Genomic DNA, 56918 nt, shown 5'->3' on the forward strand with positions numbered 1-56918 from the left:
TAACCCCATGTCCGGGTGGATCACTTTTCAATCGGCGAAATTAGCCAGAGTGGATCAGTTTTCGGTCGGCGTTGACACAATCGCGCCAGAATGGGAGCCAGGTGAGCAGGAATATAGCCCCGCTTGTCAGCTCTTATCGCGCGACCTGTCCAATCCACCAGCATTAGATAATCGGTAAAGGCATAAGGCAGGCCCTCCGGTTGGGCTTGGCTTGCGAATGGCAGCAATAAAGGTGGCAATGGCGCGTCTGGTTGCTCTCCCTCAAAGCGTTGCTTGATGCTGGTGTAATCGCTCTCCTCAGGTCGGTCCGCCAATGCCGCCCGTATCGGGTTGAGATCAACGTAGGCCATGCAGGCCAGCAGGGCTGGCTCGGTGAGCAGAGCCTGACTCTTGAAGCGCCCTTCCCAGAAATGGCCCTTGCAGCCATCTTCCCGATTCGCCTGCCGCGCCAGGTTTTCATTGAGCAGCCGCACAAACCAGCTGATGGAATGAAGCCGCTCCCGCCACTGCCCTATCAGTTGTTGCACCACAGCCAGTTCAGGCTCAATCAGGGATTCCCCCTGATACCAGCGCCGCACCAACAGCGGCCACTGGAACAGTGCCGCCCAACGTTCGGCCACCTCCCGCTCACTCCAACTTGCTGCGGTGTCGGGCTCCACTTTGAGCACCAGGTGATAGTGGTTGCTCATCACCGCATAAGCGCAAATACCGATGGCAAACAGTCGCGACAGTTGGCCCAGCTTGTCGACCACCCACTGGCGACGATGCTCGTAACTCTGACCAGAATGGGCATCTTCCCCGCACAGAAAAGCTCGCCGCACGCAGCGGCTGACCACATGGTAGTAAGGCGTATCTTGCAGGCTGATTTGACGTGAACGGGCAATGGTCATGGCTCACCCCCTGGGCTGTGACCTCTCAAGCCAAGTACACGACTAAACCGCTGTCAAAAATGTGGGTGTCCCGACTTATCGCCGACTTATCCCGACTTACACACCCTTCCAGCCTTCTCCAACGGCAAGCCCCCCCCTTCTTACCTGCCGCACCCACCAACCCCAATAAAATCAAGGGCCATGGGAATCCAGCATCCGCTCAGTGCGATTTGTTGAGCTGGCGCAAAAAAGGCGATTTTTCTGATAGTTACGTCATTTTTTGACTGGTGAGATCAGATTCGATTGGCTTAACATAGCCATCCGATGCCTATTCATCTGTGATGGGCTGCTGCTTGGTTAATGGAGCATATTGGAAGCTGTAATCCACGGGCGGTAGCGTGGGATTTGCACTGTGATTGATGAAGTTCGTAGGTTGGCGCGGAGCACAGCGAAGCCCAACAAACGGGAGATATGATTTCCAAAATACGATAAGCCTTTTGGCAAAAAAATATCAAAAGCTAAATTTTATTTTCTCGGTAAAAGTTGGACTCAACTTCGTTCTGTACCAATCTACGAGATTTAACCCAACATACGAGATGTATAACCGGACTTCCAACACTCCTAAATAATGATGAGAATCCATGTTGATTTATATTTATCCTTTAGGTTACCCATGATGAAGATGAAACCAACTTGTTCTCACAGCGCTTAATCATGCATACGAAATGAGATTAAAAAATGTACATGAATATATCTATCGAAGATCACGTTGTACCACAACTATTCACTACTGCAATTGAAGCATATGAGATAGAACATCGAGCTCATCTGAATGGTAAATCTCATAAAAACCTTGAAACCTTTGGTTTGCTATGGGGATATTCCATACCTGAAAAAGGAAGCCTTCCAGCAAGAATTGTATCTACCATGGCAACTGTTGAAACATCTGCTTTAAGACATCAGAATTGGGTACAACCAGATTTTGAATCAATTAAATCCAAAAAGAAGTTTTTCGAAAAATACTGGCCAAACATTGAGTTAGTCGGCACATTTCACTCTCATCCTTATGACAACCTGAGTGAAGTAACAAAGATAAAGGGATGGAGGGCTTCAAGTATTAGAACTACAGGCAATTCTGGAGATGAAGAATTTTGGCCATTATTTCATAAAGAAGTATCACCTGAGCAACCTCATTTAGCTCATCTAATCATAACTATTGCAAAGTTAGAAAAAAGAGGATGGGCTTATCCTAATAGATTGCAAGGACAAGAAGAATCAAAAGGGTATGTTCTCTCTGCTGACGATCGAAAGCTATGGCTTCGAGCATATGCAACCGAAGCAATAACTCAGAACACTATATTAAATTTTATTTTCTCAGATGAAATAACTCTTGACATTCCTTCGCTACAAAAGAGATTCCTGTGAATTAACATTTCAACAGCACCACGCCAAAATAAACACATACATTAACTTAAAGAGATATTACTATGAGTAATGAGTTGTCTGAAAGCAAAATAATGCAAGCTCTTGACTGGGCCTATGATAAAGCAATCAATGGTGTATCCGGTTTAGATTCTGCCTCAGAGTTAGCTGATAGTTATATGAAGAAGAACAGTTCTCCAGCCGACATGGCGAACTCACTTATTCGTTGGCAAAATACTAAAGCCGGCACTTCAGGTTTTTTAACTGGTTTGGGCGGCATTATAACTATGCCGGTCACAATCCCCGCAAACATCGCAAGTGTAATGTATGTTCAAATAAGGATGATTGCAGCTATTGCTCACATAGGCGGGCATGATATCAAGGATGATAGAGTAAAAACCTTGGTATATGCATGCCTTACTGGGAATGCAGCAAAAGACATAATAAAGGATGCAGGCATTGTTATTGGAACTAAACTAACCACCAATGCAATCAAAAATATCTCTGGAAAAACCCTCATTGAAATTAATAAAAAAGTTGGCTTCCGCCTCTTCACTAAATTTGGTGAAAAAGGTGTCATCAATCTAGGGAAGGCTGTGCCATTAGTCGGAGGAATTATCGGCGGCAGTATGGACTCTATAGCAACCAATACCATTGGAAATATTGCCAGAGATACATTTATCACAAACTAACGACAAAACCCCATAATAAATCCCCCGTCACTGGGGGATTTTTATTTCTATCGGTTATCTCAGCTCGGCGGCTTAACCCACCAAAAACGCCCTTAACCGGACAAACTCCGCTGGCAGGTTATGGGAGAGCAGCGGCAGCGCGGCATGCTTGGCAAGCGGGCCCGGCAGCGGCACATCCAGATTCAGGATCTCGTCCACCGACTCCTTGAACTTGGCCGGATGGGCGGTGCAGAGGAACACCCCGACTTCATCTTCAGCCAGCTGCTCGCTCAGCAGATCCCAGGCGATGGCGCCGTGGGGCTCGCACAGGTAATCGAGCTGGTGCAGGCATTTGAGTGCATCGCGAGTCTGGGCATCGTCACGCATGCCTGACCCCAGGGTCTCCAGCGCCCAGCCTTCCCGGCGGCACAGCTCTTCCACCCGTGGCCAGTTGTTGGGGCGGCTCACGTCCATGGCGTTGGACAGGGTCGCGACCGTCTGGTGCGGCTCCCAACTGCCGGTTTTCAAGTAGCGCGGCACGGTATCGTTGGCGTTGGTGGCGGCGATAAAGCGCTTCACCGGCAGACCCAGCGCCTTGGCGATGAGACCCGCGGTGAGGTTGCCGAAGTTGCCGGACGGCACGCTGATGACCGCCTTGGCGCGGTCGGCCTTGGGCAGCTGGGCCACGGCCTCGAAGTAGTAGCAGACCTGGGCCAGCAGGCGGCTGATGTTGATGGAGTTGGCGGAGTTAAGGCCAATCGCCTTTTTCAGCTCTTCGTCGTCGAAGGCATCTTTGACCAGCGCCTGGCAGGCATCGAAGTCGCCGTCGATGGCGATGGTGCGGATGTTGCCGCCCAGGGTGCAGAAGAGCGCCTCCTGCAGCGGGCTTATCTTGCCCTTGGGGTAGAGGATAACCACCTCGATCCCCTCCAGGCCGTAGAAGGCGTGGGCCACGGCGGCGCCGGTGTCGCCCGAGGTGGCGGTGAGTATAGTGATCTTGTCGTTGGTGCGGAAGGTCGCCAGGCACTGGGCCATAAAGCGACCGCCGAAGTCCTTGAATGCCAGGGTCGGGCCGTGGAAAAGCTCAAGGGCATAGGTGCCGTCTTTGAGCTTCACCAGGGGCGCCGGGAAGGTAAAGGCGGCATTGATCAGCTCGCTCACCTTAGGCTTGGGCACTTCGTCCCCCAGCAGGTGGCTGATGATGCGAGCGGAGCGCTCGGCGAGCGGCAGCGCCAGCAGGGCATCCACATCGGCCAGGGGCGCGATGGTTTCGGGGAAGAAGAGCCCCTGCTCGCGGCCCAGACCCTGGCGCACCGCCTGGGCGAAGCTCACCTGTTCACTCTTGTCCTTGATATTGTAAAGATTCATAGCTCGCTTCCTGTTACCCGTGCCCCGGCCATGTCCAGTTTGCAGACCCGGGCAAATCCATCTTCATTGCGCACGAAATGCGCTTCCATCCACTCTTTCATCCGCTCGGCCTGGGCCAGATCCTTCATCACCACGAACACGGTGGGACCTGAGCCCGAGATGCCGGTGGCGAGCGCCCCGTTCTGGGCCGCCTGGGCCCGCACCTCGTTGAAGCCTTCAATCAGGGCCGCGCGGTACGGCTCGGCGATCACGTCTTTGAGCACGCTGGCCGCCAACCCCTCCTGCCCTGTGTAACTGGCGTGCACGAAGGCCGCCAGGCGACGGCCATAGGTGAGGCAATCCTGACGGCGATACTGGGCCGGCAATATGGCGCGGGCGGCGGCGGTGGATACTACTGTACCCGGGTAGCAGACCACCCAGTACCACTGCTCGAACACCGGAATGCCCTGGCTGATGACGCCGTGCTCTTCCAGCACCAGCTGCATGCCCCCCAGATAGCAGGGGGCCACGTTGTCGTAGTGGACTGAGCCGGAAATCTTCCCTTCCATCTCCCCCATCAGCAGCAGCAGGTCGTGTTCATTGAGGGGGGCGCCGTGGAAGGCGTTGAGGCCTTCGAGTGCCGCCACCACGCTGCAGGCGCTGGAACCCAGACCCGAGCCCACCGGCAGGTTCTTCTCCAGCACCATCTCCAGCGGCTTGAGTCTCAGGCCGCGCTTCTCCAGGGCCTCCCCATAGGCAAGCCAGCAGTCATGGAGGATGTTCTTCTTTGGATCATCCGGCAGCTTGTGGGCATAGCGGCCCACGGAGGAGAGGGCAAACGCCACATCGGCCGCCTTCACCTGGACGCGATCCCCGAGCAGGGAGCCATCCACGGGGGCGAGCGCCGCCCCCAGTACGTCGAAGCCCACGCTCAGGTTGGCGCTGGAGGCAGGGGCATAGGCGACCACGCTGTCGCCCTGCGCCATGGCATCTTGTTCAAAATCGGGGTTCATCGCTGAACTCATGTTACAGCTCCTGCTTCCAGTTCTGGGTGCGCAGCACGTCGGCGAAGACACCGGCGGCGGTCACTTCGGTCCCTGCGCCATAGCCGCGCAGCACCAGGGGGATGGGCTGGTAATAGGTGGAGAAGAAGGCGAGCGCGTTCTCCCCGTCTTTTACCTTGAACAGGGGCTCGTCGGCACCGACCGCCTTGATGGCGACCTTGCACTTGCCACCCTCGATGGAGCCGACGTAGCGCAGCACCTTGCCTTCCCGCTGGGCGGCCGCGAACTGGTCGCGGAACCAGCCGTCGGCTTCCGGCAGGCGGGCCATAAAGGACTCCACATCGCCGCTCACATCAAAGCCCGGCGGCAGCGCCTGCTCCACTTCCACATCACAGAGCTCCAGCGCCATGCCGGCCTCGCGGGCCAGGATCAGCAGCTTGCGGGCCACGTCCATGCCGTTGAGATCGTCGCGGGGATCCGGCTCGGTGAAGCCGTTGCCACGGGCAATATTGGTCGCCTCGGAGAACGCCATGCCCTCGTCCAGCTTGCCGAAGATGAAGGAGAGCGACCCGGACAGCACGCCGTCGAAGGCGCGCAGCTTGTCACCGGCCTTGATGAGGTTCTGCAGGTTCTCGATAACCGGCAGGCCGGCACCGACGTTGGTCTCGTACAGGAACTTGCGGCGGGTCTGGCGGGCGGTGCGGCGCAGCGCCTTGTAGTAATCCAGCGATCCGGTGTTGGCCTTCTTGTTCGGGGTGACCACATGGAAACCGGCCGCCAGGAAGTCGGCGTACTGGACGGCAACGGCCTCGCTCGAGGTGCAATCGACGATCACCGGGTTGATGAGGTGACTCTCTTCCACCAGCTTCTTCACCGCCTCCAGGCTGAAGCTGTCACGGGCTTCCACCAGCTGCTCACGCCAGTTGGCGAGGCTCAGGCCATCCTTGTTGACCGCCATCTGGCGGCTGTTGGCGATGCCGACCACCCGCAGGCCGGTGCCCTGCTCGGCCAAGACCGGCTGCTGGCGGGCAATCTGATCCACCAGGGCCGCACCGACGCCACCCACACCGACCACGAAGAGATCGATGAACTGCTGGCTGCCGAAGAAGTTCTGGTGGCATGCCTTGATGGCTTCCGCCACCTTGCGATCCCGCACCACGGCCGAGATGGAACGCTCGCTCGAGCCCTGGGCGATGGCGACTATGTTGATGGAGGCTTGCGCCAGCGAGGTGAAGAAGCGCGCCGCCATCCCCTTGGAGGTGCGCATGCCATCCCCGATGAGAGAGATGATGGCGAGATCTGTCATGATCTCGAGCGGATCCAGCAGCTGGTTCTTGAATTCCAGCTCGAACTCGCGCTCCAGCACCTTGCGGGTCTTGTCGCTGTCATAGCTGTGGATACAGAAGCTGACGCTGTACTCGGAGGATGACTGGGTGATCAGCACTATGCTGACCCCGGCGCGGGAGACGGCGGAGAAGATGCGGCCGGCCATGCCCACCATGCCCTTCATGCCGGGGCCGGAGACGTTGAACATGCACATGCCGGAGAGATCCGAGATGGCCTTCACTTTCAGGTCATCATCCCCCTGCTCGACGCCGATGAGGGTGCCCGGCCCCTGCGGGTTGAAGCTGTTCTTGATGAGGCAGGGAATGTGGAACTGGGCCACGGGGGCGATGGTTTTCGGGTGCAGCACCTTGGCACCGAAATAGGAGAGCTCCATCGCCTCTTTATAGGAGAGGGTTTTCAGCAGGTAGGCATCCGGCACCAGGCGCGGGTCGCAGTTGTAGCAGCCTTCCACGTCAGTCCAGATCTCGCAGCACTCGGCGTCCACGCAGGCGGCCAAGACGGCGGCCGAGTAGTCGGAGCCATTGCGGCCCAGCAGCACGGTCTCGCCCTTGTCGCTGCCACCGGTGAAGCCCGGCATCAGGTAGAGGCAGTCGGAGCGCAAGCCCTTGGCGGCGAAGCGCAGGCGGGAGGCCTCGATGTCGACGTGAGCCTCCAGATAGCCGCCGTCGGTGACCAGCAGTTGCTCCGGCACGATGAGATCCAGCTCGAGGCCGCGCACCCGCAGCAACTCGTGCATGAAGGCGATGGAGAGGTTCTCCCCCCGGCTCAGGATGCGGGCCTGGACGTTGTCCGGGCAGAGCCCCAGCAGGCGGATGCCCTGCATCAGGCGCTCCACCTGATCCAGCTCGGCGGTGAGACGGGCCTGCAGCGCCTTGTCATCCAGCGCCGGGTAGGCTGCCTTCAAACCCGCCAGCAGGCGGGAGAAGATGCCGTTGATCTCGAACAGGGTACTGCTTGCATCCATGCCGCGACTGGTCTGCTCCACCAGGGCGACCAGGTGGTTGGTCACCTTGGCCGGTGCCGACAGCACCAGGGCAACCTGGGATTGGCCGTGGGTGTTCACCGCGATATCGGCGACCCGTAAGAAACGCTCTGCGTCGGCCAGTGACGACCCGCCAAATTTCAACACTCTCATCGCTTTCTCTCCCTGTAAATCTATGAAATTCAATCTAAAAACCAATCCAACAAAAAGGCCCGTACTGGGTGGGTACGGGCCTTTTAAGATTTCTGTGCTTGTTCGTCAGCGCATCAACCGGCCCCAGTGCCACCTGTGGTGGTACCGGTAATAATGGTGGTGGTGATGATGTTGGTGAATAGCTGCATGACGAACACTCTTGAACGAAACTGGTTGTTAGCAATACCTTGCCGGACCTTGGGCTGTCAACCTAAACCTCCTTGCCAAACTTGCGGGCGAGGTCTTTGCAGAGCAGATGCAGCATATTCAGATCCCGCTGCGGCAGCATGGGAACTCGGTCCATCACCCATTGATGCAGTTTTTCATCCTGAGAAACTCCGATTTCACCAAGCAATTCTGCTGTTTTTGATTTGAGTACGCGAACCTGCCCGGCACCATCAAAATTTTCTGCTACTGCCTGGGGTTCGTCCAGCAGGGGACTCATCTCGTAGGCATACAGCATGATCGCCTGCCCCAGATTCAAGGAGGGATAACTCACCTTGAGGGGCAGATAGCTGATGAGATCCACCTGGGCAAGCTGTTCGTTGGAGAGGCCCGACTCCTCGCAACCGAAAACGATGGCCACCTTCCCAAGGGAGGGCTTGGCGCGGATCTGATCGCGGATCTCGGCCGGTGTGAGGTAGTGCTGATAGCGGCCGCGCTGGCGGGCCGTGGTGGCGACCACCAGATCCATGTCGGCCAGAGCCGCTTCCAGGGTGTCGAAGGCTTCTGCCTCGGTCAGGATCTCCTGGGCGCCATGCGCGACCCAGCTCGCCTCCTCCTCTTGGTGTACCCGGCTCCCTACCAGTCGCATGGCATCGAAGCCCATGGTTTTCATGGCGCGGGCGGCCGCACCCACGTTCGCCGCGCGAGCGGGGGCCACCAGTACAAAATAGAGTTTCATCGGGTTTCTCCTGAACAGGGCCAGCGCCGCGAACTGCAGCAAACCGCCGGCAAAACAGGGGCGCAATCTACCGTTTATCCCCGAACATTGCCACTTGAACAGATGTTTGGATGTTGCCATAGTGGCCGGACGAGTGGGTCCCCGCCCTACCGGCACAGACGCCATGGGCCCGATACATCACAAGGAAGAGAGAGATGCAGCAGCCATTGGAACAGGCGGTCGCCGAGACGATCTTGCAGCGTTTCGAATCGTTTTACAGCCGCTTTCTCGAAATCACCCAGGGCAGCAAGAGCCGCTTCGAGAACAGCGACTGGTTGGGGGTGCAGCTCGCCGGGCGCGAGCGCATTCGCCTCTATGATCATCACGTCGGCGCCACCACTGCCCTCATCAAGCAGATGATGGGGGAGCAGCTGCCGACCCAGGCCCTGCTCAAGCAGGTGAAGGGGGCCTTCAGCGATCTGCTACCCCGCTGCGAGAACTTCGAAGTGGCGGAGTCCTTCTTCAACTCCGTCTATCGCCGGATCTTCCGCCATCGCAACATCCGCGACGAGAACCTCTACATCCACCCCTTTCGCAGCCGGGGTGAGCACCCGGATCTGAGCGCCTTGCTGCGAGTCTATCGCACCGACCTTGCCCACCTGCCCCAGACCCTGAGCCAGCTGCTCGGGGATTACAGCTTCACCCTGCCCTTTGAGGACAAGCAGCGGGACATCATCGACATTCATCGCCATCTGGCGGAGAGCGGCCCGGCCATACTGCACGAGGAGCCGTTCGCCATCGAGCTGCTCAAGGAGGTGTTCTACCGCAACAAGGGGGCCTATCTGGTGGGGCTCATTCGGGTGAAGGGCGAGGTGCATCCCTTCATCCTGCCCCTGCTCAGCACGGGCCAGAGCATCTATGTGGACACCGTCATCTTCGAGCCTGAGCTGGCCTCCATCGTATTCGGCTTCGCCCGCGCCTACTTCATGGTCTATGCCCCTGTGCCGGCCCTGTTCGTGCTCTTCCTGCGCCAGATCATGCCCCGCAAGCCGGACTACGAGATCTACAACGCCATCGGTTGCCAGAAGCACGGCAAGACCGAGCTCTATCGTCACTACCAGCAGCACCTGGCCCAGAGCCGGGAGCAGTTCGTCATCGCCCCCGGCATCAAGGGGATGGTGATGAGCGTGTTCACCCTCCCCTCCTACGACGTGGTGTTCAAGGTGATCAAGGACGAGTTCACCCCGCCCAAGGATGTGAGCCACGAGCAGGTGAAGGCGAAATACCGGCTGGTGAAACAGCACGACAGGGTGGGCCGCATGGCCGACACCCAGGAGTTCACCAACTTCGAGTTTCCCCTGGACCGCATCTCCCCCGAACTGCTGGCTGAACTCAAGACGGTGGCTCCCTCGGCGCTCACCATCACCGCCGACAAGCTGGTGATCAAGCACCTCTACACAGAGCGCAAGATGATCCCGCTGAACCTCTATCTGGATCAGGCGGACGAGCAGCAGACCCGGCTCGCCCTGGAGGAGTACGGCAACGCTATCCGCCAGTTGGCGGCGGCCAACATCTTCCCCGGGGACATGCTGTTCAAGAACTTCGGCGTGACCCGCCACGGCCGGGTGGTGTTCTACGACTACGACGAGATCTGCTACATGACGGAGTGCAACTTCCGTCAGATCCCGCCGCCGCGCTACCCGGAGGACGAGTGGAGCGCCGAGCCCTGGTATTCGGTGGCCCCGAACGACATCTTCCCCGAGGAGTTCGCCACCTTCCTGCTGCAAAAGCCCCAGGTGCGGGAGATCATGATGCAGCTGCACAAGGAGCTGTTCGATGCCAACTACTGGAAGATGCTGCAGGGAAACATCAAGGAGGGGGTGTTCGAGGATGTCTATCCCTACAGGCGCAAGAAGCGATTTCGCTTTCAGCGGGGGGGATGAACCCGGCTGAATCAGCAAAAAGGGACGCCGTGGCGTCCCTTTTTCTGGCGTCAGGCTGCGACAGCCCCTGACGACAAACCCGCTTATTTCAGCGCATCGAAGGTCAGCAGCGTGGCCTTGCCGGCATCCTTCAGCACCAGCTGTTTGCCGCTTATCTGGAAGCTCGTCACCTTCTCCAGCGTCTGCAGGTAGCTCATCTCCTTGCCGGCCAGATCCCCCACGCACATCATGCGCGTCGAGCCCATGGCGCCCAGCGTCAATACCCCGTCACCCTGCTGGGTGATGCCGCCAAAGTAGCGGTTGCAGCCGCCCTTGCCCGCCACCTTGTCGCCGGCGACCTGCAGGGTGAAGGTATCACCGCTCGCCCCTTGCAACTGCCAGGTGGATGCTTGCAGCTCTGCCAGGGTGGAACCCGTTGCCATGGCGCAGCCTCCCAGGGCCAGCGCGGCCAGCAGGGTCAGTTTCTTGTTCATGAGTTCACCTCGTGATGGAGAAAGTCGTGAAGACACAGAGTGAGGGGGCCTGTTTATCACGACTCTGGCGCCGATTAAAACTCTTTTATTGTGATCGTGGTTCCCTTTACTCCCTGCTGGCATGTGCCATGCTTGTAGTCCTGTTCGGACCCAGGGAGGGGAAACGAATGGTCAAGTCTCTCGTTATCGCACTCGCATCAAGCCTCGCCTTTTCGGCCCAGGCTGCCGACTGGAGTTTTCTCCAGACCGAATCAGACAGCCAGCTCTACGTGAAAAGCTATTCCGGCGTATTGCTCGGCAACCAGACCCATACCGGCGACCATTTCGATATCTGGCTCATCAACACCGGCTACCAGTATCCGGTAGAGGATGACATCAGCCTCTACATGGAGGCCGGGCCCGCGGTGGGCCGCCACAGCGAACAGGCCGGCTTCAATATCAGCTCGGGGGTGCGCTACCGCCTCTCCCCCTCCCTCAACATCGGCAGCCAGCTCAAGCAGCTGGAAGTGAGCAAGGCCAGCACCCTGGTGGAGCTCAACAGCAGCCTGCTGGTGACGCCGCAGCTGGCCATCACGGCCAACTACGGCCTCAGCGCCTTCAGCACGGAGCACTTCCTCACCCTGGGGGTGGGGTTCAACTTCTGAGGGCTCAGAGGAGCCTGGCGCCACTGACCAGCACGCCATTGAGATCGGCGTAGACATAGTCCCCTGGCGCTATGCTCACCCCGGCAAACGACAGCACCACATCCAGCTCCCCCTGTCCGCGTTTCTCGGTCTTGACCGGACAGGCCGCCAGCGCCTTGACCCCGAGCGCCAGCGTCGCCAGGGTGCCCACATCCCGCACGGCGCCGTGGATAAGGATCCCTTCCCATCCCTGCTCCACCGCCTTGATGGCCAGCTGATCCCCCAGCAGCGCCCGGCGCAGGGAGCCGCCCCCGTCGATCACCATCACCTTGCCATGACCTGGACGGTTGACCAGTTCGCGCACCAGGCTGTTGTCCTCGAAGCAGGAGAGGGTGACCGCCTGGCCGTAAAACAGCGGCTTGCCGCCATAATCGTGAAACAGCGGCTCTGCCACCTGCAGGGCATCGCCATGTTGATCGCAAAGGTCGGGCAGTAGATCCAGCATTGTCAGCATCCTTCCATGGAGTGAATGAGTCCGCTCATTCTTTCATCATGTGGACAGGCTGACAATCCAGCAAGCAGCCGCTATCCCCGTATGGTGTGAGGCCCATTCAGCCTCTCACCATGCGGAGGTTCTGAGAGTCCAGCGGGACGCCAGCTTGCCAAGGTGGCATGGCGCCCCCTTCAGCAGGACGGGCACCAGCCAGAGTTCGCCCTCCTCCACCCAGTAGAGGGCGTTCTGGCCGAAGCGGGCGGCCAGCCGAATGGCCTCGGCCCGAGGAAGACGCAGCAACAGGGACGCCTCCTGCCAGCGCTCATCCGGATCGCTGCCCCACACGGGCCCCATCATCAGGGCATCGGCAAGCTGACGTGACAGGGCGCGTTGACGCCGGGCATTGCGGCGCATCCCCACCCACCGACTCGCCGGATTCCAGGCCGTGACGATGGCGTAGGCAGGCCAGGGGGGCGGGGCGAAGGGGGCAATAAAACACACATTTCTGTAGTTTTCCCACAAAGTCATGTCAACCACATGTTGCATCCCATTACATTTCTTAAGGGCGAAAAAGCGGGCCAGCCCAAGTATGATGCAGCGAACCTCGGGATTGACTTATATCAAACCTGAGTTAAAAAGTTGCTATCTGACGGCAAAGAGTGTTGTTATGCGCCTGTTAACTGATAAAATGCAGCAACTTTTGTAATGGACTACCCTTCCAGGCTCCTCTCGATCAGACTTGTTGAGAGCCTATGTGCGGCACAGGGATGTTTGCCAACATAGATACCAAATTCGCGATGATTCGACCTGATATTCATACCCAGGATGACGTAATAAATTTTCAGGACCGGTCGGATAACGCCAAAGAGTGTTAAAATTTCGATAATTAACTGATAAGAATCTGGGAATACTCATGCAAACACCACATATTCTGATCGTCGAAGACGAGCTGGTCACCCGCAACACCCTCAAGAGCATCTTCGAGGCCGAAGGCTACATAGTGCTGGAAGCCAACAATGGCGACGAGATGCATCAGGCTCTGACCAGCCACACCATCAACCTGGTGATCATGGACATCAACCTGCCGGGCAAGAACGGCCTGCTGCTGGCACGCGAGCTGCGTGAAGATGACAACATCGCCCTGATGTTCCTGACCGGCCGTGACAACGAAGTGGACAAGATCCTGGGGCTGGAGATAGGCGCCGATGACTACATCACCAAGCCGTTCAACCCCCGCGAGCTGACCATACGTGCCCGCAACCTGCTGAGCCGCACCATGAACGTGGCCGCCGGTGGCGAAGAGAAGAAGCTGGTAGAGCGTTACCTGTTCAATGGCTGGGCGCTGGACATCAACAGCCGTGCCCTGGTCAGCCCGGCGGGCGACATGTTCAAGCTGCCCCGTTCCGAATTCCGTGCCATGCTGCACTTCTGCGAGAACCCGGGCCAGATCCAGACCCGTGCCGAGCTGCTCAAGAAGATGACAGGCCGTGAGCTCAAGCCCCACGACCGTACCGTGGATGTCACCATCCGCCGCATTCGCAAGCACTTCGAGAGCGTGGGTGACACCCCGGAGATCATCGCCACCATTCATGGCGAAGGCTATCGCTTCTGTGGCGAGCTGGAGCAGGAATAATCCCTGCCCGGTGAAGCGAGAGGCGCCTGCGGGCGCCTCTTCTGTTTCCGGCCGCCGTCACCGCGCGGATCCGCCAAAACAAAAAGCCCACTCAGTCGAGTGGGCTTTTTGCATGAAAGCTGGAGCGGGCAGCGGGAATCGAACCCGCATCATCAGCTTGGAAGGCTGAGGTAATAGCCATTATACGATGCCCGCAAGGCATCAGGAACGCAGCAGATACAAGGCATGGAATCGGCGTCTGAAGAGACGTGCCAGAAGGAGGCAGCAACGAGACGGGACAGGTACCGGGTATCAGAATGTGGAGCGGGTGATGGGAATCGAACCCACGTATGCAGCTTGGGAAGCTACCGTTCTACCATTGAACTACACCCGCGTCAGTGGCCTCTACTATATGCATTTTGCCGGCGAGCGCAATCACCGCCTTCGTGTTTTTTGCCATAAATCAAGCTGTTCGGCCAACTATTGAGCATGACGCTGCTTTTTCAAACAAAGACGTTCACACTCCCGGATCTGCGAGGTTGCCAAGCCGTGGGGGCGACGATAGTCTTGCGCCACTCGACCGAGGAGGGTGGTAATGGACAAGAACAAGCAGAAACATCTCTATGGCTGGTTGCGCAAACAATCTGGCCATGGCCGGCGCTGGATCGGTCTTTCCATTGGTCTGGGCATGGGACAGGGCATACTGATGGTGATGCAGGCCTGGCTGCTGGCCACCCTGCTCCACGGCTTCATCATCGAGGACACCACGCCCGAGCAGTCCATTCCCCTCTTCATTGCCCTGCTGCTGGTGACCCTGACCAAGGCAGCGCTGGCCTATGGCCGTGAGGTGGCAAGCTTCAGGGCGGGCAGTGCGGTACGCCAGGCCATCCGCGAGCTGGTGCTCACCCGCCTCGCCCGCCTCGGCCCTGCCTATATCCAGCGCCGCCCAGCCGGCAGCTGGGCCAGCCTGCTGCTCGAGCAGATCGAAGAGATGCAGGAGTTCTTCTCCCGCTATCTGCCCCAGATGGCCATAGCCGTCTTCATCCCTCTGGTGATCCTGGTGGCCGTGTTCCCGGTCAACTGGGCCGCCGGCATCATCTTGCTCGGCACCGCGCCCCTCATCCCGCTCTTCATGATCCTGGTGGGGGTCGGCGCCGCCGATGCCAACCGCCGCAACTTCCAGTCCCTGGCGCGGCTCTCCGGCCACTTCCTCGATCGCCTCAAGGGCTTGCGTACCCTGCAGCTCTTCATGCGCACCCAGGCGGAGGGTGAGGCCATTCGCGACGCCTCGGAAGATTTTCGGGAGCGCACCATGGAGGTGCTGCGGCTCGCCTTCCTGAGCACCGCCGTGCTGGAGTTCTTCGCCGCCATCGCGGTGGCCCTGGTGGCGGTCTACTTCGGCTTCTCTTACATAGATCACCTCAACTTCGGCAACTATGGCGTCAAGGTAACGCTCTTTACCGGCCTGTTCGTGCTGTTTCTCGCCCCCGAGTTTTACGCGCCGCTGCGGGAACTCGGCGCCCACTACCACGCCAAGGCGCAGGCCATAGGCGCCGCCGAGCAGCTGCTGGAGTTTCTCGAGGCCGAGGTCAGCGAGCCGGCCTCAGGGAGTGCCCCCTTCCAGGCCGATGGCCCCATCAGGGTGGAGGCCCACGCCCTGGAGGTGCTGAGCGCCGAGGGCAAGGTGCTGGTCGGCCCCATCGATTTCACCCTTGAGGCAGGCACGCGCACAGCCCTGGTCGGGATCAGCGGGGCCGGCAAGAGCTCCCTGGTCAACGCACTGCTCGGCTTTGCCCCCTATCGCGGTTCGCTTCGTGTCAACGGCCAGGAGCTCGCCGAGCTGGACATGAGCCAGTGGCGGCTGCAACTGGGCTGGCTCTCCCAGAACCCCCAGCTGTTCCACGCCTCCCTGAGAGACAACCTGCTGCTGGCCAGGCCCACGGCCAGCGACGCCGAGCTGGAAGCCGCCCTGGTGCGGGCCCAGGCCTGGGAATTTGCCAGGGAGAAGGGTTTCGACTATCCGGTCGGGGATCAGGCCGGTGGCCTCTCCGTCGGCCAGGCCCAGCGCCTCGCCCTGGCCCGCACCCTGCTCAAGTCCACCCAGTTGATAGTGCTGGATGAACCCACTGCCAGCCTGGATCGCCACTCCGAACGCGCCATCATGAGCACGCTCGAAGACGCAGCGAAAGGCCAGACCCTGCTGATGATCACCCACCGCCTCGATCAGCTCAGCCAGATGGACAACATACTGGTGCTGGAGCGCGGCCAGCTGGTGGAGCAAGGCCACTTCGCGCAACTCTGCCAGGCACAGGGGCCCTTCGCCCGTCTGCTATCCCAACGTTCAGGGGATTCTCTCGATGACTGATCTACTGCCGTTCCTGCGTCTCTACCGCCAGCACTGGCTCAGCCTCTCCCTCGGCCTGCTGCTGGCCCTGGTCACCCTGGTGGCCGGGATGGGGCTGCTCTCCCTCTCAGGCTGGTTCCTCTCCGCCGCCGCCGTGGCGGGGCTGGCAGTCGCCAGCCGGGACACCTTCAACTACATGACCCCGGCCGGCGGGGTGCGCTTCTTCTCCATAGTGCGCACCGCCAGCCGCTGGGGTGAGCGAGTAGTGAGCCACGACGCCACCTTCCGGGTACTCACCCGGTTGCGGGTCTGGTTCTGGCAAAGGCTCTCCCCCCTCTCCCCCGGCACCCTGGCCGGTTTTCGTCAGGCGGACCTGCTCAACCGTCTGGTGGCCGACATCGACGCCATGGATCACGTCTACCTGCGCCTCGTCACTCCCATCGGAGCGGCCCTGCTCAGCTGTGCCGGGCTGGTGTTCTTCCTCTCCTTCTTCGACAGCCGCCTGGCGCTGACCCTGGGGGCCATACTGCTCTTTGGCATGCTGGCCCTGCCGCTGGTGTTCTATTTCGCCGGCCGCGCCCCCGGTCGTCGACTCATCGCCGAGAAATCCACCATGCGCACCCGCATGGTGGATTACCTGGACGGCCATGCCGAGCTGCAGATGTTCGCCGCTGCCCCCAAGGCGCTGGCCGAGCTGCAACAGGCCGAGCAGGCCCTGATCCAGGCCCAGGCCCGCATGGCCAGGGTGAGCGGCCTCGCCAGCTTCTCGGTCCAGCTGCTCAGCGGCTGGACCCTGACCCTGATGCTGTGGCTCGCCGGTCACGGCGTCGGCGGTGGCACCCCGGATCCCATCACGGCGCTCATGGTGTTCGCCACCCTGGCGAGCTTCGAGGCGCTGCTGCCCCTGGCGGGTGCCTTCCAGCACCTCTCCACCAGCCTCACCTCGGCCCGTCGTCTCAACGAGATACTGCAGGAGGCCAAGGCGCCAGAGTGGGGAGAGGAGCAGGCGCCCGCGACTCAAGGCGCCTTGCAGATACAGGATCTCCACTTCGCCTACCCGGGCCAGGACGGCCCCGTGCTGCGAGGCTGCACCCTGCAACTGAACCCCGGCGAGAAGCTGGCGCTGCTGGGGCAGACAGGGTGTGGCAAGTCCACCCTGATGGGGCTGCTGACCCGGGAGTGGACGGCGCAGACCGGCGAGATACTGCTGGATGGCAAACCCCTGACCCGGTATGGCGAAGGGGCACTGCGCGCCTCCTGCTCGGTGGTGAGCCAGCGGGTGCATCTGTTTGCCGATACCCTGCGCGGCAACCTCAAGCTGGCCGCCCCCGATGCCAGCGACGAGCGGCTGACCGAGGTCCTCACCCAGGTGGGTCTCGCCACCCTGCTGGCAGGGGAAGATGAAGAGGCCGAGAGCGGACTGGACGCCTGGCTCGGGGATGGCGGCCGCCCCCTCTCCGGCGGCGAGCGCCGCCGCATCGGCATCGCCCGCGCCCTGCTGCACGACGCCCCGCTCTGGCTGCTCGATGAGCCGACCGAAGGTCTCGACAGCCAGACCGAGCGGGAGATCATGGCCCTGCTGCTCAAGCTGGGGGCAAGGCGCTCCCTGCTGCTCATCTCCCACCGCCTGCTGGGGCTGGAGCAGATGGACAGGGTGGCCCTGATGGAAGAGGGCAAGATCCGCCTCTGCGCCCCGCACCACGAGTTGCTGGCAGATGACTATTACCGCAGCCTGCACCAGCGGCTGGCTCCCGCCTGATGAAAGCCAACGAACAAGGGGCAGGGATCTGCCCCTTGTCTTGTGGAGAGTGCCAAGATCCCCGTCACAGCTCGCCTCCCGGGCGAAAAATGGGGCTGGTCGCAGGCAGCGACTGCCCCCTATAATGGCCCCCTCACTGTTCAACAAGACCTCGACATGAAACGCCTGATCCTGATGATGCCCCTGATTGCCTCCGGTTGTGCCGACTTCGCCTTCAACAGCAATCTGGACAAGGAAAACTTCGACGAGTATTTCAAGCCGGGCGGCGTCCGGATCTATGAGCAGAACCAGCTCGCCGACCTCAACTACCTCTACCTCGGCACAGTCGAGGGCGAGTCCTGCCAGGCCGACGCCAATCAGGCGGTGCCCAATGCCGGCGAGGCCCGTACCCTGGCCCGCCGCCGCGTGGCCGACATGGGCGGCAACGGCGTCAGCTTCGACAAGTGCGCCGAGTTCAGCGATGTGCCGGGCTGCCTGAAGCAGGTGATCTGCTACGGCCAGGCGCTGAAAGTGGCCGAAGAGAAGTAAGGTCTCGGCATGGCTCTCGCCATCGTCCGCCTCGGCAGCCCCCGTCTCCCCGATGAGGGGCTGCGCATCGGCACAGTGCGCCGCCCGCCCCGCGGCGTGCCCAAGAGCGATTTTGCCAGCCAGGATTGGTACGACGTCTGGTTCCCCAACCTGGCCCCCAGCGCCGAGACCATGAAGCTCGGTCAGGCCGCCGAGACCCCGGCCCAGTGGGCCGCCTTCTGCAAGCAGTACAAGGCCGAGATGGCGAGCCCCGCTGCCCGCCACGATCTGGCGCTGCTGGCGGCCCTCTCCCACACTACCAACCTGTCAGTGGGCTGCTACTGCGAGCAGGAGTCCCGCTGCCATCGAGCCCTGCTCAAGGCACTGCTGGCAGAGTGCGGCGCGCTGCTGCGCTGACGCCAGGGCAAAGAGGGCACCCTGCCCTCTCTCGTTTTGCCTCTGCGCCTCCCCCTGCCGACCTATGACGGTGAAAGCTCCCGCACCCGCTGCCGCAGCGCCGCCTCCTCGGCCAGGGTCATGCCCGCCGTAATCGCCTGCTCGTTGCTGGCCAGCCACGCCACCAGATCGGCCACCGTCTCCTCCAGCGGCCGGAAGTTCAGACCGTGGACGATGGCGGCCTCGGCGCTGATGCTGCCATAGCCGGCAAACTCGGCCTGGGTGTTGGGCAGCAGCGTGGGATAGCTCTGCCAGGGTTCGACCCCGGCCGCGATCAGGGCAGGCCAGGGGATCCACTCCGGTTGCAAGGGGGAGACCGGTATCAGGCGGGCCGCCAGACGCTCCACCCAGTCCACCAGCAAGATGCCGGGCTTGACGAGGTTGAAGCAGCCCTCCAGCCGCTGCTCGGCGGCCCGCAGCACGAACTCGGCGCAGTCGCGCACGTCCAGGTATTGCAGCCTGTCCTGCCCCTCCCCCGGCAGCAGCCAGGGTCCTCCTTGCTGCACCCGTTGCACCCACCAGGCCAGGCGACCGGTCGGGTCGAAGGGGCCGCACAGCACGCCGGGGCGCACTATGCAGAGTCGCTCCCCCCAGCGAGCCCGATACTCGGCCTCGCACAAGACCTTGAGCGGACCGTAGCCGCTGGCTGACTCGCCGGGGGCCACCTGGTGCAGCGGCGCCGACTCGTCCATCTCGGGCCGGGCGAAGTCCCGATAGACGCTGATGGTGGAGATGAAGATGAGCCGCTCGCAGCGCCCGAGCAGGGCTGTCGAGAGGCTGGCCGCCTGCGCTGGGTCATAGCAACAGGTGTCGATGGCCAGATCCCAGTGCAGTCCCTCCCCCAGCAAGGGCTCCAGGCTCTGATCCCTGTCCCCCTGCAGCTGGGTCAGCTCGCGCCAGTCAGGGTGCTGGCGGTGACCCCGATTGAACAGCGTCACCTCATGACCCCAATCCAGGGCCAGCGAGCTGAGGTGGCGCCCCAAAAAGCCGGTGCCGCCGATAATAAGCAGTTTCATCCCTGTCTCTCCTGTGCGCCGCGGTGCCATGACCCCGGCCAATCCCTGTTCTTCTCCCACCCTACGCAAGTTGACGCCAGGGCACAGCCTCGGATGCCGCGCTCTGCGACCGGGATCACAGGGGCCCACGACTGTGGCGACGCCTGCGTTTTCGGTCCGCCTGTGCTACATTGCCGGGGTTTTCAGCCAGGATCCGCCATGAAGTTCCACATCGACACCCTAGGGATCATCCGCTCTCCCTACAAGGAGAAGTTCGCCATCCCCCGCCAGCCCGGCCTGGTCAAATCGGCCCGTGCCCGCCTGGAGTTGCTGCCTCCCTACGATCAGCCGGACGTGCTGCGCGGCATAGAGCAGTTTTCCCACCTCTGGCTCAGCTTCGTGTTTCACCAGACCATGGCCCAGGGCTGGCACCCGACGGTGCGTCCGCCGCGCCTCGGCGGCAACGAGCGGGTCGGGGTCTTTGCCACCCGCTCCACCTTCCGCCCCAATCCCCTCGGTCTCTCCGTGGTCGAGCTGCACGGGGTGGGCCGCGAGCGAGGAAAACTGTGGCTCGACCTCGGCGCCGTGGATCTGCTGGACGGCACCCCTGTGGTCGACATCAAGCCCTACATTCCCTATGCCGACAGCCTGCCCCAGGCACGGGGTGGCTTCGCCCCCGAGGCCCCCACTCCGCCGCTGGCGGTGAGCTTCAGCCCAGAGGCGGAGCAGCAGCTCATGCCCTGGCTCAAGACCCACCCCGAGCTGCGCCAGCTGGTGAGCGAGGTGCTGGCCCAGGATCCCCGTCCCGCCTACAAGAAGGGCAAGCCGGACGACAAGGAGTACGGGGTCAGGCTGTTCGAGCTCAATGTGCGTTTTCGCATCCGCGAGCCAGACTGCCTGGTGTCGGCCATAGAGCCCGCCTGATCCTCTCCTCGCCAGCCCAGGCCCATAAAAAAACCACCCGCTCGGGTGGTTTTTTGCTGCCGCCGCCGGATGGCGGCACTCAGCGGCGCTGCAACAGCAGGCTGCCGATGGAGTAACCGGCGCCGAAGGAGCAGAGCACCCCGCGGGCCCCGCTCGGCAAGTCCTGGTTGAACAGGTGGAAGGCGATGACGGAGCCCGCCGAGCTGGTGTTGCCGTAGCTGTCCAGGATCACCGGTGCCTCCTGCTGGCTGGCGTCGTGGTCCAGCAGCTTGCGACCGATGAACTGGTTCATGGTGAGGTTGGCCTGATGGAGCCAGAGGCGGTTCAGCTCCCCCGCCTGCCAGCCCTGCTCCCCCAGCTGTCCCTCTATCTGTGTGCACACCAGGGGCAGCACCTCCTTGAACACCTTGCGCCCCTGCTGGCGGAACAGCTTGTCATCCCCATAGCGGGTGCGCGGGCTGAAGCGGTTCAGGAAGCCGAAGTTGTTGCGGATGTTGTTGGAGTACTGGGTCACCAGCTTGCTGGCCACCAGTTGCCAGGGGTTGGCCACCTTGCAATCTTCTTCCCGCTCCAGCAGCACGGCGGTGCAGGCGTCGCCGAAGATAAAGTGGCTGTCCCTGTCGCGGAAATTGAGATGCCCAGAGCAGATCTCGGGATTCACCACCAGGGCCAGTCTGGCGGTGCCGGCCGCCAGCAGATCCGCCGCCGTCTTGATGCCGAAGGTGGCGGAGGAGCAGGCCACGTTCATGTCAAAGGCCATTCCGCTCGCCCCCAGATAGTGCTGCAGCTCGATGGCCAGCGCCGGGTAGGGGCGCGGCATGTTGGAGGCCGCGACGATGACCAGATCTATCTCCCCCGGCTCGCGACCGGCGGCGATCAGCGCCTGCTCGGCGGCGGCCACTGCCATCTCCACCATGATGGAGGGCTGGTCATCGGGGCGCTCCGCCAGCAGGGGCTGCATGATGTCCGGATCCAGCACCCCCTCCCTGCTCACCAGATAGCGGCTCTTGATACCGGACGCCTTCTCGATGAACTCGCAGCTCGAATGCTGCTTGGCGGGCAGTTGGCCCGCATCGATGGCGGAGGCATTCTCCTCGTTGTAGAGATCCACATACTGGTTGAAGGCCGCCACCAGCTCTTCATTGCTGACGGCAAAGGGCGGGGTATAGAGGCCTGAGCCACTGATTACGATAGAGGTCATCTTTGCTCCTGGCCGGGTGCAATCCCGGCTTGTCTGTTTTTTAGGGTTCAGGGGGTCACAGCTGGTCGATCGCGGCGGCGAGACCAGCCAGGGTCAGCGGGTGCATGCGCCCGCCAATCACATCATTCATCAGCCTGATGGAGGGGTGCCAGAGCCACTCCTGCCTGGGGACAGGGTTGATCCACACCAGCCGGGGGAAGTGGTGCTGCAGTCGCTCCAGCCACACCTGGCCGGGCTCCTCGTTCCACTGCTCCACGCTGCCACCGGGCCAGGTGATCTCGTAGGGACCCATCTTGGCGTCCCCCACCAGGATCACCCGATAGTCGCTGCCGTAGGTGCGCAGCAAGCTCAGGGTGTCGACACGCTCCTGGGCACGGCGGTTGTTGTCCTGCCAGACGACGTCATAGAGGCAGTTATGAAAATAGAAGAACACCAGGTGCTTGAACTCGTGGCGCAGGGCACTGAAGAGACGCTGCACCTCGGCCACGTGGGCATCCATGGAGCCCCCCACATCGAAGAACACCAGCAGCTTGACCCCGTTGTGGCGCTCGGGTCTGAGCTTCACATCGAGCCAGCCCTGGCGGGCCGTGCTCTGGATGGTGTCGTCGAGATCCAGCTCCGAGGGATTGCCCTTGCGCACCCAGCGCCTGAGCTTGCGCAGGGCCAGCTGGATGGCCCGCTGGCCGAGCGGCGAGTCGTCGCTGAAGTTGCGATAGTGGCGCGCCTCCCACACCTTGGTTGCCTTGCCATGCCGGCCCTCGCCTCCCATGCGGATCCCCTCGGGGTGGAAGCCGCCATGGCCGAACGGACTGCTGCCCCCGGTGCCCACCCACTTGTTGCCGCCGGTGTGGCGCGCCTTCTGTTCACGCAGGCGCTGGTTGAGGGTCTCCAGCAGCTTGTCGAGCCCGCCGAGGGATCCGAGCAAGGCTTTCTCCTCAGAGCTCAGCAGCCGCTCGAACTCCTGGCGCAGCCAGTCATCCGGCAGCGTCTCGGGCAGCAAGGGGATGGCCTCCAGCCCCTGGTAGTACTCGGCGAAGGCGCGATCGAAGCGATCATAGTGAGCCTCGTCCTTCACCAGCAGGCTGCGGGACAAGCGATAGAAGTCGTCCATGTCCACGCTGGCGAGTCCGGCCGCCAGGGCCCCGTAGAGATCCAGCAACTCCCGCAGGCTGCAGGGCAGCTTGTGACGGCGCAGGTGAAGGAAGAAGTCGATCAGCATTCAGCCGCCGCGACGCGCCAGGAAGGCGAGCTTCTCGAAGAGGTGCAAGTCCTGTTCCGTCTTGAGCAGGGCGCCGTAGAGGGCGGGCACCAGCTTGCCAGGCTCCCGGCTGCGCAGCGCCTCGGGGGCGATGTCATCGGCCAGCAGCAGGCGGATCCAGTCCAGCAGCTCGGAGGTGGAGGGCTTCTTGCGCAGCCCCTCCACGTTACGCAGCTCGAAGAAAAGATCCATCGCCTCGCCGAGCAGGCTCTCCTTGAGGTCGGGATGGTGCAGCTGGACTATGGCCTGCATCTCGGCCTGGTCGGGGAAGCGGATGTAATGGAAGAAGCAGCGGCGCAGGAAGGCGTCCGGCAGCTCTTTCTCGTTGTTGGAGGTGATGATGACCACCGGACGCTGGCGTGCCTTGACGCGCTCCCCTGTCTCATAGACGTCGAACTCCATCCGATCCAGCTCCAGCAACAGATCGTTGGGAAACTCGATGTCCGCCTTGTCGATTTCGTCGATGAGCAGCACCGGCCTCTGCGAGGCAGCGAAGGCCTGCCACAGCTTGCCACGGCGGATGTAGTGATTGATGTCCCCGACCCGCGGATCCCCGAGCTGGGAGTCCCGCAGCCTAGCCACCGCATCATACTCATAGAGCCCCTGCTGGGCCCTGGTGGTGGACTTGATGTGCCAGCTGATGAGGTCGGCACCGAGCGACTCGGCCACCGCCTCCGCCAGCACCGTCTTGCCGGTCCCCGGCTCCCCTTTGATCAGCAGCGGCTTCTCCAGCACGATGGCGGCATTGACGGCCATACTCAGTGACTTTGATGCGAGATAGCGATCGCTTCCTGCAAATCCCATGAGATCCATTCCTTTGGTCGCAGGAGAACCACGAGGTCCTTCGGCGAGAGAGAATAAGTTCTATATGTTGTAATAACATATTGTTATAACGATTCGTCACTTCTCATTCAGAAACCACAGGGTAATCTTGTTTCATCGCCTTAACAAACACAGGGATAGCACCATGAGCAAAATTTTTGAGGACAACAGCCAGACCATAGGCAACACCCCGCTGGTTCGTCTCAACCGTGTTACCAAGGGCCGCGTGCTGGCCAAGATCGAGAGCCGCAACCCGAGCTTCAGCGTCAAGTGCCGGATCGGCGCCAATCTCATCTGGGATGCCGAGAAACGCGGCGTGCTGACCAAGGGCAAGGAGATCATCGAGCCTACCAGCGGTAACACGGGCATTGCCCTGGCGTTCGTGGCTGCGGCCCGTGGCTATCCCATCACCCTGACCATGCCTGCCACCATGAGCCTGGAGCGCCGCAAGCTGCTCAAGGCGCTCGGTGCCAACCTGGTGCTGACCGAAGGCCCGCTGGGCATGAAGGGCGCCATCGCCAAGGCCAACGAGATCCTCGAATCCGAGCCGGGCAAGTATGTGCTGCTGCAGCAGTTCGAAAACCCCGCCAACCCCGAGATCCATGAGCAGACCACAGGTCCCGAGATCTGGGACGCCACCGACGGCGAGGTGGATGTGTTTGTGGCCGGCGTCGGCACCGGCGGCACCATCACAGGGGTCTCCCGCTACATCAAGCAGACCAAGGGCAAGGCCATCGTCTCCGTGGCGGTCGAACCCTCCGAGTCCCCCGTCATCAGCCAGAAACTGGCGGGTGAAGAGATCAAGCCCGGTCCCCACAAGATCCAGGGCATAGGCGCCGGCTTCATTCCGGGCAACCTGGACCTGACCCTGCTGGATCGCGTCGAACAGGTGAGCAGCGAGGAGTCCATCGAGATGGCTCGCCGCCTGATGGAAGAGGAAGGCATACTGGCCGGTATCAGCTCAGGCGCCGCCGTGGTGGCTGCCGCCCGTCTGGCCGAGCTGCCGGAGTTCGAGGGCAAGACCATAGTCGTCGTGCTGCCGAGCGCCGCCGAGCGCTATCTCTCCAGCGCCCTCTTCGCCGGCGTGTTCAGCGAGCAGGAACTGCAGCAGTAATTGATCGTCTTACATCAAAACAGCGGCGCCCCAGGGGCGCCGTTTTCATTATGCGCTAAACTCAGTAGCCATCAGTGTCAGTCGACCCCTTATTTTTTGGGGTAAAATAACAAACTTGGGTCTGACAAAAAAAGCAGACATTCTGTGATAAATCTCATATCCTGTGCCGCGTCACGAGGTGTTTACCGGCTAGGTATCACAAGGTAACAAAGTGTTATTTTTCGTTATAAATTAATTTCAGGCCAGTCCTGACGCGGCTTGCAGCCCGATAACGAAAAGACTTAGCCTGGACGCCGAATACTGCACAGAAAATTGACCTGGATTAAACCATTGCAGGTCTGATTTCGTTACTTTACAACATATCCATACTGACACGGTGAGACAGGAAGCCTCATTAGCGACCATCTCTCCACACAATATCAATAATATGGGGTGAAACCATGTACGAGAAGTCTGTTGTTATTACTGCTGAAAACGGCCTGCACACCCGTCCCGCAGCTCAGTTCGTGAAAGAAGCCAAAGAATTCCAAAGCGAGATCACTGTGGTCTCCGGTGGCAAATCCGCCAGCGCCAAGAGCCTGTTCAAGCTGCAGACCCTGGGCCTGACCAAAGGCACCAACGTGACCATCCAGGCCGACGGCCCGGACGCTCAGAAAGCCGTTGAGAAGCTGGTTGCCCTGATGGACGAGCTGGAGTAATCCAGCTTTACTCCTCCCCCACAGTCGTTTTAATAGGAAGGATTATGATATCTGGCATTCTTGCGTCCCCCGGTATCGCATTCGGTAAGGCGCTTCTTCTGAAAGAAGATGAAATCGTTATCAATCAGGGCAAGATTTCTGCTGACCAGATTGACGTCGAGATCAACCGCTTCCTCGAAGCCCGCACCAAGTCAGCCGCACAGCTGGAAGCCATCAAAGAGATGGCCGGTCGTACCTTCGGTGAAGAAAAAGAGGCCATCTTCGAAGGCCACATCATGCTGCTCGAAGATGAGGAGCTGGAAGGGGATATCAGATCCTTCATCAAAGACAACAAGGCGTCCGCCGACAAAGCCATCTATGAGGTGATCGAACAGTACGCCAAGATGATGGCCGAGCTGGACGATCCTTACTTGCGCGAGCGCGCCACCGACTTCCGTGACATCGGTACCCGTCTGGTGAAGAACGTGCTGGGCATCGCCGTTGTCAACCTGAGCACCATAGACGAAGAGGTCATCCTGGTCGCCAAAGACCTGACCCCGTCCGAAACCGCTCAGATCAACCTGAAATACGTGCTGGGTTTTGTCACCGACATCGGTGGCCGTACCTCTCACACCTCCATCATGGCCCGCTCCCTGGAGCTGCCGGCCATCGTGGGCACCAACGACATCACTGCGCGCGTCAACAACGGTGACATGCTGGTACTGGATGGCATCAACAACCAGATCATCATCAACCCGACCGCAGAGCAGCTGGCTGAAGCCAAGAAATTCCAGGCCCAGTTCCAGGCCGAAAAGGACGAACTGGCCAAGCTGAAAGACCTGCCCGCCATCACCCTGGATGGTCATCAGGTCGAAGTCTGCGCCAACATAGGTACCGTCAAGGATACCGAGGGTGCCATCCGCAATGGCGCCGAAGGCGTGGGTCTGTACCGCACCGAGTTCCTGTTCATGGATCGTGATGCGCTGCCGACCGAAGAGGAGCAGTTCAAGGCCTACAAAGAAGTGGCAGAGGCCATGCCGGATCAGCCGATCATCGTCCGCACCATGGACATCGGCGGCGACAAAGAACTGCCCTACATGAATTTCCCGAAAGAGATGAACCCCTTCCTAGGCTGGCGTGCCGTGCGTATTTTCTTCGATCGCGAAGACATCATGCACGCCCAGCTGAAGGCCATACTGCGTGCCTCTGCCTTCGGCAAACTGCGCATCATGTTCCCGATGATCATCTCCGTCGAAGAGTTCCGCAGCCTCAAGGCAACCGTGGAACAGCTGAAGGCCGAACTGCGTGCCGACGGCAAAGCCTTTGATGAATCCATCGAAGTGGGTATCATGATCGAGACCCCGGCTGCTGCCGTGATGGCTCATCATCTGGCCAAGGAAGTGGATTTCTTCAGTATCGGTACCAATGACCTGACCCAGTACACTCTGGCCGTCGATCGTGGTAACGAGATGATTTCCGCCATGTACAACCCGCTGTCACCCTCCGTCCTGACCCTGATCAAGATGGTAATCGACGCTTCCCATGACAATGGCAAGTGGACCGGTATGTGCGGTGAACTGGCTGGTGACGAACGCGCCACCCTGCTGCTGCTGGGTATGGGTCTGGATGAGTTCTCCATGAGCGCCATCTCTGTACCGCGTATCAAGAAGCTTATCCGCAACACCAACTTCGAAGATGTGAAGGCAATGGCAGACCAGGCACTGAGCTATGCGACCGCCGCCGAAATCGAAGCCTGTGTAGATAACTTTATTAAGCAGAAGGCAGTCTGCTAAGATCGGCTGCAAACAGCGACAATCATCTCTAGGAGCTTTTACTATGGGTCTGTTTGATAAACTGAAGAAACTGGTCTCCGATGACAGTTCTGACACCGGTGGCATCGAAATCTTTGCTCCGCTGTCTGGCGAAATCGTGCCGATCGAAGATGTACCTGACGTTGTCTTCGCCGAGAAGATCGTCGGTGACGGCATCGCCATCAAGCCGGCTGGCAACAAGATGGTTGCACCGTGCGACGGCACCATCGGCAAGATCTTCGAGACCAACCACGCGTTCTCTCTGGAATCCGACTCTGGTATCGAGCTGTTCGTTCACTTTGGTATCGACACCGTCGAGCTGAAAGGCGAAGGCTTCACCCGCATCGCCCAGGAAGGTCAGAAGGTCAAGCGCGGTGATACCATCATCGAGTTCGATCTGGCCGTACTGGAAGCCAAGGCGAAGTCCACCCTGACTCCGGTCGTCATCTCCAACATGGATGAGATCAAAGAGCTGATCAAGATGACTGGCGCCGTGACCGTGGGCGAGACCCCGGTTATCCGCATCAAGAAATAATGCGCCGCTGGCTGGTGCCAGCTGCCGCAACAAAAAACCGAAGCCCCGGGCTTCGGTTTTTTTATGGGCGGAGCTCGCCCCTTGCCCCTCTCCCAACAAAAGGCCCCGGTGACAGGGGCCTTTTGCCATGGACGCACATCATCCCCAGGGCAATACCACCCGGCTCTCCCCCCCACCGAGGGCCTCGACCCTGATTTGCACGCCGATCCGCTCCACCAGAGTCTGAACGTGGGAGATGACCCCGATCTGGCGGCCCGCTGCCTGCAGGGAGTCCAGGCTGGAGAGCGCCAGATCCAGGCTGTCCGGATCCAGGGTGCCAAACCCCTCGTCGATGAACAGCGACTCGACCTGGGTCTGGCGCGACGACAGGCTGGAGAGTGCCAGCGCCAGGGCCAGCGACACCAGGAAGCTCTCGCCGCCGGAGAGGGAGTCCACAGAGCGCACCTCGTCCCCCATGTCCAGATCCACCACCTGCAGCGCCAGATCCGTACCGGGCACCCGCTCCAGCCGATAGCGCGGCGACAGCTCGCCGAGCTGGGCATTGGCCTCCAACAATAGACGTTCGAGCGTGAGGCTCTGGGCGAAGGTGCGCAGCTTGGCGCCGCTGGCGGAGCCGATAAGCTCGGACAACTGCAGCCAGTGATCCGCCACCGCCTGCTGGGCCGCCAGCGCCTCCTGCAGGCTGCCCGCCTTCAGTGCCGCCGCCTCGGCCTGGGCCAGGGTGCTCTTGCACTGGAACAGCTGCTCTTCCAGCTCGCGGCAATGGGCCTCGCAGGCCCCCAGACGCTCGGCAAGGGCCTCGGCCGTGAGGGCGGTCAGCTCCCCATGATGCTCCCTATAGCGCGCCAGCTTGGCCTCCTCCTGGGCCAGCGCCCGCTGACGCTCGGTCAGCCGGGTGCGGGCCTCTGCCAGGGCATCGTCCAGGCGCTGCAAAGCGGTGCGGCGAGCCCTGAGCTCATCCGGCGTGATGGCCAGCAGTCGACGCAGATCATATTCGGCGATGCCGAGGGTGCCGGCATGGGCCGCCCAGCGCCCCAGCGCCTCGCGGCGACGACGGCTGCTCACCTGCTTGTCCTGCTCGAGATGGGCCAGCCTGGCCTTGAGCTCGGTCTGCTTCTCCCGGGCGACCCGCAGCGCCGTCACCGCCTCCTCGAGCTGGCTGGCCGCCAGCTGCAGCCGCTGTTGCCACTCCTGCTCGACCAGGGCGATGGATCGGCCTTCGAGGCAGGCCTCCCGGCTGGCGAGCAGCCCCTGACGCTGCTGCTCATGCTCCTTGTAGTCGCGCTCCAGCTTGTGCAGCAGCTCGTTCTGGCTCTGCACCCGCGCCTCCTGGGCGCTCAGGGCCGGGGTCAGAGTGGCTAGCTCGCCGCCAAGCTGCTCCCACTCACTCTGTCCACGCAGATACGCCTCGCAGGTCTGCTGCCACTCCTGCCATTGCCGGCTGCCAAGCCACTGGCGCCAGGGCTCGGCCCCCATCTGTTCATCGAGGCGGGCCTCCCCTAGTGCCAGGCGCTGGCGCAGTGACACCTCCTGCTCGGCCAGCGCCTTCAGCTCGGCCTCCCACTCAATCCTTTGCCGCTCGGCCTCCTGCCACTGCTGCTCAAACTGCTGATGGCGGGCGGTCAGCTCGGTCAGCTGGTTGCGCAGTCCCAGCAGCCTCTGCTGCCCCTGCTGGGCCTGCTGCAGTTTCTGCTGCCCGGCCACGAGATCCGACTCCAGAGCCTCCCCCAGTGCCAGCAGGCGAGCCAGCAGCTCGGTCCACTGCGCCGGGCTTTGCCGCAAGGGCAGCCCCTGCCCCGGCAGGGCATCCCCTCCCAGTTGCAGCCAGCGCTGGGCAAACTGCTCGGACCGTGTCTCCAGCTCGGGTTGATGCTGCTGACGGACAGCCAGCTGACGCGCCAGCTCGACCCGCTCGCTCTCCCCCTGAATATGCTGATGGTTGAGCTGCTCCCACTCCAGATCCAGCTGGCGGACACGCTCGGCCAGTTGCGCCAGTATGCCGGCCACCTGGGGCTGGCTTCGGGTGTAGGGATGCTCCTCGGCACCGCAGAGCGGACAGGGCGTCCCGTCGCTCAACACGTGACGATACTGCTCGAAGCTCGCCACGGCGCGGGCCTGCTCCAGGGCATGGCGCGCCTCCCCGCGCTGGGTGGCGAGCCGCGCCAGCGCCGGCGCCAGCTCCTCGTGCTGGGCCCTCAGCCGGGCAAGATGCTGCTCGAGCTGCGCCATCTCCTGCAGCAAGCGCTCCTGCTGTTCGCTGTGGTTGCGGCCCGCCTGGGCCAGCTCCAGCAGTTGGCGAACCCGGGCCAGTTGCTCGGTCCGGGCCTGACGCTGCTCCTGCGCCCTGGCCACCTCGGCGTCCCACTCCTGCCCCTGCAGCTCATCGTGCTGCTGTTGCAATCGGGTACGCTCCTGCTGCCAGTAGTCACGCTCCTGCTGCCCCAGCGCCAGCCGGCTGACGAGATCCCGCAGGGCATGGCCCTTGTGCTCGCGGCTTTGCAGCACGCGCTGCAACTGCTCTCTGTCCGCCGCCCAGTCCTGGATGGCCGCGAGCAAGGGTTGCCACTGACGCGCCAGCGGGGCCAGGGCCTTGCGCTCCTCGAGCCAGAGAGCCCACTGCTGACGGCGCACCGTCAGGGCCTCGACCCGGCTCGCCTGCTGCTGCCACTCCTGCTGCAGCGCCTGTTGCAGGGCGCGTGCCTGGGTCCCCTGCTGCCGGGTCTCCTGCAACTGCTGGCTCTTCTCCTTGAGCCGGGTATCGAGCTCCTGCGCCCGCTTGAGCTCGGGTTGCAGGGCGCCCCACTCCCGCTCTGCGGCAATCTTGTCGGCCAGCAGCTGCTGCTCGCGCAGCGCGGCCTGCTGCAACACGGGTTCAACCTGCTCCAGCTGGGACGCAAGCTGGCCTATCTGCTGCTCCTGCTGCTGCACCTCCAGGGTGAGGCGGGCAAGTTCGTCGTGATCGGCGCGGGCCACCTGGGCCTGCTCGGCGCGGGCAAACTCTTCCCGCCCGGGCGCCGCCTCGCCGTGAGCGGCCTCGGCGGCGGCCAGCGCCTCCTGCCCCTCCCGGCAGGCCTGCAACTGGGCGGCAATCCGTCCGTTGAGATCCCGCAAGTCCTGCAACAGCTGACGCTGCTGCTGCTCGTGCTTGAGGCTGGTGGAGAGACTCAGCTGCCGGGCGACCCAGTGCTCGCGCGTCTCGTCATCCATCAGGGCCACGTCGCCGAGCCGCTGCTGTATGGTCGCCAGCGCCTGCTGCTCGGCCCGCGCCCGCTCATGGGTCTGGATGGAGATGGCGGAGTAGAGCTCGGTGCCCGTCATCCGCTCGAGCAGGGCGGAGCGCTCATCGGCGCTCGACTTGAGGAAGGCGGCGAACTCCCCTTGCGGCAGGATGACGGCGCGGCGGAACTGCTCCCAGGAGAGGCCCACCAGCTCGTCGATGCGATCCTGCAGCTCCCGCTTGCTGCCACTGAACACCTGCCCCGACTCGACGTCGGTCAGGCTGCGCTCCTGGGCCTGGAAGCGCCCCTCCGAGCGATTGCGGGCACGGCGCACCGCCCAGCGCGCCAGCCAGATGCGGCCGTCGCAGCCGCGAAACTGCACCTCGGCACAGCCACTGGCGTGGCCACGGCTCAAGATGCCGCGCACGTCGTTCGCCTTGAGCTTCTCTTCGTCATCCGCCCTGCCCACTTCGGCCACATGCTTGCGATTGGCGATAAAGCGCGGCATCTCGTCATAGAGGGCGAGGCAGATGGCGTCGAGCAAGGTGCTCTTGCCCGCGCCTGTATTGCCGGTGATGGCAAAGAGCCCGGCGGCGCCCAGCGCCCCCTTGGTTAAGTCGATGGTGAAAGCCCCGGTCAGGCTGGCCAGGTTCTCCCCTGCCAGAGACAAGATTTTCATGAATGGCACTCCTTCATCCGCATCTCTTTATGCTCGGGGCGGCTTGCTCGCGCCTGGCCCTCACCGGAGCGCAACAAGATTTTCATGAGTTGGACTCCTTCACCTGCTCCAGGATCTCTTCAAACGACGCCACCAACTCGGCCGCCGGCTCCCCCTCGAACTGCCGCTGATAGCAGAGGCGAAACACCTCCGTGGGAGCGAGCTCATCCAGCCTGCGCCGCTCGCGACCATCGGCCAGCCCCGCCCCCGAGCCCTGATACTGGGTGCTGATGCGGGCCAGACGCACCGGCTTGCCCGCCATGGCCGCCAGAATGCGCTCGCGGATGCGCGCCTCGGGTTTGGGCAGCAGCAGCCGTACCTCGAGGAAGGGCTGCGCCTCCTGGGGACAGTCGGGCAGGGAGAGCGCCTCTATGGCGTTCAACGCCTCCTCGAGTGTGCCCTGGGGCAGGCGGATCATCTCCACCGCACGGGGCACGGGGATCCGCTCCAGCCCCGCCAGCTTGCCCCCCTCAAACCTGACCTCCAGCACCTGGTGGTTGTAGTTGGCCTCGGCCAGGGAGAGCGGCAGCGGCGAGCCGCTGTAGTGCACCCCTTCGGCCGGGCTCTGGGCCAGATGGAGATGGCCAAGGGCCGTGTATTCGGCGGCAGCGAAGATGTCGGCAGGCAGGGCGTGCTGGTTGCCCCCCAGCACCCGCCGCTCGGAGAGCTCCGAGAGCTGGCCCGCCGCCAGGTAGGCGTGGCCCATGGCGATAAGGGCCTGGCCGGGCTCGCAGCGCGCACGGCCTTGCGCCAGCACGTCCTGGTAGATCTGGCGAACCCCCTCGATCAGCCGATCCTGCCCCTCTTCGAGCGGCTCCACCCGCAGATCGCTGCTGCGAAGAAAAGGCACGGCGGCGCACCAGGCGGCCACCTTGCCCTCCCTGTCTTGCAGCGGCACCAGCAGGCGATCGGTTTCAAGCTTGCCCTCCCCGTCCCGGCTGATGCTGCCCACCAGGTGCAGGTCGAAGGCTCGCAGCAGCTCGTGGGGGGCGTCCAGCTTGGAGGGGGAGTCGTGGTTGCCACCGATCAGCACCATGTTGAGGCGGGGCATCTCGGCGCGCAGCCTGGCCAGGAAGCGATAGAGCTGCTGCCAGGCGCTGGCGGGCGGATTGGCGGTATCGAACAGATCCCCTGCAACCAGCAGGGCATCGATCTGCCGCGTCTTGATGGTGTCGGTCAGCCAGTCGAGAAAGGCATCGTGTTCGAAGCGGCGTTCATGGCCATGGAGTTGATGGCCAAGATGCCAGTCGGCTGTGTGCAGGATCTTCATGAAAAACGGCTCGAAAGATAAGAGGGGAGGTGCCAGTGGTACCCGATGAGGACAAGATGAGGATACGCCCCTCTTTTTTCAAGCAAAACAGGCCGCTGACGTCAGATTCAGACGGGCTGGCAATGCATCTCATACTGGGGATGGCCGGTCAGGGGATCCGAGACTTCATTCCCGATCCTGAATCCGTGGCGGCGATAGAAGCGCACCGCCGGCTCGTTTTCCACGAAGACCCGGGTATGGAGCGCCCCCCCCTGCTGCTTGGCCTCCTGCAGCAGGGCATGGCCGACCCCGCGCCCCTGGCGGTCGGGTCGCACGAAGAGGGCGGCCAGGTAGTCATCCACCAGGGCCATGAAACCGAGCAGCTCGCCGCGCTCCTCGAACACCCAGATGCGGGCATGGTCGAGGTAGCGGGTACGCAGCTCCTCCTGAGCCTGCCACCAGCAGGAAGCGTCAACGAAATCATGGGCCTGCAAGGATGCCAGCAGCCAGATCTCGACGATCTCTTCCATGTCTTCCGGCCGGCTCGCTCTCAACATATTCGCATCCTTGTTAACAATTTGAACACTCGCAGTCTAGGGGAGTTCGATGACAAGACGGGCGGTCAAGATGAGGCCATGTGAAGTCGATCGCCCTTTATTTAGCGAGAATGATTGGCTGATCACAAAGCGCCTCTCTAGTACAATGCCCGCCGGACAATCTATGAGACCGAGGACGCCATGTGGTTTAAAAACCTGCAGATTTATCGCTTTACCCGCCCCTTTGACCTGACCGTGGATCAGCTGGAAACCCAGCTCGAGGCCTGTGCCTTCACCCCGTGCGGCAGTCAGGACATCTCCCGGTTCGGGTGGGTCAAGCCCCTCGGTAAATTCGGCTCCACCCTGACCCATTCAGCCTCCGGTCACATCCTGCTCTGCGCCCGCAAGGAAGAGAAGATGCTGCCGGGCACAGTAGTCAAGGAGATGCTGGCGGAGAAGGTGGAAGCGATCGAATTCGAGCAGGGCCGCGCCCTCAAGAAGAAGGAGAAGGAGGCGCTGAAGGAGGAGATCATGCATACCCTGCTGCCCCGCGCCTTCAGCCGCACCAGCCAGACCTTCGCCTGGATAAGTCCCGCCGACAACCTGATGGTGGTGGACGCAGGCTCCGCCAAGAAGGCGGACGATCTGCTGGCGTTGCTGCGCAAGAGCATAGGCACCCTGCCGGTGGTGCCGGTGGCCCTCAAGAACCCGCCCGAGATCACCATGACCGAGTGGCTCAACGAGGGCAATCTGCCCGCCAGCTTCACCCTGGAAGACGAGGCCGAGCTGCGCAGCGCCATGGAGCACGGCGGCATCATCCGCTGCAAGCAGCAGGATCTGATGAGCGAGGAGATCAAGAATCACCTGGCCAACGACAAGCTGGTGACCAAGCTGGCCCTGAACTGGGGCGAGACCCTGAGCTTCGTGCTGGGGGACGATCTCTCCATCAAGCGCCTCAAGTTCAGCGAAGAGCTGCGCGAGCAGAACGACGACGTCACCAGCGAGGATCCCGCCGCCCGTCTGGATGCGGACTTCGCCCTGGTGACCGCCGAGCTGGCCCAGTTCATCCCGGCGCTGTTTGCCGCCCTGGGTGGTGAAGAGCAGTCCCTCTGAGTTGTCCCCTGCCTGTAAAAAAACCGCCTGATGGCGGTTTTTTTATTCCGGGCTACCCCGCTGACGCGCAGGAACACCGCCCTCATAGCGCGCCGCGGGCCTGCAGCAGCCGGTGCAGCCGCTCGGCCAGGGCGCCATATCCCTGCGCGTTCAAGTGCACGGCGTCGGACTTGAGCCCGGGAGTGCGCAGCAGCTCGCCAAGGCTGTCGTTGTCCAGCACCAGCCCGTACTGCTCTGCCAGCTCCCCGTACAGGGGGGCGCCGTCGGCAAACAGGGACTTGCGAGGCACGGCCACCAGCAGCACCTGGGCACCGCTACCCTGCACCGCCTCTATCATGGCGGCGAGATTGGCCTTGAGCGCCCCCTCCCCGCTGCCGTGCAGTATGTCGTTGCCTCCCTCCAGCAGTATGACCAGAGCGGGCCTGTGCTCGGCCAGCAACCCGGGCAGGCGGGCCCGCCCGGCACGGCTCAACTCCCCCGAGACCCCGCCATTGATGACGGGGTGACCGCTCAGGCTCGCCAGTACGCTGGGGTAGCTCTGGGCCGGGTTGACTCCGCGCCCCACGGTCAGGCTGTCTCCGAACGCCAATATGGTCTCCCCCGCCGCCAGGGGTCTGAACCCTGGCTCCCCGCAGGCGGCCAGCAGCAGGCAGAGCAGCCCCGTCACGCAACGTCTCACCAGCCCCTCTCTGTGCATCCTGGGCTCCTCCTTGATATTTTTGTAACCATATGAGTATCAAGACAATCTTTCAATCGGGCTCCAACTGTGCCACATTTCGACGGGTGTACAAGAAACCGACAAGGAGCCTGTCATGTCCCTCAAACCCCTCGCCCTGCTGGTCGCCTTCGGCCTGCTCACCGGCTGCGCCCCCCAGAGTGCCTTTCATTATGTCCCCCCTCCCCAGACACTGATCGCCCCGGAGGCGGCCAGCGGCTGGACCGACAAGGCGGGCTGGCAGGGGCGCGACTTCATGGTGGCCGCGGCCAACCCGCTGGCGGTGGATGCGGGCTACCAGATCGTCAAGGCGGGAGGCAACGCCGTCGATGCGGCCATCGCCGTCCAGCTGGTACTGACCCTGGTGGAGCCGCAATCCTCCGGGATCGGCGGCGGCTCCCTCATGCTGGTGTGGGATGGCAAGCAGGTGGCGGCCGTGGATGGCCGTGAGACGGCACCCGCGGCGGCCACGGATCAACTGTTCATGAAGGACGGCAAGCCGATGGCGTTCTACGACGGCGTGGTGGGCGGTCGCTCGGTCGGCGCCCCCGGCACGGTGCGCGCCCTGGCCCTGGCCCACGAGCGCTATGGCAAGCTGCCCTGGGCCAGCCTGTTCGAGCCCGCCATCACCCTGGCAGAGCAGGGCTTTGTGATAAGCCCACGCCTGGCCACCCTGCTCGCCAAGGATCCCTATCTGGCCAAAGACCCCGAGGCCAGGGCCTACTTCTACCAGGCGGACGGCAGCCCCAAGACGGCGGGCACCCGCCTCACCAACCCGGCACTGGCCGGGGTACTCAGGACGCTGGCACGGGACGGTGCCGATGCCTTCTATCGAGGGCCCATCGCCGAGGCCATGGTGGCCAAGGTGCACGCCCATCCCACCAACCCCGGGGTGCTGAGCGCCGCGGATCTGGCCAGCTACAGCGCCAGACTGCGGGACGGCCTCTGCTTTGACTATCGCCAGAGCGAGGTGTGCGGCTTCCCGACCCCCTCCTCGGGCACCCTGGCCCTCGGCCAGATCTTCGGCATGCTGGAGAGCCGGGACATGGCAGCGCTCAAACCCGTGCCCGGGCCGGACGGCCGGCTGGCCGCCTCGAGCGAGGCAATCCACCTTTACAGCGAGGCGGCGCGGCTCGCCTTCGCCGATCGCAACCAGTACGTGGCCGACGGCGACTTCGTCGCCGTGCCGGTGCGCGGCATGCTGGACAAGGGCTACCTCGCCGAGCGGGGTCGACTCATCGGCGCCAGGTCCATGGGCATCGCCCAACCGGGCACCCCGCCGCAGGCACTGGCCCGTGGCCTGGATGCCACCCCCGAGCTGCCCTCCACCAGCCATGTCTCCATCGTGGATGGAGACGGCATGGCGGTCTCCATGACCAGCTCCATCGAGGACGGCTTCGGCTCCCGGCTGATGGTCAACGGCTACCTGCTCAACAACCAGCTCACGGACTTCTCCTTCACCTCGGTGGATGCCGCTGGCCTGCCGGTGGCCAACCGGGTGGAGCCGGGCAAGCGCCCGCGCTCCTCCATGTCCCCCCTGCTGGTGTTCGACAAGCAGAGCAAGCAGCTGGAGATGAGCCTGGGCTCCCCGGGTGGCTCGGCCATCATCAACTACGTGGGCAAGGCGCTGCTCGGCACCCAGGACTGGGGGCTGAACCTGCAGCAGGCCATCAACCTGCCCAACTTCGGCAGCCGCAACGGCCCCACCGAGCTGGAGCAGGGGCGCACGCCCGAGGTCGTTATCCAGGGACTCAAGGCCAGGGGTCACGAGGTGCTGCTCAATGAACAGACTTCTGGCTTGCAGGGGGTGCAACGCAATGCCGGCGGCTGGTTTGGCGCCGCAGACCCGAGGCGGGAGGGGATTGCCAGGGGCGAGTGATCCCCTGGCGCGCATCAACGGGGGCGGCGCGCGCTCTGTGTCAGCTGGCAAGGCCCCCTGGCAGCCCCTAGCTCGCATCCACCGCCCCACCGGTTTGCGCACATTTGCACCAATAAAAACCCGGGCCTGTGGCCCGGGATCTGGCACTTAACGGCGTGGGGCAAGGGCCGCCATGCACGCAATGACGGGGACTACAGCAGATCGTGCTTGTCCAGCAGCCGGTAGAGGGTGGCGCGCGAGATGTCGAGGGTGCGCGCCACCTCCTCCAGCTGGTCCGGGAAACGAGCCAGCGTCCGTTGCAGCGCCTGACGCTCCGCCGCCTCACGCACGGCCTTGAGCGAACCATCTAGCAACAGGGAGTCCATGTTGGTCAGCTCCATGTCATCGGCCTCGATGAAGGGGCCAGAACACATCACGGCTGCCCGCTGCACCCGGTTGCGCAGCTCCCTGACATTGCCGGGCCAGCCATAGGACTGCATGGCCTGACGCGCCTTGTGGGTAAAGCTCAGCATTCGCCCTCCCCGCACTTCTGCCAGGATGTCATCGGCAAGCAGCTGGATGTCCTCGGCCCGTTCGCACAGGGCAGGGGTGCGCAGCCGCACCACATTGAGCCGATAGTAGAGGTCCATGCGAAATCCGCCGCTGGCCACCGCCTGCTCCACATCGATATTGGTGGCGGCAATGACCCTCACATCCACATTCCGAGTCAGATGACTGCCCACGGCCTCTATGCTCTGCTCCTGCAAGAAGCGCAGCAGGGTCGCCTGATCCTCCAGTGGCAACTCCCCGATCTCGTCGAGGAACAGGGTGCCGCCATCGGCCGCCTCAATCTTGCCTATCTTGCGGCTCTGGGCTCCGGTGAAAGCGCCCTTGACGTGGCCGAACAGCTCGGATTGGATCAGCTGATGGGGCATGGCGCCGCAGTTGACGGCCACAAAGGGACTGTCTTCGCCGAAGGTGCTGTAGTGCAGCTCACGAGCCACCAGCTCCTTGCCGGTGCCGCTGGGCCCGGTCACCAGCACGGGCAGGCGACAATGTTGCAGCCGCATGATCTGCTCGCGCAACTGGCGAATGGCGCTGCTCTCCCCCTGGATGAAACGCAGCTGAGCCGGCATCTTGGGGCGATGGCGCCGGATGAGCTGTGCCATCCCCAGCGCATGACCCAGGCTGTGGGAGAGTCTGTCCTGATCGAGCGGGAAGGTGTGAAAATCATGAAAACAGGCTGCAAGCAGGTTGCGCAGGGCCTCGCTGGCCAGGCAATCACGCTCGATCAGGCCAATCCACAGGCTGCTGGAGTGTTGGCCAATCAGGGAATACAAGGCGTCATACTGCTCCGGCTTGATCACCACCAGCACCAGGGGATAAGCCTTTTCCTGCAATTTCTGTTCTGCCACCGCCAGGGAACTCGCCTGCTCCACTTGCCACTCGCTTTTTACCAGCAGGCTTTCCAGTACGGCACATGAATTGATGAGTAACAATGCCGTTTCTGTCATAGGGAAACTCCTTGTTATCGCCTCTGCACGAGAGAGTCTGACCATTGCTCTTTGAGGCTCACTCCTTCATCTGGACAGAGCATGACGTTCATCAAATGACGCCAACTCAAGGTAGCCAGACGATGATAACTATAAACCATCCCGCATTTAGACTGATGACACCACAATAATGAGACAGCAAAATTAACGGTGAGAAAAAATAAAGTCATTGATAAACAATGTGTTGATGAATCATATAAAAGTTCATTATCAAACCTGAGACTTAAACACAAATAACTCAAATACAAAAACAATATATATCAATAAGTTACCAATTGGCACACTCATTGCTCTCTCTAATAAGCCCTCCTGGCATATGGAGACAGAGAATGAAAACATATATTGCACTGGCAATTATTCCTCTTTCCGCATTCGCACCTCAGTCACAAGCAGAGAATCGGGTTGATCTCGGCTCGCAAGCACTCAGCAACATTCGTGGCGCCATGGGTGTCAATATGGTTGCCGGTAATAACAACCAGCAGGGCAACCTCGCCGCCATCGCCCTATCAGGGCCGGCCATCGTTCAGTTTAGCCAGCAGAATCAATCCACTACCAATCTCAATGGCAACCAGAGCGTTGCCATTCTGGGCTCGGCGCTGAGCCAGAGCCAGGGGCTGGTCGGGATCAATCAGGGCGCAGGTGAAGCCAACCAGCAGCTGAATGCCTTTGCCTTGTCGCTGGATGACAGCGGCATCGGCGTGGTGACCGACATCAACCTCAGCACCAGTGTGGCAAAGACACCTTCAGGCAAGGTGCCCTCCAACACCACCACCAGCATCTATCTGGATGACAACGCCCTGACGGGCAGCAAAGGCGTCATCCAGGTGAACCAGGTCACGGGACAGGGAAACCAGGCAGTCAACATGGTCTCCCTGCCTCTGGCTGGCGCAGTAACGACATCCCCATGATGTCGCAGGGATCGGAAGCCGAGTCCGGGGGCTTAGATTCAGCCGATGGGCAAATCTTCCACAGAAAGTTCAATGGAGAGACTCATTATGCGTGGACTTATTTATAGCTCATTAGCCGCTGCGGTTGTCATGGCCATGTCGGGCACCGCCTCCGCCGATTACCGCGGTGACAGGGATGAGACAGGGGCAACCTTGACCAAGAAGGTCAAGGCAGAGGTCGATGTGGAGTACGAAGGCGAGGTTCGTGTCGGCGGCTACATCAACGTCAACAAACTCGGCATGGCGGTCGTGGACAACCAGCAATCCAGCTCCATGATCGGCACGAACAATACAAGAACGGAGAACACGAGCAAGATTGACGGCTCGTTCAAGGGTGCATCCGGTAACGTCGGTGCCAACGTGGCGGCCGGTGACTCCAACGTACAAGGCAACAGTGGTGCCCTGGCAGCCTATGACGAAGTCGATGCCGAATTCATCATGGGTCGTGGCCAACAACATGGCATGGCCGGTGGTTCTTCGGATGCCGAGATCTTCTCCACCCAAAGCGCCAGCAATAACTGGACTGCCAACCACGGCCATCAGAACAAGGCCGGGATCGGCGATGGGGCATTCAAGGATGCCGCGGGCAACATAGGTGCCAACGTGACGTCTGGCTCGGGTAACGTTCAGGCCAACAACATGGCGGCCTCGGTGTCCACCGGCAACATGGCCGTGGCCACGGTGGCAAACAGCCAGAGCGTGTCCAAGAACATGACCGAAAACAAGAGCCTGAGCGCCACCAAGACCGTGGACTACAACCCCATCTTCCTCAAACTCAAAGCCGAGGGTGAGTACGAAGGGACGAGCAAGCAGACCAACAACGTCTATCCGGAAATCTGGAAGGATGGTGATCATCCCAATGGCGGCAGTCTCTGGGGCCACATCGACTATGACAATCAGGACGATGATGGCAGCAAGGACTCCAAGTTCAAGTTCGAGGAAGAGGGTGATATCAAGCTGAGCGGTTATGCCACTGGCTTCATACCCGTGGTCAATACCTACACCAGCCGCGAAACCTTCAACCGGGCAACCATCGATGGCGGCGCCTTCAACGGTGCCGTGGGCAACATCGGGGTGAACGTGTCGTCGGGCACCAACAACCTGCAAGCGAACAACCTCTCGCTGGCCGCAGGCTTTGCCAAGTAATGCACTTCAGAGGGGGCCTTTGCGCCCCCTTTTTTTCAGGACATGGAGGTCTCAATGCGCTGGCTACTGCTGTTGTTATTCTGCCCTGCTGCCTGGTCGGCCAATATGCCATTGGGAGAACATCTCCCGGCACTGGGGGATCTCAGCAAACCGGTACAGAGCATTCTGGAGCGCCGTTATGCCAATATCGAGCGCCAACATACAGATTTCAGCTGTGGGGCCGCCGCAGTCGCCACCATACTGCGCTACTCCTACGGCCACGTAACCAATGAACGCTGGGTGATGGACGGCATGCTGGCCATGGCTGACCCTGAACAGGTCAAGAATTTCGGCTTTTCCATGCTCGACATGAAGCAATATTTGCAGATGCTCGGCATGCGTGTCAGAGGCTATCGCCTAGGAGATGAAAAATTGCGGCAGGTGAGAGTCCCCACCATAGTGCTGCTCAATATTCGCGGCTACCAGCACTTTGCCGTGCTGCGCGCCATCGATCGCCACGACCGTGTCTATCTGGCAGACCCCGCCCTCGGCAATCGAGTGATCACCTTCAAGGAGTTCAAGGAGAGCTGGAACGGCATACTGCTTGCTGTGATCGGCGCTGGCTATCGGCCTGATGCGCCCCTTGCCAACCCTGCTCCTCCCCTGTCTGCCAGAGGAAAAGATGGGCTGTTCGCCCCCCTCAATGAAACATCCCTGCTGGAATTTGGTTTTCAGCACAAAGAGCTAATGTGAGGTCATCATGAATACCCGACCCGCCATATGCCTCATCTGCAGTCTGGGTGGCTTTGCCTCTCCGCTGCTGGCCGCCTCGGATCCTCTGGCACTGCTGTCAGACAGCTTTGCCCCCGAACTGGCCGATGGGGAACTGGCCCATCTGCGTGGCCGCTACGTCAGCAGCCACGGGATCAGCTACTTCGGCATCGAGTTCATCTCATCCCTGACCACGGCCCAGGCCCAACAAACGGCCGCCATGAACCTGGCGCTGAGCGTGGTGCACAACAAACCCAAGCTGGATGTCCGCATCAAGGATGAGGTCAAGGCTGTCACAACGACGCCCCAGAGTGCCTCCGTACAAGGCGCAGGCCTGGTGCAGGTCGTGCAACTGGAGGGGAGCGGAAACAGCTCGGTGAACCAGGCAGGTATTACACTGACGCCCCCCGCAATGACGGGACAGATCGTCTCCGCGGGCAATTACGAGCACCAGGGGGATCTTGGCACAGCCAGTTACCGGGTCTCGGGCAATTACGCCGGGTTGCAACTAAACTCCTCCGACGGACGAGTCCTGCTGGAACAGAGCCTGAGAGGCACCGACTTCAGCCGCGGTCTGCTGCAGTTCAACAAGGTCAGGGGAGACGGATTGCAGACCCTGAATCAGACCCGGATCTGGTTCTCTCGCTAACAGCAGGTGAATCCCATGGGTTGAACTATAAAAAAGGATAATAAACAACAAGGACGTATCTCGATGAAACAGTCGACCATGCTGTTGATTGCACTGACCCCCTTCACCTGCTGGGGCGCAACTGCAGAAGAAGAGGCCCTGCAACAACAGCTGGATCAGTTGCGTCAGCAATTGATCCAGCAAAATCAGGCCCTCCATCAATTACAGGCTCGCCTGGAGGCCGTCAAGGCCTCGGGAGCCACGCCTGCCGCCACAGCAGGAGGAGCAAGCGGGGCCGCCGTCGCCGCCTCCTCCCAACCCGATACGGCACGGCGCACGCCGGAAGTCGGTCGCAGTACCGAAGACCTGATGATCGAGCAACACAACGTGTTCGATCGTGCGCTGACCCTCGACTTCGGCCTCTCTTACCAGCACTACAACCGCAAGGATCTCGCCCTGCGCGGTTTCCTGGCGCTGGACGCCATCTTCCTGGGCGAAATCAACCTGGACAGGGTCCGCTCGGATCAATGGACCGCAGACCTGGTGACCCGTTACACCCTCAATGATCGTTGGCAGCTGGAACTTGCGGTGCCCTACATGTATCGCAACACCAACTATCAGAGCACCGGCAAGGAGAACTCCAGCCGCGACTTTGAGGAGCAGAGCGTCAGCGATGGCGGGCTCGGCGATCTCAGTCTCGCCATCTACTACAGGGTCCTGGCCGAGGATGAAGATTGGCCGGATCTGGTGTGGAACCTGCGGGCCAAGGCGCCGACCGGCAAGGATCCCTACGGGATAGAGCTCATTACCTCAGAATCTGGCAACCTGATGGTCCCCAAGGAGCTCGCCACCGGCAACGGGCTCTGGCAGCTGTCCACCGGCTTCTCCCTGGTCAAGACCCTGGATCCCGCCATCCTGTTCGCCAACCTCAACTATGGCCACAGCCTCAAGCAAGACTTTGACGATGTCTCCTACCAGCCCGGCGATCAGCCCGGCAGCATCCAGCTCGGTGACTGGTATGAATATGGATTGGGGGTCGCGTTTGCACTGAACGAGCGCTTCAGCCTCTCCTTCAACATCAACCAGCGCATCACCCTCGAATCCAGCCAGGGGGCCGAAGGCTTTGACATGGAGAAGGTAACCGGCTCCGATGCCAACGCGGCCAGTTTCGGTATGGGGTCCACCTGGGCCATCACGGACAAGCTCTCCATGGCAGTCAACTGGTCGGCAGGGCTCACCACGGATGCGCCTGACTACAGCATAGGGTTGCGTTTCCCCTATAGGTTCTGAGAGCGGCGAGTCGATGCAGCCTGAGCGGGCAGATGATGGTCCCATGCCATTGAAGCGGATCCAGGTGTTCACCCATCACAGAGGGAGGCATGATGCCTCCCTCTGTCGTCTCATCTGCCTCCTGACTGCCAGCGAGCCCTGCCGGCAGCCACTTCCCCAGAGAGGAGTGCCGGGACGCCCTCGAGCTCAACGCATCTGCGCCCAAAAGGGAGTGATGCCCCCTATTATTCGGCCGCCGAATCACCGGGAACACATGCCCTTCGCCATTCGCTAGTCATGACGCGAAAACTCGGTCGCGGTTTATGGGATCCCCCTGTTTGCACTACAGGGTAGGCGAGCCTAGCTGCGATACAGGGAATGACTTATCCCCCCCTTTTTCGACAGCCGAACAACCAGAGACTCACGCCCTTCACCACTCGGCCGTCATGGCGCCATAGCGCTATGCCCTTTATGGGCGTCACACCCCCAGCCTGTCTCGCAGGGTATACCAGGCGGCTCCTGCGGCGGTGAAGGGGATGCGCAGCAGGCGGCCGCCCGGGAAGGGGTAGTGCGGCAGCCTGGCGAAGGCGTCGAAGCGCTCCGCCTGACCGCTCAGCACCTCGGAGAGCAGCTTGCCCGCCAGATGGGTACAGGTAACGCCGTGGCCGCTGTAACCCTGCATGTAGTAGATGTTGGGGCCGATGCGACCAAACTGCGGCAGACGCGACAGGGTCAAGAGGAAGTTGCCGGTCCAGGTGTACTCCACCTTGACGTCTTTGAGCTGGGGGAAGGTCTTGAGCATCTTGGGGATGATCAGCCGCTCTATGTCCGCCGGATCCCGCGCGCCATAGACCACGCCGCCGCCGTAGATCAGCCGGTGATCCCCTGTGGTTCTGTAGTAGTCGAGCAGGTAGTTGCAATCTTCCAGGCAGTAGTTCTGCGGCAGCAGGGCGCGGGCCCGCTCCTCCCCCAGCACCTCGGTGGCGATGACCTGGGTGCCGCACGGCATGCTCTTGCTCGCCAGCTCGGGCACCAGGTTGCCGAGGTAGGCGTTGCCGGCCACCACCACGAAGCGCGCCTTCACCGCCCCCTTGGCGGTCTTGACCAGAGCCGGCTGACCGGGAGTGATGCTGGTGACGGCGGACTGCTCGAAGATCTGCCCCCCCTGCATGCGGATGGCTTCCGCCTCTCCCAGCGCCAGGTTGAGGGGATGGATATGACCGCCGCGCTTGTCCAGCAGGGCGCCGACGTAGCGATCGCTTGCCACCACCTCGCGCACCCCGTCGGCATCGAGCAGCTCCAGCTTATCGTTGCCCCACTTCTGCCAGCGGGCATGTTGTGCCTTGAGCTCGTGGAGCTGCTTCTCGGTCTCGGCGGCAAAGACGCCCCCCTGCTGCAGATCGCACTGGATGTTGTAGCGCTGGATCCGCTCGCGGATGATCTCTCCCCCCTCAAACAGCATGGAGCCGAGCAGCCTGGCCTGATCCGGCGGGCAGTTCGCTTCTATGGTGTCGATGTCGCGGCTGTAGGAGTTGACGATCTGGCCGCCATTGCGACCGCTGGCGCCGAAGCCGACTCGCGCGGCTTCCAGCACCACCACCTTGTAGCCCTTCTCCACCAGATGCAGGGCACTGGAGAGGCCGGTATACCCGGCCCCGATGACGCAGACGTCGCACTCAAGCTGCTCGGTGAGCGTGGGATAGGGGGCGTGTTTGTTGGCACTGGCTGCGTAGTAACTCTTTACATGTTCGGTCATGATCCCTGTTTCCTTACCGGTTCGTTTCCAATATTCGCGCTGTTCAATGTCAAAAGCTGGCGGGGGTGTGGGCGCTGACGATGCGGCAGACCTGCCCCGACGGATTGCTGAAGCTGTGGGGCTCGCCGGTGTCGATCACATAGCTGTCCCCGGCACTGAGCTGATAGGTCTGCCCCGCCAGGCTCAGCACGACAGAACCTTCCAGCACTGTGCCCACCTCTTCCCCCAGGTGCTTGACCTGGCCCCCGGTGTCCGTGCCGGGGGCATAGGTCTCCAGCATGAAGCCGAGCTGGCGACGATTGTTGCCGTTGTGCACCAGCTTCATGGAGACCCCCTGGCTGCCCAGCTCGATGAGCTGCTCCGCCTTGATCACCACGCTCGGTGCCCGCGCCTCCTCCTCGGCGAAGAAGCGGGAGAGCGGCAGCTCGTAGACGCAGAGCAATTTTTGCAACGAGGCGACCGAGGGGCTCACCTTGTTCTGCTCTATCATGCAGATGGCACCGTGGGTCAGGCCGCTCAGCTCGGCGGCCCGGCGCTGGGAGAGCCCGAGACTACGGCGAAGGAGGGCGAGCCGCTCCCCCATGGTTTTATCCATCCCTTTGTCAGACAAGGGGTTATCCGTCATGGTCTGCCACTGGACCTCACCTTGTGGTTGCTGCATCCCCACCTCCTTGTATGGCCATTCGAATACCTTGTGGCGGCTGGTTAATATAATGCGTCAATCCCGGCACCCTGTTCGCTATCCTGCACAGCCGAGATCGTTCATTATTTTGCACACCCAACACAATGAGAGACGCTAGAATCGTCCTGACAGCCCCATTTCTAGCATGCAGCGCCCCGTTCACTCAAATATATTTAACACTTGAAAAACATTTCGGCTCACTTTATGGTCGTTAGGTGCTTATTATTCTATACGGTGGCACCACGGGATGAGTCGGCCACCCAGACCCACAATCGAGGCTTCCTATCTATGTCAGCATCACAACCCGCTCTCTCCCTGATCAAGTCCCTTGCCTATATAGATGGCCGCTGGTGCGAGGCCCATGGCGGACAAAGGTTCGAGGTCCTGAACCCGGCGACCGGCCAGCTCATCACCCAGGTACCCGACATGGACGAGACGGACACCCGGCTCGCCATCGCGGCGGCCCACAAAGCCCAGCCCGCCTGGGCCGCCCTCACCGCCAAGGAGCGCGGCAGCCGGCTCCACGCCTGGTTCGAGCTCATCATGGCCAGCCAGGATGAACTGGCCCGCATCATGACCTGCGAGCAGGGCAAGCCGCTGGCAGAGGCCAAGGGGGAAGTGGCCTACGGCGCCAGCTTCATCCAGTGGTTCGCGGAAGAGGGCAAGCGCGCCTATGGCCGCACCATCCCGGGTTTTTCCGGTGACCGGCGCCTGGCCACCATCAAGCAGCCGGTGGGCGTGGTGGCCGCCATCACCCCCTGGAACTTCCCCATCGCCATGATCACCCGCAAGGCGGGCCCGGCACTCGCCGCCGGTTGCACCATCGTCATCAAGCCCGCCGCCGAGACCCCCCTGTGCGCGCTGGCGCTGGCGGCCCTGGCCGAGCAGGCGGGCATCCCCGCCGGGGTCATCAACATAGTCACCTCCCATCAGGCGGCGGCCGTGGGCAATGAGCTGTGCCGCAACAAGACGGTACGCAAGCTCTCCTTCACCGGCTCCACCCGCATCGGCAAGCTCCTGATGCGCCAGTGCGCCGATACCATGAAACGGCTCTCTCTGGAGCTGGGTGGCAACGCCCCCTTCATCGTGTTCGACGATGCGGATCTGGACGCCGCCGTGGCCGGGGCCCTCGCCTCCAAATACCGCAACGCCGGCCAGACCTGCGTCTGCGCCAACCGCATCCTGGTGCAGGCCAGCGTTCATGATGCCTTCGCCGAGAAGCTGGCCGCCGCGGTGCGCGCCTTCAAGGTGGGGGATGGCATGGGGGAAGGCACCCAGATAGGCCCTCTCATCAATGCCGCCGCCGCCGACAAGGTCGCCTCCCTGGTGAGCCAGGCCGAGTCCGCCGGGGCTCGCGTGCTGGTGGGGGGGCAAGCCCACCCCGCCGGCCCGCTCTTCTACCACCCCACCATCCTGACCGGCGTGACCCCGGACAACCCCATACTGCAGGAGGAGATCTTCGGGCCGGTGGCGCCCCTGGTGCGCTTTGAGACCGAAGCCGAGGCCATCGCCATCGCCAACGACACCCCCTATGGCCTGGCCGCCTACTTCTATGGCCGCGACATCGCCCGGGTGTGGCGGGTGGCCGAGCAGCTGGAGTACGGCATGGTGGGGATCAACGAGGGGATCATCTCGACCGAACTGGCCCCCTTTGGCGGCATCAAGGAGTCGGGGCTGGGTCGGGAAGGGGCGGCAGAGGGACTGGAGGAGTACCTCGAGACCAAATACCTCTGCTTCGGCGGCATCCGCTGATGCCCATGACCCGCAGAGGCATCGCCTAAAAAGATGCCTCTGACACCCGTCCATCGTTTTTATAGATAGACATGGGCGCCCGCCCGGCCTCACGAGAGCGTCGACGGCGCCCTGCGGCACGCCACCCGCGCACCGGACCTGCCGCCCTGCCAGATGGCAGCGCGGTTCACTCGATGAGCAGATTGCACAGGAATATCAGGGGCCCATGCCCCTCAGGGAGGAAAGATGAGTCAGTCAGAACAGCATTCAAACCAGGCATGGCAAGCGCGCCGTGAAGCGGCCGTGGTACAGGGGGTCGGCACCCTGCTGCCGGTCTTCATCGACCGGGCCCAGAACGCCGAGCTGTGGGATGTGGAGGGCAACCGCTACATCGATTTTGCCTCCGGCATCGCCGTGCTCAACACCGGTCACAACCACCCCAGGGTGGTCGCCGCCGTGCGCGAGCAGCTCGAGAAGTTCAGCCACACCTGCTTCCAGGTCACCCCCTACCCGGGCTATATCAAGCTGGCCGAGAAGCTCAACGCCCTGGTGCCGGGCCCGACCCCCAAGCGCACCCTCTTCCTCTCCACCGGCGCCGAGGCGGTGGAGAACGCCATCAAGATCGCCCGCGCCCACACGGGTCGCAGCGGCACCATCGCCTTCAAGGGCGGCTTCCATGGCCGCACCATGATGGGGATGGCGCTCACCGGCAAGGTGGTGCCCTACAAGACCGGCTTCGGCCCCTTCCCGGGGGAGGTCTATCACCTGCCCTTCCCGGCCGACTACCTGGGGGTGAGCGAGGCCGATGCCCTGGCTGCGCTGGATCTCTGCTTCAGCGCCGACATCGAGCCGGCCCGGGTGGCCGCCATCATCATAGAGCCGGTGCAGGGTGAGGGGGGCTTCTATGTCGCCTCCCCGAGCTTCCTGCAAGCCCTGCGCAAGATCTGCGATCAGCACGGCATCCTGCTCATCTGCGACGAGATCCAGACAGGTTTCTGTCGCACCGGCAAGACCTTCGCCATCGAATACAGCGGCGTCGAGCCGGACATCATGACGCTGGCCAAGAGCCTGGCGGGCGGCTTCCCGCTCTCCGCCGTGGTGGGCAAGAGCGAGGTGATGAACGCCGCCAAGCCCGGTGGCCTGGGGGGCACCTATGCGGGATCCCCCATCGCCTGCGCCGCCGCCCTGGCGGTGCTGGAGGTCATCGAGGAGGAGCGCCTGAACCAGCAGGCCCTGGTACAGGGAGAGCAGATCAAGGGGCGCCTGCACCAGCTGGCGGAGCGGTTTGACAGCATTGGCAACATCCGTGGCCCCGGCGCCATGGTGGCCATGGAGCTGGTCAAGGGGCGCGATGCCACCCAACCGGACCCGGATCTCACCAGGCGGCTGGTGGCAGAGGCAGGCAAGCGCGGCCTGGTGCTGCTGGCCTGCGGCGTGCGTGCCAACGTCATCCGCTTCCTCGCCCCCCTCACCGCCTCCCCGGCGCTGATCGACGAGGGACTCGACCTGCTGGAGCAGGCGCTGGCCGCCGCCAGTCAGGGTTAGTGCCCGCGGTTCTCGCTGGCACGAACAATATCGTCAGATAACGACAGGCCGTCCATCGCGGATGGCCTGCTTATACGGTATCATCTCGCCCCCCAAAAAATGATGGCAGGAGCACTTGGCTCCCTCTGTGACCAGTCACCCTGTCATGGGGCCCTGTCCCTGCTCGGCAGGCGGGCCCTTCACCACTGCATTCTTAGGAGACAGGCCCCATGGCCCCACGCCCTGCGCGACTGAAACAAACCCTGACCCTGTGGCAAGTGGTCGTGATGGGCCTGGCCTACATGACCCCCATGGTGGTGTTCGATACCTTCGGCATCGTCACCGACATCACCCAGGGCCATGTCACCACCGCCTACCTGCTGGCCCTGGTCGGGGTGCTGTTCACCGCCTCCAGCTACAGCAAGATGGTGCGTCACTACCCGATCGCGGGCTCGGCCTACACCTATGCCCAGCGGGAGTTCTCCCCCGTGGTGGGCTTCATGGTGGGCTGGTCCTCCCTGCTCGACTACATCTTCCTGCCGATGATCAACATGCTGCTGGCCAAGATCTATCTGAGCGCCCTCTTCCCCGGCGTCGAGCCCTGGATCTTCATCCTCGGCATGACGGTGCTGATGACCGCCATCAACCTGCGCGGCATCGATCTGGTGGCTAACCTCAACGGCCTCATCATCTTCATCCAGGTGGCCATCATGCTGGTCTTCCTCGGCCTGATCGCGCATGGGGTCTACCAGGGGGAAGGGCTCGGCACCCTCAGCCTGCAGCCCATCTACAGCGGCAGCACAGAGATCTTGCCGCTGCTGACCGGGGCCACCATCCTCTGCTTCTCCTTCCTCGGCTTCGACAGCCTGAGCGCGCTGTCCGAGGAGACCCCGGAGGCTGGCAAGGTGATCCCCAGAGCCATCATCCTGACCGCCCTGCTTGGCGGCCTCATCTTCGTGGTGGTGGCCTATGCCCTGCAGCTCTACTTCCCGGACGCCTCCCGCTTCAAGGCGCCGGACGCCGTGCTGCCGGAGATCGCCCTCTATGTCGGCGGCAAGCTGTTCCAGAGCGTGGTGCTGGTCTGTGCCTGCGTGGCGGTGCTGGCCTCGGGGCTCTCCTCCCACGCCGGGGTCTCCCGCATCCTCTACGTGATGGGGCGGGACAAGGTGCTACCCCAGCGCACCTTCGGCTATATCCATCCCAAGTGGCGCACCCCAGTGTTCAACATACTGCTGGTGGGCCTGCTGGCCCTGTCGGCCGTCAGCTTCGATCTGGAGATCGCCCTGGCGCTGATCAACTTCGGCGCCCTGGTGGCCTTCACCGTGGTCAATCTGTCGGTGATCTCCTGCTACTACCTGCGTCAGGGGCGCAACAAGACCTGGCAGGATCGCCTGCAATACCTGGTGCTGCCCCTGCTCGGGGCCGGAACCGTGGCCATACTCTGGCTCAATCTGGAGCAGACCTCCCTGGTGCTGGGGCTGATCTGGGCCGCCATCGGCGGGATTTACCTGTTTTTGCGCACCACGGTCTGGCGGGTCTCGCTGCCGAGCCAGCAGGCGGCAAGCCTTGCCAGCAGCGGGCTGGCCCCCCTGCCGTCGACACCTGAATAGGCGCGGTTTATTGATGTAAACCCTGTCCTTGTGCATTCTCTTGCCGGGAATGCCGATCCTGGCTTGTCATCCCCCCCCATCTGGGGCAAAATGCGCGCCGATTTGAATAACCGATGTGATCCTCACATCGGTTATTTTTCATTTTGAAAACAAGTGTCTACTTCGAGGCCGGAACCATTCCGGAAATGATATCTAGGTTCAGATGAACCTAATGCCGCAATGAGGAAAAACATGGGGCTCTTATTGGCTTTGTCTCCGGTTGCCACCGGAACCTGCTTTGGTCGCCGCGCGACCAACGTCTGTGGTTTGCATACCGCTTCGCTGCGGATGCGAGAAACCAGTCCCATGGCCTCACGCCATTCCACCTCCTGCCAGCCGTGCAAGGAGGGAGCCTGAGTGAGCCAGCAACCCGTTCGTCTGATAAAAACCCTCAGCATGTGGCAAGTGGTGGTGATGGGCCTGGCCTATCTGACCCCCATGGCCGTGTTCGACACCTTCGCCATCGTCGGTGACATCACCGAGGGCCGGGTCGCCACCGCCTACCTGCTGGCGCTCGGCGGCATTCTGCTGACCGCCTTCAGCTACGGCCACCTGGTGCGCCGCTTCCCCTCGGCGGGCTCTGCCTACACCTACGCCCAGAAGGTGTTCCACCCCTATGTCGGCTTCATGGTGGGCTGGTCCTCCCTGCTCGACTACATGTTCATGCCGATGATCAACATCCTGCTGGCCAAGATCTATCTGACCGCCATGTTCCCGAACGTCGATCCCTGGATCTTCATCTTCGGCCTGGTGACGGTCATGACCTTCCTGAACCTGCGCGGCATCAAGCTGGTGGCGAACCTCAACGGCTTCATCGTCTTCATCCAGGTCGCCATCATCCTCACCTTCCTCGGCCTCATCGCCTGGGGACTGCTGCACGGCGAAGGAACGGGCACCCTGCTGAGCAGCCGCCCCTTCCACCTGGAGTCCGCCGGCATGCTGCCGCTGTTCACCGGCGCCACCATTCTCTGCTTCTCCTTCCTCGGCTTCGACGGCCTGAGTTCCCTGTCGGAAGAGACCCCGAACGCCGGCAAGGTGATCCCCCGCGCCATCGTGCTGACGGCCCTCATCGGCGGCATCATCTTCGTCACCGTCTCCTACAGCCTGCAGCTCTTCTTCCCGGATCTGGCCCGCTTCAAGGAGCCGGACGCCGTGCTGCCGGAGATCGCCCTCTACGTCGGCGGCACCCTGTTCCAGAGCGTGGTGCTGGTGTGCACCACGGCGGCCGTGCTCGCCTCCGGCATGGCGGCCCACGCCGGCGTGTCGCGCATCCTCTACGTGATGGGGCGCGATCGCATGATCCCGGAGCGGGTGTTCGGCTACATCCACCCCACCTGGCGCACCCCGGCCATCAACGTGCTGCTGGTGGGGGCCCTGGCGCTCTCCGCGGTGTCGTTCGATCTGGACATGGCGCTGGCGCTAGTGAACTTCGGTGCCCTGGTGGCCTTCACCTTCGTCAACCTGTCGGTCATCGGCCAGTTCTGGGTGCGCGAGAAGCGCAACAAGAGCCTCAAGGAGCACCTGCTGTTCCTGGTGCTGCCGCTGCTGGGGGCCGCCACCATAGGGGCGCTCTGGATCAACCTGGAGCAGAGCTCCCTGGAGCTTGGCCTCATCTGGGCAGGGATCGGGGTCACCTACCTCTTCCTGCGCCTCGCCGTGTTCCGCATCCCCTTCCGTCAGTACGAGGAGACGGCCGACGGCCAGTAAGCCAGGCCGGACGACAGCCAAACAGAAGGGGAGCCCATGGCTCCCCTTCTTGCATGCAGACCTGCGCCTGACTCTTCCTCACCCCTGGTTGATCACCGCGGTGGCGGCCGCCTTGACCGGATCCCTGGCCACGGCGTTGACATCCTTGCGGGTCTGGTTGACCTTGTCCTGCGCCTGCTTCAGATCGGCACTCTGCTTGTCCATGGCCGCTCTGGTGTTCTGCTTCGCCTCTTTCAGCCCCGCCGTCTTCTTGTCCAGCGCGTCCGTGGTGGTGTTCTTCACCTCGGCCTTGGCCTTCTCCTTCTGCTGACGCACCAGCTTGTCGGCATCGCAGTTGCCCTTGACCCCCAGGGTCGCATTCATCGCCTCGTTTCTGGCCGCCTTGTCGAGGTTGCACTCGGACTTGAACACGCTGGCCTGCGCACCGGCAGACAGCAGACCCAGGGAGAGACACAAAACCCATGCACGCATCATCACTTCCTCAGTTTGAAGACAGGAAAGCCTAGCAGCATATAACCCAGGGGCCTCAGTGCAAGGGCGGAGACCTGCGCTGAGCCGGATGGCGCCATATCGGCGTTTGCTCCGACACTTTTTGTCTGCGACGCCCCCTGCCGCCCTGTCACCAAAACATCATAAAAGTGTCACTTTGTCATATTTCTGTCATGGAGCGCTGCTTTAATGCGCCCGTCCATTTCAACGCAGAACGACCCCAAGAGGCCATATGCACAGCACCGCATCTTCCGCACCCCAGCAGACCCGCCGTCCCGGCCCCCTGTTCAACTGGCTCGCGGTGATCACGCTGATTTACCTGATCCTGGTCGCCGTTGGCGCCGTCTCCCACGGCTTCAAGGGCTTCTCCGGCGGCGCAGAAGGCGCGGCCCAGATCTTCGCTTTTGCCAACAACCCCTTCGTCGCCCTGCTGCTCGGCATCCTGGCCACCGCCCTGGTGCAATCCTCCAGCACTGTCACCTCGGTGATCGTCGGTCTGGTGGCCGGTGGCCTGCCCATGGAGATGGCCATCCCCATGGTGATGGGAGCCAACCTCGGCACCACCATCACCAACACCATCGTCTCCCTCGGTCACATCCGGGACAGAGGCGAGTTTCGCCGCGCCTTCGCCGCCGCCACGGTACACGACTTCTTCAACCTGCTGGCGGTCTTCATCTTCCTGCCCCTGGAGCTGATGTTCGGCCTGCTGCAACAGAGCGCTGAGTGGATCTCCGGCCTGCTGATGGGCTCCGCCGACATGTCGATGAAGGGGATGGACTTCATGAAGCCCCTCATCTCGCCGTCCCTGGATCTCATCGACGCTGCCGTCGCCTTCCTGCCCGGCAAGGGCCCCGCCATCGCCACCATCGTCATCGGCATACTGCTGATCCTGGGTTGCGTCACCAGCCTCGGCAAGGTGCTGCAACGGGTCATGGTGGGCCGCGCCAAGGAGCTGCTGCACAAGGCGCTGGGCCGTGGCCCGCTGACCGGCATCGCCTCCGGCACCCTGATGACGGTGATGGTGCAGTCCTCCTCCACCACCACCAGCCTGATGATCCCCCTGGCCGGCGGCGGCGTCTTCACCACCCGTCAGCTCTACCCCTTCACCCTGGGGGCCAACATAGGCACCACCATCACGGCCCTGCTGGCCGCCACCGCCATCAGCGGCGCCGGTGCCCAGCTGGCGCTGACCATAGCCCTGGTCCACGTGCTGTTCAACCTGTTTGCCGTGGTGCTCATCTACGGGGTTCCCTTCCTGCGGGAGCTGCCCATCAAGGCCGCCGAGACCCTGGCCCGGGTGGGCAGCGAGAACAAGCTGCTGGCGCTGGGTTACGTGGCCGGGCTCTTCTTCGCCCTGCCCGCCCTGATGATGGTGGCCGCCAAGTAAATCCGAACCGGGGGCATGATGCCCCCGGAGCCTTGCCCGTCCGGTCACATCCTCCGGCTTCCCCCCTCGCCCTCCCTCCCCGGCTGGGATAAGATGCCCCTTCATTGCACTCTGATTTCAAGGAACAGGAAAACCCGATGAAATTCATTCTGATCGCCCTGCTGATCGCCGGCGCCGCCTACTACTTCTACTCCAGCAGCAACAACAAAAAACTGGCCGAAGAGAACGTGCGCAAGGGGGCCGAGTTCCTCGCCAGCAACAAGGAGAAGCCCCTGGTCACCACCACGGCCTCCGGGTTGCAGTACGAGGTGCTGACACCGGGCAGCGGCACGGTTCACCCCACCGCCACCAGCAAGGTGAAGGTGCACTACGAGGGCAAGCTGCTGGACGGCACCGTATTCGACAGCTCCATCGCCCGCGGCGAGCCCATCGAGTTCGGCCTCAACCAGGTGATCAAGGGCTGGACCGAAGGGGTGCAACTGATGGTGGAAGGGGAGAAGACCCGCTTCTATATTCCCGCCAACCTGGCCTACGGCGACCGCGCCGCCGGCAAGATACCGCCAGGTTCGGTGCTGATCTTCGATGTGGAACTGCTGGGTATTCAATAAACCCGACAGGGCCCGTGCTGATCTTGGAGGTGGCGCTGCGGGGCATCCCGTCAGGGGCCACTTCCGACGGACCTTGATCACAACGCCGGCGCAGTGCGCCGGCGTTGTCGTTTCTGCGCCATTTCGTTCGCCCTTTCCCCTCAGACTATCAACCAAAAGTGAACGGTGCTTATCCTTAAAGCCTGATTGTTAACCCAATCATTGGGGCAGATAATGACCACATCGTCAGCGGCATGTCGCCCTGACCTCGGGTTTTCGGTGCGCAGCACGCATCGGCACAACGCATATGGAGTCTGTCATGGCTATCGCCCCCGTCTGGTTTATCTCCCACGGCGCCCCGGATCTGGTCCTGCGGGATCAGCCTGCCACCCGGTTCCTGAAACAGCTGCGCCTCGAGGGCGTCAGGGGGCTGGTGGTGATCTCGGCCCACTGGTTCAGCCGCGGCGAGCCGCAGCTCAACGTCGAGCCGAGCCCGGCCCTGATGTACGACTTCTACGGCTTCCCCGATCCTCTCTACCAGATCCGCTGGCCGGCCAGGAGCCCCCAGTGGCTGCAGGAGGCGGTGAGCGATCAGCTGCTGCTGGCGGGCCTGCCCGCCACGCCGGTCAAGCGCGAGCTGGATCACGGGGTCTGGTCGCCCCTCTCCCTGATGGATCCCCAGAGCGAGCTCCCCCTGGTGCAGCTCTCCATTCCGGCCGGCTTCACCCCGGCCCAGCTGTGGCAACTGGGGGAGGCGCTGCAGGGCCTGCGCGCGCAGGGCATCGCCATAGTCGCCTCCGGCGCCATCACCCACAACCTGAGGGCGCTCGGGCCGGACGACAGCCCTGTGCCCCGCTGGGCGAGCGCCTTCGTTCACTGGCTGGAGCAGGCCATGGATGAGGGTGACAGGGCGGCGCTGGAAGATTATCGGGCCCGGGCACCGGGCGCCGTGGAATCCCATCCCCATGACGATCACCTGCGCCCGCTGTTCGTGGCGCTCGGGGCGGCGGGAGGCGACAGACCGACCAGGCTGCACCAGAGCTGGGACTATGGCAGCCTCTACATGGGCGCCTACCGGTTCGGCTGATCCCGGCAACTCTGGACAAGCATGGCGGCGCACGCCGCCATGCTTGTGCCTTTCATGCTGGCTGCGACCAAATAGGGGACTCGTTATAGCCATTTTCCGGTAGAATGGCCGTCTTTGGCCCAGACCCGGCAAGGATGGCTGTCCCGTTCCAGGTGGCATGATGAACCTCTATCGATCACTGATCCTGCTCTGTCTGCTGTTCGGCCAGCCTGCGCTGGCCTTGACCCTGCACAGCCGTCACCATCCCGAGATAGTCCCTCCCCGCTGGTCCAAGGCCGAGCAGGGCTGGTTGCGGCAGGCCGGGCAGTTGCGGGTCGGCCTCCTCGCACAGGATTACCGCCCCTTCAGCATCATC

Annotated in this window: 49 protein-coding genes and 2 tRNA genes (1 of these 51 running past the window's edge); 29 read left to right on the top strand and 22 right to left on the bottom strand. The window is 62.1% G+C overall.

What is annotated here, in order from left to right:
* Nucleotides 1-20: 20 nt before the first annotated feature.
* Complete coding sequence (locus tag HB860_RS13160; RefSeq protein ID WP_247626943.1) at nt 21-890, bottom strand: transposase; 870 nt, start codon at nt 888-890, stop codon at nt 21-23.
* Nucleotides 891-1613: 723 nt separating this feature from the next.
* Here HB860_RS13160 and HB860_RS13165 point away from each other — a divergent pair.
* Nucleotides 1614-2294, top strand: coding sequence for a hypothetical protein (locus HB860_RS13165; RefSeq protein ID WP_247626944.1), 681 nt, complete (start codon nt 1614-1616; stop codon nt 2292-2294).
* 62 nt (nt 2295-2356) lie between these two features.
* Nucleotides 2357-2983, top strand: coding sequence for an EcsC family protein (locus HB860_RS13170; protein WP_247626945.1), 627 nt, complete (start codon nt 2357-2359; stop codon nt 2981-2983).
* Nucleotides 2984-3055: 72 nt separating this feature from the next.
* On the opposite strand, the gene thrC is transcribed toward HB860_RS13170, so the two are convergent.
* The 4 genes from thrC to HB860_RS13190 form a co-directional block, all read right to left on the bottom strand.
* Nucleotides 3056-4330, bottom strand: a complete 1275-nt coding sequence (gene thrC, locus HB860_RS13175; protein WP_247626946.1) for a threonine synthase — start codon at nt 4328-4330, stop codon at nt 3056-3058.
* Nucleotides 4327-5295, bottom strand: coding sequence for a homoserine kinase (thrB, locus tag HB860_RS13180; RefSeq protein WP_247627139.1), 969 nt, complete (start codon nt 5293-5295; stop codon nt 4327-4329). The genes thrC and thrB overlap by 4 nt, the downstream gene beginning before the upstream one ends.
* A gap of 40 nt (nt 5296-5335) precedes the next feature.
* Entirely contained in the window at nt 5336-7795 is a 2460-nt protein-coding gene (gene thrA / locus HB860_RS13185; RefSeq protein ID WP_247626947.1) for a bifunctional aspartate kinase/homoserine dehydrogenase I, read from the bottom strand.
* A 250-nt stretch (nt 7796-8045) separates the two neighbouring features.
* Nucleotides 8046-8738: a tRNA/rRNA methyltransferase gene (locus tag HB860_RS13190; protein WP_247626948.1), complete on the bottom strand. Its 693-nt coding sequence runs from the start codon at nt 8736-8738 to the stop codon at nt 8046-8048.
* A gap of 194 nt (nt 8739-8932) precedes the next feature.
* Here HB860_RS13190 and aceK point away from each other — a divergent pair, with 194 nt between their 5' ends.
* On the top strand, nt 8933-10660 hold the full coding sequence (aceK, locus tag HB860_RS13195; RefSeq protein WP_205642167.1) for a bifunctional isocitrate dehydrogenase kinase/phosphatase: 1728 nt from the start codon (nt 8933-8935) through the stop codon (nt 10658-10660).
* An 83-nt stretch (nt 10661-10743) separates the two neighbouring features.
* Here aceK and HB860_RS13200 read toward each other — a convergent pair whose 3' ends face one another.
* Nucleotides 10744-11133, bottom strand: coding sequence for an META domain-containing protein (locus HB860_RS13200; RefSeq protein ID WP_247626949.1), 390 nt, complete (start codon nt 11131-11133; stop codon nt 10744-10746).
* Between the two features lie 167 nt (nt 11134-11300).
* Here HB860_RS13200 and HB860_RS13205 point away from each other — a divergent pair, with 167 nt between their 5' ends.
* Nucleotides 11301-11777, top strand: coding sequence for a hypothetical protein (locus tag HB860_RS13205; RefSeq protein WP_247626950.1), 477 nt, complete (start codon nt 11301-11303; stop codon nt 11775-11777).
* Between the two features lie 4 nt (nt 11778-11781).
* Here the strand turns inward: HB860_RS13205 and HB860_RS13210 are convergent, their stop codons facing one another.
* A complete protein-coding gene (locus HB860_RS13210; protein ID WP_247626951.1) occupies nt 11782-12261 on the bottom strand; it encodes a putative 4-hydroxy-4-methyl-2-oxoglutarate aldolase in 480 nt (159 codons plus the stop codon).
* Nucleotides 12262-12375: 114 nt separating this feature from the next.
* Nucleotides 12376-12777, bottom strand: a complete 402-nt coding sequence (locus HB860_RS13215) for a DUF3293 domain-containing protein (protein WP_247626952.1) — start codon at nt 12775-12777, stop codon at nt 12376-12378.
* A gap of 385 nt (nt 12778-13162) precedes the next feature.
* Here HB860_RS13215 and arcA point away from each other — a divergent pair, with 385 nt between their 5' ends.
* Nucleotides 13163-13882 (top strand): two-component system response regulator ArcA, encoded by a 720-nt coding sequence (gene arcA, locus HB860_RS13220; protein WP_010673581.1) that lies wholly within the window; start codon nt 13163-13165, stop codon nt 13880-13882.
* A gap of 120 nt (nt 13883-14002) precedes the next feature.
* Here the strand turns inward: arcA and HB860_RS13225 are convergent.
* Together HB860_RS13225 and HB860_RS13230 are read right to left on the bottom strand one after the other, a co-directional pair.
* A tRNA-Gly gene (locus tag HB860_RS13225) sits at nt 14003-14077 on the bottom strand.
* A gap of 104 nt (nt 14078-14181) precedes the next feature.
* Nucleotides 14182-14255, bottom strand: a tRNA-Gly gene (locus HB860_RS13230).
* A gap of 201 nt (nt 14256-14456) precedes the next feature.
* On the opposite strand from HB860_RS13230, the gene cydD reads away from it, so the two are divergent.
* From cydD to HB860_RS13250, 4 genes are all read left to right on the top strand, one after another.
* Nucleotides 14457-16226: a heme ABC transporter permease/ATP-binding protein CydD gene (cydD, locus tag HB860_RS13235; protein ID WP_247626953.1), complete on the top strand. Its 1770-nt coding sequence runs from the start codon at nt 14457-14459 to the stop codon at nt 16224-16226.
* Nucleotides 16219-17964, top strand: a complete 1746-nt coding sequence (gene cydC, locus HB860_RS13240; RefSeq protein WP_247626954.1) for a heme ABC transporter ATP-binding protein/permease CydC — start codon at nt 16219-16221, stop codon at nt 17962-17964. The genes cydD and cydC overlap by 8 nt, the downstream gene beginning before the upstream one ends.
* Nucleotides 17965-18120: 156 nt before the next feature.
* A complete protein-coding gene (gene rcsF, locus HB860_RS13245; protein ID WP_005325859.1) occupies nt 18121-18492 on the top strand; it encodes an Rcs stress response system protein RcsF in 372 nt (123 codons plus the stop codon).
* A 9-nt stretch (nt 18493-18501) separates the two neighbouring features.
* Nucleotides 18502-18888, top strand: a complete 387-nt coding sequence (locus HB860_RS13250) for a DUF488 domain-containing protein (RefSeq protein ID WP_247626955.1) — start codon at nt 18502-18504, stop codon at nt 18886-18888.
* 62 nt (nt 18889-18950) lie between these two features.
* Here the strand turns inward: HB860_RS13250 and HB860_RS13255 are convergent, their stop codons facing one another.
* Nucleotides 18951-19943, bottom strand: a complete 993-nt coding sequence (locus tag HB860_RS13255; protein ID WP_247626956.1) for an NAD-dependent epimerase/dehydratase family protein — start codon at nt 19941-19943, stop codon at nt 18951-18953.
* A gap of 198 nt (nt 19944-20141) precedes the next feature.
* Between HB860_RS13255 and tsaA the strand changes: the two genes are divergently transcribed.
* A complete protein-coding gene (tsaA, locus tag HB860_RS13260; protein ID WP_247626957.1) occupies nt 20142-20846 on the top strand; it encodes a tRNA (N6-threonylcarbamoyladenosine(37)-N6)-methyltransferase TrmO in 705 nt (234 codons plus the stop codon).
* Nucleotides 20847-20925: 79 nt separating this feature from the next.
* On the opposite strand, the gene HB860_RS13265 is transcribed toward tsaA, so the two are convergent.
* From HB860_RS13265 to HB860_RS13275, 3 genes are read right to left on the bottom strand one after another with little or no spacing between them, the layout of a single operon-like run.
* A complete protein-coding gene (locus tag HB860_RS13265; RefSeq protein ID WP_247626958.1) occupies nt 20926-22047 on the bottom strand; it encodes a beta-ketoacyl-ACP synthase III in 1122 nt (373 codons plus the stop codon).
* A gap of 55 nt (nt 22048-22102) precedes the next feature.
* Nucleotides 22103-23266: a vWA domain-containing protein gene (locus tag HB860_RS13270; RefSeq protein ID WP_247626959.1), complete on the bottom strand. Its 1164-nt coding sequence runs from the start codon at nt 23264-23266 to the stop codon at nt 22103-22105.
* Complete coding sequence (locus HB860_RS13275) at nt 23267-24109, bottom strand: AAA family ATPase (protein WP_247626960.1); 843 nt, start codon at nt 24107-24109, stop codon at nt 23267-23269. It lies immediately after the preceding gene.
* Between the two features lie 163 nt (nt 24110-24272).
* On the opposite strand from HB860_RS13275, the gene cysK reads away from it, so the two are divergent.
* The 4 genes from cysK to crr all read left to right on the top strand — a co-directional run bounded on the left by cysK (nt 24273) and on the right by crr (nt 28264).
* Complete coding sequence (cysK, locus tag HB860_RS13280; RefSeq protein ID WP_202046831.1) at nt 24273-25241, top strand: cysteine synthase A; 969 nt, start codon at nt 24273-24275, stop codon at nt 25239-25241.
* Between the two features lie 440 nt (nt 25242-25681).
* Complete coding sequence (locus tag HB860_RS13285) at nt 25682-25939, top strand: HPr family phosphocarrier protein (protein ID WP_005303128.1); 258 nt, start codon at nt 25682-25684, stop codon at nt 25937-25939.
* Nucleotides 25940-25983: 44 nt separating this feature from the next.
* Nucleotides 25984-27711 (top strand): phosphoenolpyruvate-protein phosphotransferase PtsI, encoded by a 1728-nt coding sequence (gene ptsI / locus HB860_RS13290; protein ID WP_139437541.1) that lies wholly within the window; start codon nt 25984-25986, stop codon nt 27709-27711.
* Between the two features lie 43 nt (nt 27712-27754).
* Nucleotides 27755-28264, top strand: a complete 510-nt coding sequence (crr, locus tag HB860_RS13295) for a PTS glucose transporter subunit IIA (protein ID WP_005325875.1) — start codon at nt 27755-27757, stop codon at nt 28262-28264.
* 138 nt (nt 28265-28402) lie between these two features.
* On the opposite strand, the gene HB860_RS13300 is transcribed toward crr, so the two are convergent.
* From HB860_RS13300 to HB860_RS13310, 3 genes are all read right to left on the bottom strand, one after another.
* On the bottom strand, nt 28403-32161 hold the full coding sequence (locus HB860_RS13300; protein ID WP_247626961.1) for an AAA family ATPase: 3759 nt from the start codon (nt 32159-32161) through the stop codon (nt 28403-28405).
* Between the two features lie 82 nt (nt 32162-32243).
* Nucleotides 32244-33470: an exonuclease SbcCD subunit D C-terminal domain-containing protein gene (locus HB860_RS13305; protein ID WP_247626962.1), complete on the bottom strand. Its 1227-nt coding sequence runs from the start codon at nt 33468-33470 to the stop codon at nt 32244-32246.
* Nucleotides 33471-33577: 107 nt separating this feature from the next.
* Nucleotides 33578-34006, bottom strand: coding sequence for a GNAT family N-acetyltransferase (locus HB860_RS13310; protein WP_005331882.1), 429 nt, complete (start codon nt 34004-34006; stop codon nt 33578-33580).
* A gap of 180 nt (nt 34007-34186) precedes the next feature.
* Between HB860_RS13310 and rdgC the strand changes: the two genes are divergently transcribed.
* Nucleotides 34187-35098, top strand: coding sequence for a recombination-associated protein RdgC (rdgC, locus tag HB860_RS13315; protein ID WP_139437535.1), 912 nt, complete (start codon nt 34187-34189; stop codon nt 35096-35098).
* Nucleotides 35099-35180: 82 nt separating this feature from the next.
* On the opposite strand, the gene HB860_RS13320 is transcribed toward rdgC, so the two are convergent.
* Entirely contained in the window at nt 35181-35795 is a 615-nt protein-coding gene (locus HB860_RS13320; protein WP_247626963.1) for a GDSL-type esterase/lipase family protein, read from the bottom strand.
* 115 nt (nt 35796-35910) lie between these two features.
* Here HB860_RS13320 and ggt point away from each other — a divergent pair, with 115 nt between their 5' ends.
* Complete coding sequence (gene ggt, locus HB860_RS13325; RefSeq protein WP_247626964.1) at nt 35911-37692, top strand: gamma-glutamyltransferase; 1782 nt, start codon at nt 35911-35913, stop codon at nt 37690-37692.
* A gap of 191 nt (nt 37693-37883) precedes the next feature.
* On the opposite strand, the gene HB860_RS13330 is transcribed toward ggt, so the two are convergent.
* Nucleotides 37884-39185 (bottom strand): sigma-54-dependent transcriptional regulator, encoded by a 1302-nt coding sequence (locus tag HB860_RS13330; RefSeq protein WP_247626965.1) that lies wholly within the window; start codon nt 39183-39185, stop codon nt 37884-37886.
* A 368-nt stretch (nt 39186-39553) separates the two neighbouring features.
* Here HB860_RS13330 and HB860_RS13335 point away from each other — a divergent pair, with 368 nt between their 5' ends.
* From HB860_RS13335 to HB860_RS13355, 5 genes are all read left to right on the top strand, one after another.
* Nucleotides 39554-40132, top strand: a complete 579-nt coding sequence (locus HB860_RS13335; RefSeq protein WP_233721003.1) for a hypothetical protein — start codon at nt 39554-39556, stop codon at nt 40130-40132.
* A gap of 192 nt (nt 40133-40324) precedes the next feature.
* Nucleotides 40325-41317, top strand: a complete 993-nt coding sequence (locus HB860_RS13340) for a hypothetical protein (RefSeq protein WP_247626966.1) — start codon at nt 40325-40327, stop codon at nt 41315-41317.
* Nucleotides 41318-41371: 54 nt separating this feature from the next.
* The gene (locus tag HB860_RS13345) at nt 41372-42049 is read left to right on the top strand and encodes a C39 family peptidase (protein ID WP_247626967.1); all 678 of its coding nucleotides are present in this window, start codon (nt 41372-41374) and stop codon (nt 42047-42049) included.
* Nucleotides 42050-42056: 7 nt separating this feature from the next.
* A complete protein-coding gene (locus tag HB860_RS13350) occupies nt 42057-42716 on the top strand; it encodes a hypothetical protein (RefSeq protein ID WP_247626968.1) in 660 nt (219 codons plus the stop codon).
* 63 nt (nt 42717-42779) lie between these two features.
* Nucleotides 42780-43985, top strand: coding sequence for a transporter (locus HB860_RS13355; protein WP_139437526.1), 1206 nt, complete (start codon nt 42780-42782; stop codon nt 43983-43985).
* A 457-nt stretch (nt 43986-44442) separates the two neighbouring features.
* Here the strand turns inward: HB860_RS13355 and HB860_RS13360 are convergent, their stop codons facing one another.
* Together HB860_RS13360 and puuR are read right to left on the bottom strand one after the other, a co-directional pair.
* The gene (locus tag HB860_RS13360) at nt 44443-45720 is read right to left on the bottom strand and encodes an NAD(P)/FAD-dependent oxidoreductase (RefSeq protein WP_247626969.1); all 1278 of its coding nucleotides are present in this window, start codon (nt 45718-45720) and stop codon (nt 44443-44445) included.
* A gap of 49 nt (nt 45721-45769) precedes the next feature.
* On the bottom strand, nt 45770-46381 hold the full coding sequence (gene puuR / locus HB860_RS13365; RefSeq protein WP_005331862.1) for an HTH-type transcriptional regulator PuuR: 612 nt from the start codon (nt 46379-46381) through the stop codon (nt 45770-45772).
* 309 nt (nt 46382-46690) lie between these two features.
* Between puuR and HB860_RS13370 the strand changes: the two genes are divergently transcribed.
* The 4 genes from HB860_RS13370 to HB860_RS13385 all read left to right on the top strand — a co-directional run bounded on the left by HB860_RS13370 (nt 46691) and on the right by HB860_RS13385 (nt 53013).
* Nucleotides 46691-48154 (top strand): NAD-dependent succinate-semialdehyde dehydrogenase, encoded by a 1464-nt coding sequence (locus HB860_RS13370; protein ID WP_247626970.1) that lies wholly within the window; start codon nt 46691-46693, stop codon nt 48152-48154.
* Nucleotides 48155-48379: 225 nt separating this feature from the next.
* Entirely contained in the window at nt 48380-49678 is a 1299-nt protein-coding gene (gene gabT / locus HB860_RS13375; RefSeq protein ID WP_247626971.1) for a 4-aminobutyrate--2-oxoglutarate transaminase, read from the top strand.
* 209 nt (nt 49679-49887) lie between these two features.
* The gene (locus HB860_RS13380; protein WP_139437521.1) at nt 49888-51267 is read left to right on the top strand and encodes an APC family permease; all 1380 of its coding nucleotides are present in this window, start codon (nt 49888-49890) and stop codon (nt 51265-51267) included.
* Nucleotides 51268-51702: 435 nt separating this feature from the next.
* Nucleotides 51703-53013: an APC family permease gene (locus tag HB860_RS13385; protein ID WP_202047141.1), complete on the top strand. Its 1311-nt coding sequence runs from the start codon at nt 51703-51705 to the stop codon at nt 53011-53013.
* A gap of 78 nt (nt 53014-53091) precedes the next feature.
* On the opposite strand, the gene HB860_RS13390 is transcribed toward HB860_RS13385, so the two are convergent.
* Complete coding sequence (locus tag HB860_RS13390) at nt 53092-53484, bottom strand: hypothetical protein (RefSeq protein ID WP_247626972.1); 393 nt, start codon at nt 53482-53484, stop codon at nt 53092-53094.
* 250 nt (nt 53485-53734) lie between these two features.
* Here HB860_RS13390 and HB860_RS13395 point away from each other — a divergent pair, with 250 nt between their 5' ends.
* From HB860_RS13395 to HB860_RS13410, 4 genes are all read left to right on the top strand, one after another.
* Entirely contained in the window at nt 53735-54889 is a 1155-nt protein-coding gene (locus tag HB860_RS13395) for a sodium:phosphate symporter (RefSeq protein WP_025327778.1), read from the top strand.
* Between the two features lie 137 nt (nt 54890-55026).
* Nucleotides 55027-55497 carry an FKBP-type peptidyl-prolyl cis-trans isomerase gene (locus HB860_RS13400; protein ID WP_043130150.1) on the top strand — a complete coding sequence of 157 codons (471 nt, stop codon included), beginning with the start codon at nt 55027-55029 and terminating at the stop codon, nt 55495-55497.
* Between the two features lie 298 nt (nt 55498-55795).
* A complete protein-coding gene (locus HB860_RS13405) occupies nt 55796-56563 on the top strand; it encodes a DODA-type extradiol aromatic ring-opening family dioxygenase (RefSeq protein ID WP_247626973.1) in 768 nt (255 codons plus the stop codon).
* 160 nt (nt 56564-56723) lie between these two features.
* A protein-coding gene (locus HB860_RS13410; RefSeq protein WP_247626974.1) for a response regulator crosses the window boundary here: on the top strand, nt 56724-56918 show its 5' portion. Its footprint extends 3006 nt past the window's final position; 195 of the gene's 3201 nt are visible here — the first part of the coding sequence; the start codon lies at nt 56724-56726; its stop codon lies beyond the right edge, outside the window.

It is taken from the genome of Aeromonas genomosp. paramedia (assembly GCF_023093515.1).
Lineage (GTDB): Bacteria > Pseudomonadota > Gammaproteobacteria > Enterobacterales > Aeromonadaceae > Aeromonas.

Coding starts and splice junctions, on each gene's coding strand:
- HB860_RS13200 (WP_247626949.1), bottom strand. CDS start 11,133: ATGAACAAGAAACTGACCCTGCTGGCCGCGCTGGCCCTGGGAGGCTGC.
- HB860_RS13395 (WP_025327778.1), top strand. CDS start 53,735: ATGCACAGCACCGCATCTTCCGCACCCCAGCAGACCCGCCGTCCCGGC.
- HB860_RS13215 (WP_247626952.1), bottom strand. CDS start 12,777: ATGACTTTGTGGGAAAACTACAGAAATGTGTGTTTTATTGCCCCCTTC.
- HB860_RS13355 (WP_139437526.1), top strand. CDS start 42,780: ATGAAACAGTCGACCATGCTGTTGATTGCACTGACCCCCTTCACCTGC.
- HB860_RS13300 (WP_247626961.1), bottom strand. CDS start 32,161: ATGAAAATCTTGTCTCTGGCAGGGGAGAACCTGGCCAGCCTGACCGGG.
- HB860_RS13265 (WP_247626958.1), bottom strand. CDS start 22,047: ATGACCTCTATCGTAATCAGTGGCTCAGGCCTCTATACCCCGCCCTTT.
- HB860_RS13400 (WP_043130150.1), top strand. CDS start 55,027: ATGAAATTCATTCTGATCGCCCTGCTGATCGCCGGCGCCGCCTACTAC.
- HB860_RS13270 (WP_247626959.1), bottom strand. CDS start 23,266: ATGCTGATCGACTTCTTCCTTCACCTGCGCCGTCACAAGCTGCCCTGC.
- cysK (WP_202046831.1), top strand. CDS start 24,273: ATGAGCAAAATTTTTGAGGACAACAGCCAGACCATAGGCAACACCCCG.
- thrA (WP_247626947.1), bottom strand. CDS start 7,795: ATGAGAGTGTTGAAATTTGGCGGGTCGTCACTGGCCGACGCAGAGCGT.
- HB860_RS13360 (WP_247626969.1), bottom strand. CDS start 45,720: ATGACCGAACATGTAAAGAGTTACTACGCAGCCAGTGCCAACAAACAC.
- aceK (WP_205642167.1), top strand. CDS start 8,933: ATGCAGCAGCCATTGGAACAGGCGGTCGCCGAGACGATCTTGCAGCGT.
- HB860_RS13405 (WP_247626973.1), top strand. CDS start 55,796: ATGGCTATCGCCCCCGTCTGGTTTATCTCCCACGGCGCCCCGGATCTG.
- cydD (WP_247626953.1), top strand. CDS start 14,457: ATGGACAAGAACAAGCAGAAACATCTCTATGGCTGGTTGCGCAAACAA.
- rcsF (WP_005325859.1), top strand. CDS start 18,121: ATGAAACGCCTGATCCTGATGATGCCCCTGATTGCCTCCGGTTGTGCC.
- ptsI (WP_139437541.1), top strand. CDS start 25,984: ATGATATCTGGCATTCTTGCGTCCCCCGGTATCGCATTCGGTAAGGCG.
- HB860_RS13320 (WP_247626963.1), bottom strand. CDS start 35,795: ATGCACAGAGAGGGGCTGGTGAGACGTTGCGTGACGGGGCTGCTCTGC.
- gabT (WP_247626971.1), top strand. CDS start 48,380: ATGAGTCAGTCAGAACAGCATTCAAACCAGGCATGGCAAGCGCGCCGT.
- HB860_RS13370 (WP_247626970.1), top strand. CDS start 46,691: ATGTCAGCATCACAACCCGCTCTCTCCCTGATCAAGTCCCTTGCCTAT.
- tsaA (WP_247626957.1), top strand. CDS start 20,142: ATGAAGTTCCACATCGACACCCTAGGGATCATCCGCTCTCCCTACAAG.
- thrB (WP_247627139.1), bottom strand. CDS start 5,295: ATGGCGCAGGGCGACAGCGTGGTCGCCTATGCCCCTGCCTCCAGCGCC.
- HB860_RS13385 (WP_202047141.1), top strand. CDS start 51,703: ATGTGGCAAGTGGTGGTGATGGGCCTGGCCTATCTGACCCCCATGGCC.
- cydC (WP_247626954.1), top strand. CDS start 16,219: ATGACTGATCTACTGCCGTTCCTGCGTCTCTACCGCCAGCACTGGCTC.
- HB860_RS13305 (WP_247626962.1), bottom strand. CDS start 33,470: ATGAAGATCCTGCACACAGCCGACTGGCATCTTGGCCATCAACTCCAT.
- HB860_RS13255 (WP_247626956.1), bottom strand. CDS start 19,943: ATGAAACTGCTTATTATCGGCGGCACCGGCTTTTTGGGGCGCCACCTC.
- HB860_RS13310 (WP_005331882.1), bottom strand. CDS start 34,006: ATGTTGAGAGCGAGCCGGCCGGAAGACATGGAAGAGATCGTCGAGATC.
- crr (WP_005325875.1), top strand. CDS start 27,755: ATGGGTCTGTTTGATAAACTGAAGAAACTGGTCTCCGATGACAGTTCT.
- HB860_RS13285 (WP_005303128.1), top strand. CDS start 25,682: ATGTACGAGAAGTCTGTTGTTATTACTGCTGAAAACGGCCTGCACACC.
- puuR (WP_005331862.1), bottom strand. CDS start 46,381: ATGCAGCAACCACAAGGTGAGGTCCAGTGGCAGACCATGACGGATAAC.
- HB860_RS13330 (WP_247626965.1), bottom strand. CDS start 39,185: ATGACAGAAACGGCATTGTTACTCATCAATTCATGTGCCGTACTGGAA.
- HB860_RS13170 (WP_247626945.1), top strand. CDS start 2,357: ATGAGTAATGAGTTGTCTGAAAGCAAAATAATGCAAGCTCTTGACTGG.
- HB860_RS13165 (WP_247626944.1), top strand. CDS start 1,614: ATGAATATATCTATCGAAGATCACGTTGTACCACAACTATTCACTACT.
- arcA (WP_010673581.1), top strand. CDS start 13,163: ATGCAAACACCACATATTCTGATCGTCGAAGACGAGCTGGTCACCCGC.
- rdgC (WP_139437535.1), top strand. CDS start 34,187: ATGTGGTTTAAAAACCTGCAGATTTATCGCTTTACCCGCCCCTTTGAC.
- thrC (WP_247626946.1), bottom strand. CDS start 4,330: ATGAATCTTTACAATATCAAGGACAAGAGTGAACAGGTGAGCTTCGCC.
- HB860_RS13250 (WP_247626955.1), top strand. CDS start 18,502: ATGGCTCTCGCCATCGTCCGCCTCGGCAGCCCCCGTCTCCCCGATGAG.
- HB860_RS13345 (WP_247626967.1), top strand. CDS start 41,372: ATGCGCTGGCTACTGCTGTTGTTATTCTGCCCTGCTGCCTGGTCGGCC.
- HB860_RS13160 (WP_247626943.1), bottom strand. CDS start 890: ATGACCATTGCCCGTTCACGTCAAATCAGCCTGCAAGATACGCCTTAC.
- HB860_RS13335 (WP_233721003.1), top strand. CDS start 39,554: ATGAAAACATATATTGCACTGGCAATTATTCCTCTTTCCGCATTCGCA.
- HB860_RS13190 (WP_247626948.1), bottom strand. CDS start 8,738: ATGAAACTCTATTTTGTACTGGTGGCCCCCGCTCGCGCGGCGAACGTG.
- HB860_RS13210 (WP_247626951.1), bottom strand. CDS start 12,261: ATGCTGGATCTACTGCCCGACCTTTGCGATCAACATGGCGATGCCCTG.
- HB860_RS13205 (WP_247626950.1), top strand. CDS start 11,301: ATGGTCAAGTCTCTCGTTATCGCACTCGCATCAAGCCTCGCCTTTTCG.
- ggt (WP_247626964.1), top strand. CDS start 35,911: ATGTCCCTCAAACCCCTCGCCCTGCTGGTCGCCTTCGGCCTGCTCACC.
- HB860_RS13390 (WP_247626972.1), bottom strand. CDS start 53,484: ATGCGTGCATGGGTTTTGTGTCTCTCCCTGGGTCTGCTGTCTGCCGGT.
- HB860_RS13275 (WP_247626960.1), bottom strand. CDS start 24,109: ATGGGATTTGCAGGAAGCGATCGCTATCTCGCATCAAAGTCACTGAGT.
- HB860_RS13350 (WP_247626968.1), top strand. CDS start 42,057: ATGAATACCCGACCCGCCATATGCCTCATCTGCAGTCTGGGTGGCTTT.
- HB860_RS13380 (WP_139437521.1), top strand. CDS start 49,888: ATGGCCCCACGCCCTGCGCGACTGAAACAAACCCTGACCCTGTGGCAA.